This is a genomic window from Nodularia spumigena CCY9414 (assembly GCF_000340565.2).
Classification (GTDB): domain Bacteria; phylum Cyanobacteriota; class Cyanobacteriia; order Cyanobacteriales; family Nostocaceae; genus Nodularia; species Nodularia spumigena.
Genome location: NZ_CP007203.1, coordinates 4,251,527 through 4,309,197, shown reverse-complemented (window position 1 = coordinate 4,309,197; position 57,671 = coordinate 4,251,527). Strand labels below are relative to the sequence as shown.

Annotated in this window: 24 protein-coding genes, 1 tRNA gene and 2 pseudogenes (1 of these 27 cut by a window edge); 15 read left to right on the top strand and 12 right to left on the bottom strand. The window is 40.8% G+C overall.

Annotated elements, in window-relative coordinates:
* Positions 1-52: 52 nt before the first annotated feature.
* Positions 53-125: transfer RNA gene (locus NSP_RS18685), tRNA-Val, on the bottom strand.
* A gap of 124 nt (positions 126-249) precedes the next feature.
* Between NSP_RS18685 and NSP_RS18680 the strand changes: the two genes are divergently transcribed.
* From NSP_RS18680 to NSP_RS18665, 4 genes and pseudogenes are all read left to right on the top strand, one after another.
* Positions 250-828 (top strand): metal-binding protein, encoded by a 579-nt coding sequence (locus NSP_RS18680; protein ID WP_017804333.1) that lies wholly within the window; start codon positions 250-252, stop codon positions 826-828.
* Positions 829-855: 27 nt separating this feature from the next.
* A complete protein-coding gene (gene mazG / locus NSP_RS18675) occupies positions 856-1,656 on the top strand; it encodes a nucleoside triphosphate pyrophosphohydrolase (RefSeq protein WP_006195926.1) in 801 nt (266 codons plus the stop codon).
* A pseudogene (locus NSP_RS18670) lies at positions 1,653-2,546 on the top strand (BMP family protein); the annotation flags it as partial. The gene mazG and the pseudogene NSP_RS18670, both read left to right, overlap by 4 nt.
* 6 nt (positions 2,547-2,552) lie before the next feature.
* Positions 2,553-4,028 (top strand): ABC transporter ATP-binding protein, encoded by a 1,476-nt coding sequence (locus tag NSP_RS18665; RefSeq protein ID WP_006195928.1) that lies wholly within the window; start codon positions 2,553-2,555, stop codon positions 4,026-4,028.
* A gap of 44 nt (positions 4,029-4,072) precedes the next feature.
* Here the strand turns inward: NSP_RS18665 and NSP_RS18660 are convergent, their stop codons facing one another.
* Positions 4,073-4,642 carry a Uma2 family endonuclease gene (locus NSP_RS18660; protein ID WP_006195929.1) on the bottom strand — a complete coding sequence of 190 codons (570 nt, stop codon included), beginning with the start codon at positions 4,640-4,642 and terminating at the stop codon, positions 4,073-4,075.
* A 6-nt stretch (positions 4,643-4,648) separates the two neighbouring features.
* Here NSP_RS18660 and NSP_RS18655 point away from each other — a divergent pair, with 6 nt between their 5' ends.
* A complete protein-coding gene (locus tag NSP_RS18655) occupies positions 4,649-5,701 on the top strand; it encodes an ABC transporter permease (RefSeq protein ID WP_006195930.1) in 1,053 nt (350 codons plus the stop codon).
* 76 nt (positions 5,702-5,777) lie between these two features.
* Complete coding sequence (locus NSP_RS18650; protein ID WP_006195931.1) at positions 5,778-6,668, top strand: ABC transporter permease; 891 nt, start codon at positions 5,778-5,780, stop codon at positions 6,666-6,668.
* Here the strand turns inward: NSP_RS18650 and NSP_RS18645 are convergent.
* A complete protein-coding gene (locus NSP_RS18645; RefSeq protein ID WP_006195932.1) occupies positions 6,665-7,045 on the bottom strand; it encodes a hypothetical protein in 381 nt (126 codons plus the stop codon). The two genes, NSP_RS18650 and NSP_RS18645, sit on opposite strands and share 4 nt — an antisense overlap.
* Entirely contained in the window at positions 7,039-7,170 is a 132-nt protein-coding gene (locus tag NSP_RS27260; RefSeq protein ID WP_006195933.1) for a hypothetical protein, read from the bottom strand. Before NSP_RS27260 ends, NSP_RS18645 begins: the two co-directional genes overlap by 7 nt.
* A 242-nt stretch (positions 7,171-7,412) precedes the next feature.
* On the opposite strand from NSP_RS27260, the gene NSP_RS18640 reads away from it, so the two are divergent.
* The 7 genes and pseudogenes from NSP_RS18640 (at position 7,413) to NSP_RS18615 (ending at position 13,469) form a co-directional block, all read left to right on the top strand.
* The gene (locus tag NSP_RS18640; RefSeq protein ID WP_006195934.1) at positions 7,413-8,720 is read left to right on the top strand and encodes a glutamate-5-semialdehyde dehydrogenase; all 1,308 of its coding nucleotides are present in this window, start codon (positions 7,413-7,415) and stop codon (positions 8,718-8,720) included.
* Between the two features lie 261 nt (positions 8,721-8,981).
* Positions 8,982-10,070 (top strand): chorismate synthase, encoded by a 1,089-nt coding sequence (aroC, locus tag NSP_RS18635; protein ID WP_006195936.1) that lies wholly within the window; start codon positions 8,982-8,984, stop codon positions 10,068-10,070.
* Positions 10,071-10,126: 56 nt separating this feature from the next.
* Positions 10,127-10,561 (top strand): DUF29 domain-containing protein, encoded by a 435-nt coding sequence (locus NSP_RS18630; protein ID WP_006195937.1) that lies wholly within the window; start codon positions 10,127-10,129, stop codon positions 10,559-10,561.
* 334 nt (positions 10,562-10,895) lie between these two features.
* Positions 10,896-11,150 (top strand): SemiSWEET transporter, encoded by a 255-nt coding sequence (locus NSP_RS18625; protein ID WP_006195938.1) that lies wholly within the window; start codon positions 10,896-10,898, stop codon positions 11,148-11,150.
* 21 nt (positions 11,151-11,171) lie between these two features.
* The gene (locus NSP_RS18620; RefSeq protein WP_006195939.1) at positions 11,172-12,827 is read left to right on the top strand and encodes a B12-binding domain-containing radical SAM protein; all 1,656 of its coding nucleotides are present in this window, start codon (positions 11,172-11,174) and stop codon (positions 12,825-12,827) included.
* Positions 12,811-12,999: pseudogene (locus tag NSP_RS24480) on the top strand (CPXCG motif-containing cysteine-rich protein). Before NSP_RS18620 ends, NSP_RS24480 begins: the two are co-directional and overlap by 17 nt.
* A 20-nt stretch (positions 13,000-13,019) precedes the next feature.
* The gene (locus NSP_RS18615) at positions 13,020-13,469 is read left to right on the top strand and encodes an SRPBCC family protein (RefSeq protein WP_006195940.1); all 450 of its coding nucleotides are present in this window, start codon (positions 13,020-13,022) and stop codon (positions 13,467-13,469) included.
* Between the two features lie 223 nt (positions 13,470-13,692).
* On the opposite strand, the gene NSP_RS18610 is transcribed toward NSP_RS18615, so the two are convergent.
* From NSP_RS18610 to NSP_RS18580, 8 genes are all read right to left on the bottom strand, one after another.
* Positions 13,693-15,498 (bottom strand): ABC transporter ATP-binding protein/permease, encoded by a 1,806-nt coding sequence (locus NSP_RS18610; protein WP_006195942.1) that lies wholly within the window; start codon positions 15,496-15,498, stop codon positions 13,693-13,695.
* A gap of 21 nt (positions 15,499-15,519) precedes the next feature.
* Positions 15,520-16,260 (bottom strand): NAD(P)-dependent oxidoreductase, encoded by a 741-nt coding sequence (locus tag NSP_RS18605; protein ID WP_017804330.1) that lies wholly within the window; start codon positions 16,258-16,260, stop codon positions 15,520-15,522.
* 37 nt (positions 16,261-16,297) lie between these two features.
* Positions 16,298-16,546, bottom strand: a complete 249-nt coding sequence (locus NSP_RS27060; RefSeq protein WP_017804329.1) for a hypothetical protein — start codon at positions 16,544-16,546, stop codon at positions 16,298-16,300.
* 242 nt (positions 16,547-16,788) lie between these two features.
* Positions 16,789-17,496: an aspartate/glutamate racemase family protein gene (locus tag NSP_RS18600; protein WP_006195946.1), complete on the bottom strand. Its 708-nt coding sequence runs from the start codon at positions 17,494-17,496 to the stop codon at positions 16,789-16,791.
* 30 nt (positions 17,497-17,526) lie between these two features.
* On the bottom strand, positions 17,527-27,954 hold the full coding sequence (locus tag NSP_RS18595; RefSeq protein ID WP_006195947.1) for a hybrid non-ribosomal peptide synthetase/type I polyketide synthase: 10,428 nt from the start codon (positions 27,952-27,954) through the stop codon (positions 17,527-17,529).
* A gap of 36 nt (positions 27,955-27,990) precedes the next feature.
* Positions 27,991-28,920: a class I SAM-dependent methyltransferase gene (locus NSP_RS18590; RefSeq protein ID WP_006195948.1), complete on the bottom strand. Its 930-nt coding sequence runs from the start codon at positions 28,918-28,920 to the stop codon at positions 27,991-27,993.
* A 79-nt stretch (positions 28,921-28,999) separates the two neighbouring features.
* Positions 29,000-40,621 (bottom strand): type I polyketide synthase, encoded by an 11,622-nt coding sequence (locus NSP_RS18585; RefSeq protein ID WP_006195949.1) that lies wholly within the window; start codon positions 40,619-40,621, stop codon positions 29,000-29,002.
* A 40-nt stretch (positions 40,622-40,661) separates the two neighbouring features.
* On the bottom strand, positions 40,662-48,584 hold the full coding sequence (locus tag NSP_RS18580; RefSeq protein WP_006195950.1) for a type I polyketide synthase: 7,923 nt from the start codon (positions 48,582-48,584) through the stop codon (positions 40,662-40,664).
* 1,141 nt (positions 48,585-49,725) lie between these two features.
* Here NSP_RS18580 and NSP_RS27050 point away from each other — a divergent pair.
* Both NSP_RS27050 and NSP_RS18565 read left to right on the top strand, forming a co-directional pair.
* A complete protein-coding gene (locus NSP_RS27050) occupies positions 49,726-57,558 on the top strand; it encodes a non-ribosomal peptide synthetase (protein WP_082209974.1) in 7,833 nt (2,610 codons plus the stop codon).
* A protein-coding gene (locus tag NSP_RS18565; protein WP_017804327.1) for a non-ribosomal peptide synthetase crosses the window boundary here: on the top strand, positions 57,555-57,671 show its beginning. 3,783 nt of this gene lie beyond the right edge of the window; the window shows 117 of its 3,900 coding nt (coding positions 1-117); the start codon lies at positions 57,555-57,557; its stop codon lies beyond the right edge, outside the window. The genes NSP_RS27050 and NSP_RS18565 overlap by 4 nt, the downstream gene beginning before the upstream one ends.

The window sequence follows — 57,671 nt, the reverse complement described above, 5'->3', positions numbered from 1 at the left end:
TACTTATGCAAAAAAATCCCCAATTCGTGAACTGAGGATTTTTTATTTTAGATGGGTAGTACCAGACTCGAACTGATGACATCCTGCTTGTAAGGCAGGCGCTCTACCAACTGAGCTAACCACCCGTTCTCTCTTACAGTAATCCAATATAGCAAAGTATTTCTAATCGCGCAAGCCCTTTGGGAAAAGTTTTTTTTCACGTACAATAATAACTCAGTAATCCTTTGCCCACAGGCGATTCACTCAATTATGCCCTCTGGTGGAACCCACGATCGCATCACTTTATATACTCTGCCTGTAATCGCCGGTGTGACTTTATGGCAAACTCGCAGCAGCAATTTAACTCTGTTGGTTGCTGGTGGGTTTATGTTTAGCGGTTTGATGTTCGGACCGGATTTGGATATTTACTCGCGTCAGTTCCAACGCTGGGGCTTTTTGCGCTGTATTTGGCGACCTTATCAAAAAAAGCTGCGCCATCGTTCTGTTTTTTCCCATGGTCCGATTATTGGGACAATTATCCGGGTGATTTATCTGGGGTGTTTTCTGGCGCTGGTGGCGATCGCTTTTTTGCTGGTGGGGGAAGTTTTCGGAATTGTGACTTTGACTTGGCGGGATTTAAGTGTGGCTTTGGGGCGATCGCTTGTGGTTTACACTACTGAATATTTGGCTTTGTTTTTGGGGTTGGAACTCGGTGCTATGAGTCATTCTCTCAGCGATTGGGGGGGTTCGGCTTATAAGCGGGTGCAGAAGCAGGGGGTGCGGAGTTTGTTTGCTGGGAGGAAGGGGAGGAGGAAGGGAAGAGTTAAACGCAGAGGTACGCTAAGGTAAGCGCAAAGGTACGCGGAGGTTTTTTTTATGGATCAGAGTTTGGTGGCTTTACGGGAGTTAATTGAGGTGGTGGCTAAGTTGCGATCGCCTGATGGGGGTTGTCCTTGGGATTTGGCACAAACTCCTCAAAGTCTGATTCCTTATGTGGTGGAGGAGGCTTATGAGGTGGTTGATGCGATTCGGGAGGGGGATCGAGAGGGGATTAAGGAGGAGTTGGGAGATTTACTTTTACAGGTGGTTTTGCAAGCCCAAATTGCTGGGGAATCGGGGGATTTTAACTTGGAGGAGGTGGTAAGGGGGATTTCTCAAAAGTTGATTCGTCGTCATCCTCATGTTTTTGGTAATGTTTCTCTGGATGGTGTGGATGAGGTACGGCAAAATTGGGAGGCGATTAAGGCACAGGAGAAGGGGGAAGTTGCAGAAAAGCATGAATTTAGTACAAAATTGGCTCGTTATTATCGGACTCTTCCCCCTCTGATGGCGGCGATGAAAATTTCTGAAAAGGCTGCGGCTGTGGGCTTTGAGTGGGAAAATATTGATGGGGTTTGGGCGAAGTTTCATGAGGAGTTGGGCGAGTTTCAACAGGCTTTGGCTGAGGAAACACCAGAACGTCAACAAGCGGAATTAGGAGATTTATTGTTTGCGGTGATGCAACTGGCGCGTTGGCATGATCTTGACCCTAGTGCGGCGTTACAGGGGACAAATCAGCGCTTTGTGCAGAGATTGCAAAAAATGGAGGCGGTTGTTGATCGCCCGCTTTCTGATTACAGTTTGGATGAGTTAGAGTCTCTTTGGCAGCAGGCTAAAGCCCAACTTGCAAAAGAGTAATAACTGATCAAGCTTGGAATCAGTCTGGTTACGAAGGCGTAAACCTAGCTAAACAAAAGCTAAATGCAGAAATTGCCTATGTGGAACAAATCGCCCAAGCAGATCAAACAGAAGTATTAACAGACTTTGCCCGCAAGGGTTATAATCTGGTATTCGCCCACGGCGGACAATTTGACGCAGCTATAGAACAAGTCGCCGCCCAATTTCCCAATACATTTTTTGTGGGTGTAAATGGTAATACCAAGGCAGAAAATATTGCTTCTTTGCGAATTGACCACTTGCAAGGTAGTTATCTATGTGGCATTATTGGCGCTGCTGTGACTAAATCTAATAAACTAGCTTATATTGCTGGACAAAAATTTAACGCCACAGAAGAAGAACTACGAGGATTTGAATTAGGGGCAAAATCAGTTAAACCTAATATTCAAATTGTTTCCACATTTACAGGTGATTGGAATGATGTTGCTAAAGCCAAAGAAGCGACATTGGCGTTAATTTCTTCAGGTGCTGATGTCATTTATCAATGGTTAGATAGTGCTGGAACCGCAGTTTTACAAGCAGCCAGTGACCAAGGTGTTTATGCTTTTGGCAATACTAAAGACCAGCTAGATACTGCCCCAAAAGCAGTGTTAACCAGTGCAGTGAAACGTTTAGATATAGCAATAGCATATTTAGCAGAAATGGCAAAACAAAAACAACTCCAAGGACAGATATATAGTATCGGTTTGGAACGACCAGATATATTATCTTTAGGTGAATTTGGGGTAAATGTCCCAGAAGATGTACAACAAAATGCTTTACAAGTCAAACAAGAAATTGCCGAGCAAAAAATTACTTTTGCAAGTTGTCAAGAAGGGGGAAAAGATACACGCTGTGTCAAAAAAGCCTGAACATCAATGGATTTGCGCTTAGAAAATATTACTAAAAGCTTTAACTCATTTGTTGCTAATAACCATATTAGTCTGAGTGTAGATGCTGGGAAAATTCATGGAATTTTAGGCGAAAATGGCGCAGGTAAGACCACTTTAATGAATATTCTCAGTGGTGTCTATCAACCTGATGCAGGGCAAATTTATCTCCAAGACCAACCCGTAAAAATTACTTCGCAAAATCAGGCGATAAAACTCGGTATAGGCATGATTTATCAACATTTCATGCTTGTACCTCAGTTAACTGTTACCGAAAATATCATTTTAGGTAGAGAACATAGTTGGTGTTTAAATTTGCGGCAAAAACAACAAGAAATTGCCGCTTTATCTCAGGCTTATGGGCTAGAAATTGACCCGACAGCCAAAGTCGAAGATTTACCTGTGGGAACACAACAAAGAGTAGAAATTCTCAAGGTTTTATATCGTCAAGCTAAACTATTAATTCTCGATGAACCAACAGCAGTTCTGACACCAACTGAAGTAATATCACTAATTCATATTTTACGACAATTAGCAGCATCTGGTAACACGATTATTTTTATTAGTCACAAGTTAGAAGAAGTGATTAATCTCTGCGATACCGTCACAGTATTGCGGCGAGGTCAGGTAATCGCAACAACAACAACTCAACAAGCGACTCCACAGCAATTAGCAGAATTGATGGTCGGGCGAGAAGTCGCTTTACAAGTTAAGAAATCTGCATTTGTGCCGGGAAATGTGATATTATCAGTCCAAAATTTAGCAGTTGCTGATCATCGGAATCTTCCTGCTATTCGGAATGTTTCATTACAATTGCAAGCTGGCGAAATTTTGGGAATTGCTGGTGTAGATGGTAATGGACAGCGAGAATTAGCTGATGCGATCGCCGGGTTAAGAGGTATAAATAAAGGTAAGATTGAATTTAATCATTCTTGTACCTGGGAGAAAATTGGGTACATTCCAGAAGATAGGCAAAAAATGGGTTTAGTCTTGCAGTTTAGCATTGCCCAAAACTTGATTTTAAAAGCTTGGAAAAAATCACCATTTTGCAGAAATTTTCTATTACAACCACTAGCAATCAAAAATTATGCCCAAGTTGCAATGCAAGAGTTTGATATTCGGGCGACTGGGGAAGATATCCAGGTAAGTCAACTATCGGGGGGAAATCAACAAAAGGTAGTTTTAGCCAGGGAACTAGCGGGAGAACCAGATTTAATTATAGCTATGCAGCCCACACGGGGTTTAGATGTAGGGGCGACAAGTGCAGTTCATTCTCGGTTGTTAGCAGAACGCGATCGCGGTGCTGGAATATTGTATATTTCTACTGAGTTAGAAGAAGTGATGGCGATGAGCGATCGCATTGCTGTAATCTACAGAGGTGAGTTTGTCGCTATTTTGGACGCACAGACAGCAACGCTTGAAGAAATTGGTTTATTGATGGCTGAAGGAACACCCAGAGGATAATTCTTAATTCGTAATTCGTAGTTCGTAATTCTTGCAATTTATCTTTATATCTCCCAACTCACGCCTTCATAAATCAAATCAATTGCACAACTAAAATCAACACTTTCTATAGTAATATTATCACCAATTGTATAAGGGGAATACAGCCACATTCGGCCTTCTCCTCGACGATAAAACTCAACTCCGATTTTCTCAGATTCAATTATGATATATTCTTGCAAACTGGGCATGGTGCGATAAAAAGCAAACTTACCTCCTCTATCTTTAGCTTCTGTTCCAGGAGAAAGCACTTCGACAATTATTTTGGGATACTGAATAAATTTGCGTGCATTTAAATCTCTGGGATCACAACTAATCACCACGTCAGGATAAAAGTACGGACTTTGTGTATTAACTTGCACTTTGACATCAGCAACGTTGATGCGACAACCTCTAGTGCGTAGATGGGGATACAATGCTCTGTAGAGATTTAAGGCAATATCATTATGGGGAATTGTCCCGCCAGTCATAGCGAAAATTTCGCCATTCACGTATTCATAGCGACAATCTTGTAATGGTTCCCATGCAAGATATTGGTCGATACTCATTTTTTGAGGTTGAGGGGTGGCAATCATTTCATCATGATTAGAAATAAACGCTTTCAAATCCTGCTACCAATTCTAGCACCGCTAATTGCGATCGCCTCTGCCCTGATCGTCGGTGCTATTCTCATATTAATGGCTGGTGCAAATCCCATCACCGCCTACACAGCTTTATTTCAAGAATCTCTCACTACTTACTTTGGCTTTGGTAACACCCTAACCAAAATGACACCGTTATTATTTACCAGTTTAGGTGTCTTAGTAGCATTGCGGGCTGGTCAATTTAATATCGGTGGTGAAGGACAAATTTACCTCGGTGCATTGGGTAGCACTTTAATCGGTTTATATGTGCCAGGATTACCAGCTATCATACACATTCCCCTAGCACTTGTGGCGGGGTTTGGTTTTGGTGCAATTTGGGGTTTGATACCTGGTTATCTCAAAGCTGTGCGGGGAGTCAACGAAGTCATCACTACCCTATTACTGAATTACATCGCCGTCAACTTCATTAGCTACTTAGTGCAGAACCCTTTAAAAGCACCAGCCGCACCTAGTCCTTATTCTCCATTGATTGCCAAATCTGCACAGTTGCCGATTATTTTACCCGAAAGTTTAGCCCATGCTGGCATTTTATTAGCACTACTCGCCGCCGGACTGTTATGGGTGTTATTAGTGCGATCGCCTCTAGGATACCAAATTTCTGCCGTTGGTTATAACCCCACAGCCGCCCATTATGCCCGCATTTCCGTTAAAAATACGATTATCCTAGTCATGTCATTAGCAGGTGGTTTAGCCGGGTTAGCGGGTGCATCTGAAGTCATGGGGTTGAAGCTCCGCTTATTTGAACAGGTGTCCCCAGGCTATGGATTTGATGCAATTGCGATCGCCTTTTTAAGTCGCGGTAGTATTAGTGGTGTAGTGTTAACTTCTTTATTCTTCGCCGCCTTACGTAGTGGTGCTAATGTGATGCAACGTAGTGCTGGCGTACCTGTAACCGTAATTTATGCTATTCAAGGATTAACAGTATTATTTATTGCTATCAGCCTCGCCATTGAAAGACAAGTAAAAACGCAGAGTGACGCTAAGGTTTAACGCAGAGGTACGCGGAGATTTCTTAGCGATACTTTGCGCTTTCCTCAGCGTTCCTTTGCGTTTCAATATAAAAACTATGGATAATCTTAATTTCTTTTCTGACTATTTAATTGCTAGTCTGCGTTTAGCTGTACCTCTAGCATTTGCAGCAGAAGGAATGTTGCTCACTGGTGCTTTTACCAGTGCAATGGCTACGTTTTACACGGGTAATCCTTGGCTGGGGATTCTCTGTGCTTTAATTGCTGGGGGATTAGTCGGTTTACTCCACGCTTTTTTATGCGTAAGTTTATACGTCAATCAATTAGTCTCAGGTTTAGCGATTAATCTGGTGGCTGCTGGGGTAACATCGTTTTTAGCACGGTTAGTATTTCATGGCGCTCAAAGATTACCAGGAATTGAGCCTTTAGTCATTCCTGGTTTGGCGAATATACCTCTACTGGGATCTATATTCTTTCAGCAAGATATTTTCGTATATTTACTGATAATTCTAGTTGCTGTAAGTAACTATATTTTATTTCACACGAGCTTTGGATTGACGTTACGGGCTGTAGGTGAATATCCCCAAGCTGCCGCAACGACTGGGGTTGCAGTCTCAAAGGTGCGATATTGGGCTGTAATCCTCAGTGGCTGTCTTGCCAGTTTAGGAGGTGCTTATCTGACTTTGGTACAAATACAATTTTTTACCGAAAATATGAGTGCGGGGAAAGGATTTATTGCGATCGCAGCTTTAATTTTTGGCAGATGGCATCCTGTAGGCAGTACTCTGGCTTGTTTGTTATTCGGCGCGACAGAAGCTTTACAGTTACGAATTCAAGCCCTGGGTGTGAACATTCCCTATCAGTTTCTCGCCATGTTACCCTATGCGATCGCTTTATTAGCATTACTGGGATTAGCTGGTAAATCTAGACCCCCCCAAGGCTTAGGTGTTCCTTACTCGCCAGGAAATCGCCCAGATTCTCAAATCTAAAATTGCTTCACCCCAAAGCAAAAGAGGCAGGCGTAACGCAGATAAAGTAAACCGTTACGGTCTTGGATTTTTAGATCGGAACCAAATTTATAACCAGCGTCACCACGACCAATTAATAAACCTGCCAGTTTTGCGGGTTGTCCCCGTAATGGACTAGCATAGGGATCTGACATCAATGTGAGAACATCAGTGGCTGGTGCTTGGTCGTAGTTGGGAAACATCACAAAGGCTTTGATCAGTATTCCTAGCCCTAAGCAGATGAGTGGCGCACCCAGTATTAAACCTAGATTGGCGGAAGTTGAGAATAAAATGAAACCAATTGCCAAACCTGCGAAGAAACCAATAGTTTCCGCACCATATAGCACAATGTCTAACACATCTGTGCTGAAAGATAATCAGACGAATCGTGATCGATGCAATTACGGCTGAATTCTTCGAGTAATTCTACCGCTTCCTGATAACGTTTTTGTTGAAAGGCTTCTAATCCAGATTGCAATGACATAATTATCTCGTTGGCAAAGGAGTAGTATTTGATTCATGAATATTCAACAGATCCAGCCTGCCTCATCAGAATTACGGAAAATCAACCAGTATAATATGGAGAACCTCACCCCCAGCCCCTCTCCTTAGTAAGGAGAACCTCACCCCCAGCCCCTCTCCTTACTAAGGAGAGGGGAGATTAAGATGTTATTTAATTCAGATTCCTAAGATTGATAGGATGGAAGAAAAGCTCAGTTTTGTGATATGACTATAATTAAGGATGCTTCTGGATTAATTGCGATCGCTCAACAAACACGCGCCTCTGCTAGTAAATTGGCACTTCTGGACACTGAAGCGAAAAATCAAGCTTTAGAAGCGATCGCTCAAGCTTTGGAATTAGCAAAGCTCGATATTATACAGGCAAATATCGCTGATTGTCAAGCCGCAGATGCCCAGGGAATTGCCAAACCACTGTATAAGCGTTTGCAGTTAGATGAACATAAATTAAGAGATGCGATCGCTGGAGTGCGAGATGTGGCTAAACTAGCAGATGCAGTGGGTCAAGTGCAGATTCACCGCGAACTTGATACAGGTTTAGTTCTCAAGCGCATAACTTGTCCTTTGGGTGTGTTAGGAATTATTTTTGAAGCCCGTCCAGAAGCAGCAATTCAAATTGTTTCCCTGGCGATTAAATCAGGTAACGGTGTAATTCTCAAAGGTGGAAAAGAAGCAATTCGTTCTTGTGAAGCCATAGTTAAAGCCATTAAACAAGGATTATCTCAAACTGCTGTTAATTCAGATGCAGTGCAGTTATTAACAACCAGAGAAGAAACTTTAGAACTTTTAAATTTAGATAAATATGTAGACTTAATTATTCCCAGAGGTTCCAATTCCTTTGTGCAGTTTGTCCAAGATAATACGCGCATTCCCGTATTAGGACACGCCGAAGGAATTTGTCATCTATATATAGATAAAGCTGCTGATATTGCCAAAGCTATTAAAGTGACCGTTGATGCTAAAATTCAATATGCTGCTGCTTGTAATGCCATAGAAACTTTATTAATTCACCAATCAATAGCCGTAGACATTTTACCAAAAATTGCCGAAGCTTTGCAAAAAGTTGATGTAGAATTAAAAGGTGATCAACGCACCTTAGAGATATTACCAAATATTGCCAAAGCCACAGATACAGACTGGGAAACAGAATACAGTGATCTTATTTTAGCGCTGAAAGTTGTAGACTCAATAGAAGAGGCGATCGCACATATTAACGAATATGGTTCCCGTCATACTGAAGCCATAATTACAGAAGACTTAGCAGCCGTAGAAACCTTCTTTGGACTCGTGAATGCAGCCGGAGTATTTCACAATTGTTCTACCCGATTCGCCGATGGTTTCCGCTACGGATTTGGTGCAGAAGTAGGAATAAGCACCCAACAAATGCCGCCCCGTGGACCAGTCGGTTTAGAAGGATTAATCACCTACAAATATCAAATGACTGGTAACGGTCATATTGTCGCCACATACACCGGAGAAAACGCTAAATCTTTTACTCATCAAGAATTAGGATAAAAAACCTCAAAAAACGTATAATTACAGAAAAATAGCCAAAATAAATCTGTAGTTAATCACCTCTTCCCAATACTTAATGAATACAAACTTAAAATTCAAAAAACCATCTCTCTCCCCTTGGCGTACTTGGCGACTTGGCGGTTCGTCCTCCAACCTCCATTATTCCTGACAACCACCAGACCAAAACCGAAAAACTTATCATTTTCTTAAGTAATAACATTCGGTACAATACAAAAGCTTCACTTTTTTTTCCTCAACATCATGGGCAATACTTTCGGACATTTATTTCGCATCACCACATTCGGCGAGTCCCACGGCGGCGGTGTGGGAGTTATAATTGATGGCTGTCCTCCCCAACTAGAAATTACAGCCGAAGAAATTCAACTAGAATTAGACAGAAGACGACCGGGACAAAGTAAAATAACCACACCCCGCAAAGAAGCCGACACTTGCGAAATTTTGTCTGGAGTATTTGGAGGGAAGACCTTGGGAACACCCATAGCCATTATGGTGCGGAATAAAGACACCCGTCCCCAAGACTACGACGAAATGGCGCAAACCTATCGCCCATCTCATGCTGATGCAACTTATGATGCAAAATATGGGATTCGTAATTGGCAAGGTGGTGGAAGATCGTCAGCCCGTGAGACAATAGGTAGAGTTGCAGCTGGTGCGATCGCTAAAAAAATTCTCCGTCAAGTTGCTAATATTGAAATCATCGGTTACGTCAAGCGCATCAAAGACTTAGAAGGCGTAATTGATCCTAATACCGTCACCTTAGAACAAGTAGAAAGCAATATTGTACGCTGTCCCGATGCCGAATGCTGCGATCGGATGATTGAATTAATAGAACAAATAGGTAGAGAAGGTAATTCCATCGGCGGTGTAGTAGAATGCGTAGCCCGGAATGTACCCAAAGGTTTAGGCGAACCAGTATTTGATAAATTAGAAGCAGATATTGCCAAAGGTGTGATGTCTCTACCCGCTAGTAAAGGCTTTGAAATTGGTTCAGGTTTTGCTGGGACACTATTAACAGGAATTGAACATAACGACGAATTTTATATTGATGAAAACGGAGAAATTCGCACCGTCACCAACCGTTCTGGAGGTATCCAAGGGGGAATTTCCAACGGTGAAAATATTGTTTTGCGAGTTGCATTTAAGCCCACAGCCACAATTAGAAAAGAGCAAAAAACAGTTACTAAAGAAGGTGAAGAAACAGTATTAGCAGCCAAAGGAAGACATGATCCTTGCGTCTTACCCCGTGCAGTGCCAATGGTTGAAGCAATGGTAGCATTAGTATTGTGTGACCATTTATTACGCAATCATGGGCAGTGTAAGGTATTGTAATTCGTAGTTCGTAATTCGTAATTCGTAATTCGTAATTCGTAGTTCGTAATTTGAGGATGAGTAAAGAAACTGGTTATGAGCAAGACTTTCTACTGTGGACGCAACAACAAGCCGAGTTGTTGAAAAAAGGACATTGGGCTGAGTTAGATGTTGAAAACTTGGTAGAGGAAATCGAGGCTTTGGGGCGCAGTGAACAGAAAGAACTCGGCTGCTATTTACAGGTGCTGTTAATGCACCTACTCAAATGCAAGTATCAGCCGGAACGCCGAACCAAAAGCTGGGATAACACCCTTTCTAACTGCCGAAATCAAATTCAAGACTGCTTAGAAGATACTCCCAGTTTGCAGCGTTATCTTCAAGACCCAGTGTGGAGAGAAAAATACTACCGTCGTGCTTGTAGAGACGCAGCTAAAGAAACTCAAAAATCAGGAGAAACTTTTCCGGCTGAATGTCCGTTTACAATTGAGCAAATTCTTGACCCCAGTTTCTGAGCTTAAATGATATGTCAAAACTGACATGGGGGTTAAGAATATTTCAATATCTTCTAACATTTCAAAGTTTCCTGTTGAGTAATTAGTCATCCTGTTTTCTTTTCTTTTATATTTTCTTGGTCAAATGGGATTTTTTTACAAAAGGCACTTTAATAAGTGTCATATTTTAGTATTGGATGAATTTTAACTATGTAATCTTAGTATATCCAGCCTAAATCATTTGACAATTATCTATTATTTCTCTTTCCCTTGGCGCTCTTGGCGACTTGGCGGTTCGTTTAAAAAGTAATTTCAAAACTCAGATATAATTCCTATATATTACAACCTAACATATATGGAATTTATCACAATCTTAGGATTACTTGCTGCCACATTAACAACTAGCGCCTTCTTACCCCAAATGTTGAAAACATGGCAAAGCAAATCAGCAAAAGACGTATCTTACCTGATGCTGATTACATTTATAAGTGGTCTTTCCTTATGGTTAATATATGGAATTTATCTGAAATCCTTACCGATTATTCTAGCTAACAGCTTCACCTTATTTTTCAACCTCATAATTCTATGGCTTAAAATTAGATATAGATAAACTTGCTCCTAATAAAAACCTGTGACATCATCTCTATTTGCCTCTGAACGCCTTCTATTTACCCCCACAACCCCCAATACCGATGCTATCCCGCTAATTTTCGCCTTTCCCAACGAGTACACCGTGGGTATTACTAGCCTCGGCTATCAGGTGGTGTGGGCAACTTTAGCCATGCGTGAAGATGTGCAGGTGAGTCGCTTATTTACCGATATTCAGGAACAACTACCCAGAAAACAGGAAATTGTGGGGTTTTCCATTTCCTGGGAACTCGATTATGTGAATATTTTAAATTTACTGGAATCTTTAGATATTCCCATCAGGGCTACTTCCCGCAATGATTCCCACCCCATAATTTTTGGCGGTGGTCCTGTTCTCACTGCTAACCCCGAACCTTTTGCAGACTTTTTTGATGTGATTTTACTCGGTGATGGGGAAAATCTGCTGCCTAATTTTATTGAGACGTATAAAGAAGTTAGAAACGCTTCTAGAGAAATTCAACTCAAAGCACTAGCGCAAGTACCAGGAATTTATGTTCCTAGTTTGTATGAGGTGGAATATCACGCCAAAGATGGTGAGTTAAAGTCAATTAAACCAATTTTACCAGAAATTCCCGCAGTGGTGCAGAAGCAGACTTACCGAGGAAATACTTTATCTACATCCACTGTGGTGACGGAAAAAGCCGCCTGGGAAAATATTTATATGGTGGAAGTGGTGCGGAGTTGTCCCGAAATGTGCCGCTTTTGTATGGCGAGTTATCTGACTTTACCTTTTAGAACAGCTAGCCTGGAAGAGTCGTTAATTCCCGCTATTGAAAAAGGGTTAGCTGTGACAAATCGCTTGGGGTTATTGGGGGCTTCTGTGACTCAACATCCAGAGTTTGAAGCTTTGTTAGATTATATTAGTCAGCCCAAATATGATGATGTGCGTTTGAGTATTGCCTCGGTGCGAACCAATACGGTAACTGTGCAGCTGGCCGAAACTTTAGCCAAACGAGACACGCGATCGCTTACAATTGCAGTAGAGAGTGGTTCCGAAAAACTCCGCCAAATCGTCAACAAAAAGCTGCATAATGATGAAATCATCCAAGCTGCCATTAATGCCAAGGCTGGAGGTTTAAAAGCCTTGAAACTTTACGGTATGGCAGGTATCCCCGGTGAAGAACCAGAAGATTTAGAGCAAACTGTGGCAATGATGCGGAATATTAAAAAAGCAGCCCCAGGATTGCGGTTAACCTTTGGATGTAGTACATTTGTTCCCAAAGCACACACGCCATTTCAATGGTTTGGGGTAAATCGTCAAGCAGAAAAGCGGTTACAGATGCTGCAAAAACAGCTAAAACCCCAGGGTATAGAATTTCGTCCTGAAAGCTATAATTGGTCAATTATACAGGCTTTGATATCGAGAGGCGATCGCCGACTGTCCCAACTTCTAGAATTAACCCGTGAATTTGGCGACTCTTTAGGTAGCTACAAACGGGCTTTCAAACAACTCAAAGGACAAATCCCCGACTTAGAGTTTTACGTTCACAGCAACTGGTCAACAGAGCAAATCTTACCTTGGAATCACTTGCAAGGGCCGCTACCACAGTCTACACTACTAAAGCACTTAGCGGAAGCTACCAGTCATTTCAAATCATCACCCCCAGAACTACAGCCATTAAATGCAAAATACTGCTGAGTACTACTGCGCTTATTGCGGCGAACCAAACTTAACTTTTATCGATTTGAGTGCAGGGTAACAACAATCATATGTAGAAGACTGTCAAGTGTGCTGTAACCCGAATATTTTGTATGTATCGGTTGATGAAGATACCCTAGATATAGAGATTTCCACTGACTGCGAAAGCTAAATTTTACGTTTTTTCTTTCCATGCTGAACTTTCAACATTCCTCAGTCATTAATGCGCCACCCGAAGTAGTGTGGAAATTCCACGAAAGACGAGATATTTTGCAACTACTCAACCCACCTTGGCAACCAGTGCAAGTAATTCGTCGTGAAGGCGGGCTAGAAGTGGGCGCTACCACTGAATTTCGTTTGTTTTTAGGGCCATTACCTTTAACTTGGTTAGCACGACACACCGAATGCGAAAAAAATCGCCTGTTTATCGACGAACAGATATCTGGCCCCTTTGAAACTTGGGTACATCGCCATGAATTCGCCCCAGAAAATGGTAAAACCAAATTAACTGATGCTGTTTCCTTCTCCATGCCTGGTGGTGGTACAGTTGAATTTGTCAGTGGTTGGCTAATACAAGCGCAATTAGAAGCCATGTTTCGCTATCGCCACCATGTCACAAAACGCGAGTGTGAGTCACGATAAGAAACTGACAAATAACAAACCATCCCAAAAATTAAAGCAAAAAACCTCTCTCTTCCTCATTTCTCTGTGTTCTCTGTGTCTGGAGTGGTTCGTTCATTTAGCCGTGTGCCTTGCACTCAGAGCGACCTAGGAATCGCTGATAGCATAGACCGGAATGATTTTTTCCTGTATCCTTGAGCATAAATATTAGAAATTGAGCCGACTAGTCAAAGATTACGCATAATCATCTATTTTTATTTGGGGAGGGAATAGTGACCATTGCTTTTTGATCCCGATAATCCTGCACAGTCACAAGCTGCCAAGTGGAATCTTGTGAAAGTTCCAAAACCCATTCATGATAATCAAACAGGCTTTCCCGATGCCCAATACTGATATATGTTGTTTTTGTTGCTTGTAACTGTTGATATAAACTTGCTTCATTCTTCAAATCCAAAGCACTTGTTGCTTCATCTAATATAGTAAAGCTAGGACGAGTAACTAACAATCGTGCGAAAGCAAGGCGTTGTTGTTCTCCTAGTGATAATATATTTTCCCAAGGAACTTGTGTATCAAAGCTATCAACTTTTGTCACCACGTTTTGGAGATTAACTTGTTGCAAAACTGCTTCGAGTTCTGTATCAGTCATTTGACGATTTGTTCGAGGATACAGTAACTGTTCGCGTAATGTTCCCAAAATTATATAAGGACGTTGAGGCAAAAATAAGACTTCTTCTAGGGGGGGGCGCACGAGACGGCCTGATCCGGCATTCCACAAACCAGCGATCGCTCTTAACAAAGAACTTTTACCTCTACCACTAGGCCCAACAATTAATAAACCTTCTCCTGGTTGAACAGACAGCGATAGGTTTTCGACGATTACGTGGGTATAATCCGGTGTTTGTAAGGTGAAATCCTCGAAAGCGAGACGGTTTTCTTCGGTTGTTTTGATGGTACTCACGTTCTCTGGTTCTTTCGTCACAGCTTCTAAAGCATCCGAAAACTCGGCTAAACGCTCAACGTAACTGGAAAATCGTCCAGAATTTCCAAATTCATCTATTAATGTGGCAATACCATTAGCAAACATACTGCAAGCGATAACGGCTTGGTTAACTTGTCCGAAATCAATTTCACCGCGAATATATGCAGGTGCGAATATTAAAAACGGAAATATCTGGATAACAGACCGATATCCTCGGTTAAAAATGTCTTTATTTCTTTCCCAGTCAATCTTGCGTGCAGAACTTTTTAGCAGATTATTAAATCGACGCTGAATTATATTTAATTCTTGGTTTTCTCCCTGAAAAAAAGCTATCGATTCGGCATGATTCCGAACATGAGTTAGACTATAAGTGTAGTCGGCTTTAAATTTAAGTTCATCTTGAGTAATTTTATCTAATTCTTTACTCAAGTAAATAGCAATCAAATTGCCTATGATTGTATAAGTAAGCAAAATACCTGCGGCTATTCGGGAAATTGACAAAAGAATTATTAAAAAAGTCGTCATTTCCAGGACTTTTTCTAACAAAGTGGCTGCAAAATTGAGAGCAGTTTTGGTAATTGGTTCGATTTCTTGGGATAGACGTTGATCTGGGTTGTCAACATCAGATAGAAAATTAATTTTATAGTAGGCGCGGTTGCTAAAATATTTTTCTAAAATCTGCTTATTGATAAATTGATACCAATCAAGGTCAATTTTTTTTCTGACAAATTTAGTAAATCCTGTCAAGAGCGTGATCGAGAGCAGTCCCAAGCCGTAAAGCAATAATATCTTGAAAAACTTAGAAACATCTTTATCCTGAATAATCACATCAATTAAATAGCGATCAACAAAGCTATTAATAGCAGTTACGCCCACAAGCCCGATGATTAATAAGATCAGGAGAATCAGCATTCCCCATGAGGATATCACCTCGGAAAATGGCCTGCCTTCGGGATCGGTTGGATACCAGTAAGGTCTGGCGATCGCTTGGACATTATCCCAAAATCGAGTAAAATCTGAAAAAGTAGGCTTATTTATTAAGGGGCGATCGCGAACAACTTCAGTTTGCATATTCAATAAATATAGTGGTTCTCATTGCAGATGTGGAAAATTGTCCAGAACTTCTGGATTCACAATGTAAGGCGGCTTTTGACCCTGAAGCACTTGCAGGATTTGATTAGCTGCGGAAAGTGTCGCCGCTATAGCAGCTTCAGGTGTAACTCCAGCCAGATGCGGTGACAGAATTACATTATCAAAGTCATATAAAGGATTATCCTGACATGGGGGTTCTGGCTCAAACACATCTATTGCTGCTCCTGATATCCATTTTTCACCTATGGCTACAACCAAATCTTGTTCACAAACTATCTTCCCACGAGATGTATTAATCAAGAAAGCTGTGGGTTTCATTTTCTTAAAAGCTTCTAGAGCAAACATTTCATAAGTTTCATCCGTTAGTTCAGGATGCAAAGATACAAAGTCAGATTCCGCCAAAAGGTAGTCTAAATTTTCCACCAAGGTTCCACCCACCGCTTCGGCTTGGCTGGGTAGAACGTAAGGATCGTATGCTAAAACTCGCATCTGGAATGCTGCACTGCACTTACTGGCAACAGCACTACCAATCCTTCCCAATCCAACAATACCCAATGTTTTTCCTTCCAGTTGCATTGGTTGTACCTGATTACGAATTAGGTAGTTTCCTGTTTTTACACACTGATTGAGAAAAGTCAGCTTTTTTGCCAGAGCTAAAATCATGCAAATCGTGTGTTCTGCCACAGCAGTTGTTGACAAACCAGGATTGTTGACTACAACAACCCCATGTTTTGTAGCCACAGAAATATCAATGGCATCAGTGCCAAATCCAGATGTACTAATGACTTTTAATTTTTTTTGCTAATCCGATAGCTTGGGCATCTAATTTAGTCGGATAACGCACAAATACGCCGGATGCTTCTTGAATAGCTTGATTAATTTCATTTTTTGTTGGGTCTTTTAAAATCTGGATATTAGTATATTCTTCCAGGAGTTTTTCACCTGTTTCATCGTACATTCTCCCGATTAAAAGAACCTTCTGATTTTTAAGATTCACTGTAGAAAATTGGGGGAAAATAGCTGTCATGCAATTGCTCCTAGATTAAATTATTTTACACAAATCGCTACTACACAAGCAAAATCCGCCTGATCCCAATTCTAGGTTAAATTGCGCCAAATTCACCTAGAGACCTTATATATGTAGAAACTTTATATATAACGTCCTTTTTTATCAAAGCGAATTATAATCAAATCAGGACTTACGCAAAATCATGAAAAAACGAACCACAAAGAACGCGAAGGACACGAAGGAAAGAGGGTTGCAGAGAGTTATTGCGTAAGTCCTACAAATATTTGAAAAAAGTTTTGGGCAATAGTACTTAAAGGATCAATCGCTTTTATAGAATCAATTCCATTGAGCTTGAGAGATTTGGTGAACAGATGGAATTCTGTACAACCAGAAATATAAGACCGAGTGTTATACTTATCTAATAATGCTTGGATATCGGGAAGAATTGTAAGTGGATCTTGTCCTCGTTTGAGGATTTTAAATATCATATCATCGATCAAATCTTGCTCTGTTTCAGACAGAGAAATAATGCGTTCAGCAGCAGCACAACCTTCCTGAAACAATTTTTTGGTGTAAGTTCCTGTGCTTGCCAATAACAGGGCAGATTCATCATGTTGTTGAAGTTCTTGGTCGGCGATTTTAATTAAAGAAATTACTTTCTCAGTCAGATGTTCGGGAATTTCAGGCAAAGAATAATGAGCTAGACAACAGCCAATCACTATGTGGTCAACAATTTTATTGAGATTTTCCAGATGAAACTGGATAAAATCAATAAATTCTCTTTCATTCCCAGTATTAATAGAATTGTTGCGATCTGGGATAGATGGTAGTGAAAAAACAATGACGTTGGGTGTTTCCTGTTCCTTATGAATAAACTGGTTATATTCGTAAATAGATTTGAGAAATTCGGCGGTAACTACAGGCCCCATGCCGCCTAAAACTCCAAGGATTGGTGGTTTCTTATTCATACAATTCTCCTAGTTTCGTTGTGGATTTTTCTAAAAATTAAAATTTGTGGCAAAAAGTTTGCTATCTCCTTCATCAGAATTTTCTGTGTTAAAAGACAGCTTTAGAAATGGTATTTCCGGTAATTTTACTATTTCTTCTAGCAGACCTTCTAACAACTTTAGCATCAATGAGATACGTTCGTGGACAAATATATCTGTATTGTAAATTAGCTTCAGATATAGTTGAGACTCTTCCACAAATGTAAATTCTAAATCGAATTTAGCACTCACAATCTCTTGGTCAAGGGGATGAACAGTAATTCCATCTAGTAATAACTCGACATTTTGATTATTTTGCAAAACAATGGCAGTATCAAATAGAGGATTACGGCTAGGATCGCGAGGAAAATTTAAATCTGAGACTAGTTTATCAAAAGGATATTCTTGATTGTCATAAGCTTCTAGTGTGGTTGTTTTGACTTTGGCAAGTAAAGTTGCAAAACTGTCATCTACTGCTATTTGATCGCGTAAGACTAACATATTCACATAAAAACCAATTTGTTCTTCTAAATCGGGATGATTTCGGCCAGCGATGGGAGAGCCTACTGTAATCTCATTTTGTTCGGTATAGCAAAACAGAAAACTCTTGACCAAAGTCAGTAACCCCATAAACAAACTAGATTCTTGATTTTGCAATAATACCCGGAAACCCTTGATTAATTCTGGGTCTGGCTGCCAGATAACCGCAGATCCTTGAAAACTTTGAACTCCTGGTCGAGCATAATCTAAAGGTAAGTTAAGACGTGTAGGAGCAGGAGTCAATTTATTTAGCCAGTAATCACGTTGTGCTTGTAGCTCTGATGTATTTAACCGCTTTTCTTGCCAGGAACTATAATCTTTATAATGAATCCTTAAAGGTGGTGGTAATTCTAGATTCTGTTGTCCATAAGCATGATACAGCACAAGGAAATCTTTAATTAAAACGCCTGCTGACCAACCATCGGAAATGATATGATGCATATTAAACAGAACTATATAGCTCTGTTGAGTGACTTTTAGTAAGTTAACTTTGAGTAAAGACCCTGTTTCTAAATTAAAAGTATTTTTGGCATTGTTGTGAATAGCTTCGGCAATGATTTCTGCTTGTTCTTCATCCTCGGTCAAGTCTATTTGTTTGACTTGAAAATTCATGCTCTCATGTACAACTTGACGGGGTTCGTTATCTATTAATGTAAAGGTAGTACGCAAGATTTCGTGGCGTTGGAGCAAATGTTGAAAAGCATTTTCAAAGGCAGCAATATTTAAATTACCTTTGAATAGATAAGCACTGGGCATTCCGTAGGCAGTATGATTGCGATCTAAGAATTCTAAAGCCCAAAGGCGGCGTTGCCCATGAGACATAGGATAAGACGTTTGCTGAGTTATTGCTGGTATGGGTTCTTGATAGTCATATTGGGTTTTAGATACTAAAGCTGCTAATCCGGCGATTGTGGGAACTTTAAAGAATTCAGCCAATTTTACCAACACATTTAATTCTTTATGAACGTGAGTTACCACTCTGGAAAGCAGCAGTGAGTGTCCACCAATTTCAAAGAAGTTATCAAAAATGCCAATGGGTTGTTTGGTGAGAATTTTTTCCCAAATATGTACGAGCTTGGACTCTAAATTATTGCGCGGTGCAGTATACGCTAACTGTGTTAAGTTACCTATTCCCTTGAATTCAGCCAGGGATCGCAAATCAATTTTCCCATGTCTGGTTAAGGGAAATTGCTTTAAGAAGATAAAGAAAGTAGGAATCATGTAAACGGGCAAAAAGTTCGATAGAAATTCTCGAATTTCGGAAATTTCTATGTCTGACTCAGTTTTACAATAGGCTGATAACTGGGTTTGATTATCTACATTAGTAGGCAATACGATTGCTCTCTCAATTTGAGAATGGCGGCTGAGTTGGTATTCAATTTCTCCTGGATCTATACGATAGCCATTCACCTTAACTTGATTATCTTTACGACCAAGAAATTCAATCACGCCTGGGGCAATTTGTTTACCTAAATCTCCGGTTCTAAAGATAGTTTTTCCCTCAGTCATAAAGCTAGGTTGAAATTTTTCTGCGGTGATTTGGGGGAGGTTGTGATAACCTGCTGCTAATGCTACACCTTCTACACAAATTTCACCTACTACATGAAGAGGTACGGTGTTATTAAATTCATCAAGGACAAATAAGCGATTGTTATGGAAAACCTCCCCAAGAGGTACGTCTGTATTTAAATTTTCGTCTATTCTATATTGAGCTACTCCTACACAAGTTTCTGTGGAGCCATAGACATTACTGACGATATCGGCTGGGAACCGTTTTCGTAAAGCGATCGCAGTTTCTCGGTCTAATTTCTCGCCCCCAGCAGAGATATATTTTAAGCTGGGGATAGTTTCTCCAGTGTCAAGTACAGCCAAGATTTCCCGATAAATAGATGGCGTTGTGTGCAGTGCATTAATTTGGTTTTCCTGTAAAAAGGAAACTAAATGCCCTATATGCTTGACTTCGTACATATATAAAGCAGCGCCGATTGTTAACGGGAGAAAAATATTCCGCAAAGAGGGATCATGGGTGATAGGTGCGGTAAAGATATAGTGCCAGTCAGGATGTTGATCTAAGTCAAAGGTAAGTCGTAAACTCCGAATTACATTCAAAATAGAGATGTGACAACCCATGACTCCTTTGGGGGTTCCTGTTGAGCCAGAAGTATATAAAATATAGGCAATTTGGCTAGAGTCTCGTTTAATATGAGGTTCACTGGTGTCAAATTTTGCCAGAGTATGATCAATTTTATCCAAGCAAATTGCTTCTATATCTTGAGGTAATTGAGAAACAAAATTACTCTCGGTGAGACAGACATCACAACCACTATCTTTTAAGATAAAATCGATGCGGCTCTGAGGATATTCTGGATCTATGGGAACATAAGTAGCTCCAGTTTTGAAAGTAGCAAGAATGGCGATAATTAAGTTTTGATTACGTCCAATTATGAGTGCGATCGCTTTTCCGTAACTAAGCTGATATTTTTGATGCAAGTAATTTGTTAATTGATTAACCTTCTGATTCAATTCTCCATAGCTGAGAGTATTGTCCCCCACAATTAATGCTGGTGCATTTGGTGTAGAATTAACTTTTGCAATAAAGTCATCAATGATTGTGGCGGTTTGGGGAAAATCTATGGTTTGTCCTTGCAACTCTGCTAGTAATTTTGCCTCTTGCGACTGTGTTAATAAAGGCAACTGAGAAAGTAACCTATTGCCATTATTAATTACGCCCTCCATCAAAAATTCAAAACTTTCGAGAAACTGTTTGATAGTTTCTGGTTTAAACAATTCTGTATTGTAGTTACAGTAGATAATCAGCGCGTCATTGATTTCGATGAAATTAAAGCCTAAATCGAAAGGAGTGTATCCAATTGGCTCTGGCGGCAACAATACTTCTAATCCCTCAAACTCAGGTAGAGTTAAACTAGGGTCCATATTGAAAGATACGGATATCAAGGGAGAACGAGAAAAATCCCGTTGTAATTGTAAAGCTGCTAATAACTCTTCTAAGGCATGACTTTGGTGCTTAAAGGCAGCTATGAGTGTTTCTTTAGTATGGCGAAGATGGTCAACAAAAGAAGCAGTGATATTTGTCTGGATGCGAACTGGTAAAAATTGCGAACAAAAACCAACTAAGCCCTCACTTCCCTCAAATTGTCGTCCAGAAATGGGAATACCAATGACTAAATCATCATCACCAGAAATTCGCCGCAGAAAAGCTGTGTAAGCGGCGAACATGGTCATAAATAATGTTGCTTGGTTTTTGCGTCCTACAGTTTGCAAGTTTCGCCACAGTTGAGGAGCAATAATTTTACTTTCTCTACCTCCTGTGTAAGTTTTGACAGCAGGACGAGGAAAGTCAGTAGGAAGCTCAAATACGGGAATTTCTCCCTCATAGGTTTTCAACCAAAAATCACGATGCTCTTGCATCTGTGAACTTTGCGCTTCTTGTTGTCGCAAAGCTAAATATTGGCGAAACTGCATTGGTGGCGCTAAATTGTCTGTAGAAACGCCAATTTTAGCTGAATAAAGTTTGCCGATTTCATTCAAAATTAGCCCTAGTGACCAACCATCGGCAACGATATGATGGGTTTTTAAAGATAGTAGATAGTGTTCAGGTGCTAAACGCATCAAAACAGCTGCAAATAGTGGAGCGCTACCTAAATCAAAAGGCTTTTGAGATAGCTGAGTTCTTAATGTTAAAGCAGCAGCTTCGGGATTTTCTGCATCTATTAAATTGATGAGCGGTAAGTCAATTTTGACAGTATTGAGAACTTCCTGTAACTCGCCTTGTTCTAAAATTTGGGTTCGCAAAGCTTCATGACGATTGACTACTTCATTAATAGCTTGCTGTAAATATAAAATCTCTATGTTACCACGAAGTTCTAAGGAAGTAGTGACGTTATATGATGCGGAAGCGGTTGTGTCTAATTCTGCCAATAGCCAAAGTTGACGTTGCGCTTCACTAGTAGGAAATCTCTGGTTTATACTACTCCTACCATCTTCATCGTCAGAGCGATCGCTTTCTTCTCTTTTCTTTGCTTGGGGTGGTTTGGCATTTTCAAAAAAACCCGCTTGTCGCAGTTCTCTAATCGCTTCTTTGACAGCAATTACTACTTTATCGATGTCTTGATTGGTATGATCTGTAGAGAGAAAACAAACGCGTTTTTCCCATGTATAAATACCTTTGAGATTTAGTAAGTAATAAAAAAGCGGTAATTCAATTGGTTGTAGAAAAAGACTATAAGCTCCAAAGGGTTCAAAGCGAAACAGAGAACCAAAATTAACTATGCGGATGGGAATTCCAGTTTCTTGAAAGAATTCATTAACTTCTGTTGCTAATCGATTAGTTAATTGATTGACTCGTTTCTGAAGTGTTCCACCTTGTGCGCGTAAATTTAGCAGCACTGCACGACAAGCAGCCAGAGCCAAAGGATGACGGCAGAAAGTCCCACCATAACCAGTTAATTCTGTGTGCGGATGGGAATTATCTCCATAACTCCAAAAACCGCCATCAATTGTATCTAAGAAATCTGCTTTACCACAGATCATACTAATAGGCAAACCGCCACCAATGGCTTTACCGTAAACTACTATATCTGCCTCAACGTCAAACCATTCCTGCGCTCCTCCTAGAGCCATGCGAAATCCAGTAATAATTTCATCAAAAATTAAGGCGATCTCTTTTTCATGAGTCAATTTGCGTAATTTTTGCAGAAATTCTTGAGGCTGTAAATCGGGTTTACGGCTTTGCACTGGTTCTACTAAAACTGCTGCTAAATTATCAGCTTGAGCCGCAATTATTTCTAGACTTTCTTCGGCTCCATAAGTAAGAACTATTACGTCTTCAACCATTCCTGATGGTGTACCGAGACTCAATGGTTGAGCAGTTCCTGGCTCTTCTCCGACTCGCGCTAAAATGCCATCAAAAGTACCGTGATAAGAACCAGAAAACAGGACAATTTTTGAGCGTTTTGTCCGAGAACGAGCAATGCGAACTGCTGCCATAATTGCTTCTGTGCCAGTATTGCTAAAAGCCACCCGCTCCACACCAGTTATTTCACTAATTAAAGCAGCCGTTTCTGCCGCAATATTAGATTGCATTCCTAATCCTATTCCGTGTTGCATTTGCTGCTGAACTGCTGCGATGACGAAATCAGGACTATGACCAAAAAAGTTAACCCCAAATCCCATTGCTAAGTCGATATAATCATTACCGTCGATATCCCGAAAATATGCACCTTGGGCTGATTCTGAGACAATGGGATATTGAAATTCTTTTAAAGCCATACGGAAATCAATGGTAGGTTTGACATCAACCATTGTTTTACGGCTATTTTGTGAATATGCCTTTGATTTCGCGGTTTTTTGATTATAAATAATCTGTAAATTGCTGATAAAAGCTTGCTGTTTTTCCGTTAAAGATTTATTTTCAGCCAGCTTTAAGGCAAGCGGGTTTAAACTGGGAGAGCTAGGTTTTTTAGGTGAATCAGTTTTAATTTTCTGGGGGAGAGGTGCAATTTCTATTGTGGCTTTTTGAGGAGGCGCAGGTTCTGTCTGTCTAATTAAAACTTCTGATGTCGGGCTTGGTGCAACAGATGCAGATTGGAGTATTTCTAATTGCTTGATTATGGTTTTTTCATGTATATCTTTGAGGTCTTTCAAAGATTGTAATTGAGCCATCATCAAAGCTTCTTTGCCAGAGGTGGGGATTGATACAGCTACTGTTTTTGGTTGGCTAACAATAGCACTTTCAGCAGGGGCGGAAGCAATAATTAACTCTTGCCCATTGTAGATGCTGACATTGTTTTGTTGAGAAAAAATATCTGTGGTGGTAAAACCACAACGTTTTAAAACAGAACACCAAGTTTCGCCACTCAACAAGGGAGTATCTAAACGTAATTCTTTATCTTGAAAACGCCACCATCCTGGTGTGAGTCCAAAAGTTAAATCTAGCCAGGAATTATTTTCTACTGTTTCTAGTAGGACTAAAAAACCACCGGGTAGTAGTAATTCCCGAATATGATTGAGGGTTTCTGTTATATTTCGGGTACTGTGAAGCACATTAGCCGCAACAACTATGTGATAAGAATGTGCTGGTATCCCTTGAGAAATTGGTGATTTTTCAATATTTAGTTGATGGAAGTTGAGATGATCTCTGTGTTGAAATTTTTGACGGGCTTTATTGAGGAGAACAGGAGAGAGTTCGGTAAAAGAATAAGTTACGTTAGTGAGATTTAAGTTATTAAGAATTGCTTCGGAAGTTGCACCTGTACCACCTCCAACTTCGATAATTTGGTAAGGGCGATCGCTACTAGAAAAATTCTCTAAAATTCGGTTAATTTCTTGGGCTACTCGTTGATTCATCAAACGAGATACAGGAGAATTGCCATATATGCTTTCTGCATGAATCAGTGAACCTGCTGGGAAAATTAACTCTAAAGGATCTATATTTCCTTTTATGACTTCTGCTAGATTTTCTCCACAGCGTTGCAACATTTCCAACTCAGGTTTCGCTGCGGGACAATGTGTTTGCAGATTTTCTATGGTTTCTGGTAAAGAAAAAGGCGTAGGTAAGTTTTTTACCGTCCAGACATTACCTTGATTTTGAATAATTCCCGCTTGCTCTAAAGTTTTTAAATAACGAGTGATTAAAAGATAATATTTGGGAGCAATGGGCAAAGTTTGCAATAAGTTTTCTGTTGTCCAAGTTTCTGCCTGATTTAGGCTCTGACCTAATGCTCCTAAAGCTTTGAGAATATAGGCAACTACAATCGGTTGTAATTGGGAAATTACCCACAGGTAATTATTTAATTCGGAGTTTTGACTTAATATTATATTACCTACGGATATTGGCTCAGATGTCTCTAATGCTTCCTGTGCAATATAATTAGAGAGATAATTAGCTATATCAACAATTCTTTGCAAATCGGTAAACAATTGATCTATTCTGACCTTAACGCTGAATTTCTCTTCGATTTTGCGAGTAAAGTCCGTCAAGATGATGGAATCTGCTCCTAGATTTAATAAGGTTTCATCATCTCTAATCTCATTTTCATCTTCTTTGAGAAGCACAGCCAAGATAGATTTTAACTGCTTGCCGATTTCTTGCTGATGTTTTTGGGTATGGGAAACTTTTGCTACTGTCATTTTAGTTTGCTCTCTTTCTATATGCTCTTCGTTAATTTGGCTTGGCGGCTGAAATTGGAAACGTTTTCTTTGAAAGGGATAGGTTGGTAATTGTACATTTCGGTAGCCGTAATCTTGATTGAATTTTTCGGCATTAAAACTAACTCCATGAATGTAAAGTTGGGCTAATGTTGCCAGCATTGTCTGCCAGCTATCTAAACCTCTATTGAGAGAACTAAGCCAGATAGCTTCATCGTGATAACGACGACCTTGTTCTGCTAAAATTGGTCTGTATCCTATTTCTAAAAACAGGTTATATCCTTTATTTAAGGCAGTAATTATACTTTGCAAGAATTGCACAGTTTGACGGCATTGTTTTCTCCAATAACTGGCATTTGGCGCAGTTTCTAAAGGTTGTCCGTCAATTCCTGAAAGTAGCAAGGTTTTTGGTTCATCATAATCAATACTCTGAGCCGCAGTTTCAAATTCATCTAAAATTGGCTCCATTAATGGAGAATGATAAGCCCCACTAAGTGAGAGGAATTGCACAGGAATATTTTGAGTTTTGCAATTGGCAATTATCTGGTCAATGCTGTGGCTTTCCCCAGAAATTACAATTTGTTGGGGATGGTTAATAGCTGCAATTGAAACTGTATCAGTGTAATTTTCGAGCAGAGAAAGTACAGTGGCTTGATCTGCAAAAACTACAGCCATTTTTCCTGTGGGCGCAGTTTGCATTAATTGCCCACGTTTTACAACTAATTGTAGACCTGCTTCTAAGCTAAATACTCCAGCAACACAAGCTGCTACATATTCACCAACGCTATGACCAATAAGTAAGTTGGGTTCGATTCCCCAAGATTTCCACAGCATTGTCAGAGAATATTCTAGAGCAAATATAGCTGGTTGAGCGTATGCAGTTTGATTGAGTAAATCTGTTTGATTACCAAATAATATATTTTGTAATGAATACTCTAAATGATTGGCTAAAATGTCGGCACATTGATCAATATATTTGCGAAATGTAGGTTGGGTTTGATAGAGTTGCTCACCCATCCCTGCATAGCAAGCTCCTTGACCAGTGAAGAGAAAAGCAATTTTGGGCTGTTTTTCGCCTGAGAAGCGTTGAGAAAAAGTCAGATGATCAATGGTTTTTTCGTTAGCAAAAGCTGATAATTTTTGTTGCAATTCTGGTAATGTGTCTGCAACAATGGCCAATCGTTCAGGTAAAGGTGATCTACCTATAGCTGCACTATGACAGATATCTCCGATTTCTGGATCAGATTCTAGGCGAGTGTGAAAACGTTGCGCTAGCTCTTTGAGGGCGGTTTCGTTATGAGCCGAAATCGTCAACAGATGGCTAGGACGTTGCAGTTTAATTTCTGTTGTTTTTGCAGCAGGTGCTTGTTCAACAATTACATGAGCATTGGTTCCAGAAAAACCGAAGGAACTAACTCCAGCTATGCGGATTTCGCCATGATTAGACCAGGGTATGATTTGACTGGGAATTTTGATGGGATATCCTTGCCAATTAATCAGGGGATTTGGCTTTTGGAAGTGGAGATGAGGCGGGATTTCGCCATGCTGGAGGGATAGAATTGTCTTGATCATTCCCGCTATACCTGCGGCGGCTTCAAGATGTCCGATATTAGTTTTAACTGAACCGACGTAAAGAGGTTGCGATCGCTTTCCATAAACAGCTGCGATCGCATTCATTTCTATGGGATCTCCTAAAGATGTTCCGGTTCCATGTGCTTCTATATACCCCACTTCTTGGGGAGATACTCTGGCATCAGTTAAGGCTTGACGGAGTAGATCTTGTTGTGCTGGGCCACTGGGAACTGTTAAACCGGCGGCTGCACCGTTATGATTGACCGCCGAGCCGCGTAAGACAGCGAGGATGCGATCGCCCTTTTTCTGAGCCGCAGACAAGCGTTGCAGCACTAAAACCCCACAGCCTTCGCCCCGCACATAACCATTTGCAGCCGCATCAAAGGTCTTGCAGCGACCATCTGGAGACATCATCCCCGACTGGGAAAGGTTAATTGTAATTGCGGGATTTAAGATGAGATTTACCCCAGCGACCAAAGCTAGTTCGCACTCATGATTCCTTAAACTGCGAATAGCTTGGTGAATAGCAACCAGTGAAGAAGCACAAGCCGCATCAATAGACATAGCAGGGCCGCGGAGGTTGAGAAAATAAGATAACCTACCGGCGGCGGCACTCAGGGAATTTCCTGTCCCAAAAAACGAATCTATTTGCTCATAATTGCTTTTGTAGACCGTCATGGCGTGGTCAACACTAGTAATACCAACAAACACACCCACGCGATCGCCTGCTAAATTAGTAGGTGGTATATTGGCATTTTCTAAAGCTTCCCATGTAACCTCCAGCAATAACCTTTGTTGGGGGTCCATTGAGGTGGCTTCGCGGGCAGATATAGAAAAGAAACGGGCATCAAATTCTGTAATATCCTCTTGCAGAAATCCCCCATAACGAGAATTCATTTTGCCAGGGGTTGGCTCTGGAGCATAATATTTTGAAATATCCCAACGGTTGGCAGGAACTTCTACAATTGCATCACCACCAGCTTGACAGTAATTCCAATAGATTTCCGGAGAACTTATTCCTCCAGGAAAACGACATCCCATCCCAATAACAGCAATTGGCGCACTTTGTCTAGTTTCTAATTCGGTAATGCGAGCCTGCATTGCCTCCATTTTGCTTAAAGTTGCGGCTATTAGTTTTTTATTATCTATATTTTGAGCCATTGTTCTCTCCGCAATTTTATTATTTTCAGGAAATATCTAATCTGGTTTTTCTCCTGAAAATAAAATATAATCATCAAACGCCATAAACCAACCCCGATCTCGTGACCAAGCCTCAAGTCCGGGATTATCTTTTTGGAGATTAATTACTAGATCGTGCTTACTAATTCCTTGACCTACCTGAGCAAAGTAATGCACAACAGCAGGCCAAACATATTCGCCAATTGGTATAGCTTGAATATTTACAAATCCCTGCTTTTTGAGTTTTTCCACATATGTATTTCGGTCATATTGGTTGACGAAAGGAATACACATTTTCTTGCTATTGACGCGCAACCAAAAGTTAATATCTCGTCCGACTCTAGGCAAACAATCTGCTAATGCTAGTTTCCCACCAGGACGCAAAACTCGAAATGCTTCCGCAAAAAAATCTTCACGGGTATTGAAATGAAAAGCACATTCTAAAGCTGTAACTTTATCAAAAGAATTCTCTGCAAAAGGTATTTTTGTTGCCGAACCTACCTGAAGATTTATTCGTTCCTCTAGTCCCGCCCTAGCTACTCGTTCTTGAGCAATTTTTACTTGTAGCTCTGTAGTATTTATACCAGTAATTGCGCCCAAATTGTTTTCACGCATCCAGAGGATATCTTGTTCAGCAAAACCGAAGCCAACATCCAAAACTTGTTCTCCAGGGCTAAGTTCAGCAACTTCTCCTAACTTACGGGCTAAAGCTGCACAAGCTCCATTGTAAGTAGTTTCTTCTTGCCAATAGCCAAAGTTGAGCCATTGGGGAATATTGGGGTTGTTAAGATCCTTATCTCGTTTAGCTATACCTGTGTAAAGTTCAGATACCTGGAATGTGTCTCGTAAAAACGAGATTTCTTGAACTGGATTCTGGATAAATTCTTTGATGATTATCCAGCGATTTCGCCATTCATACTTGAAGGGAATTTTGCCAACATTTTCCAAAGCTATACTCTCCTATTTGTCAACTAAAACTTTTTGATTTGCTGAAATTTTACTACCTTATGAACTATTGCCTCAATATTCACTCACCATATTGATCAAACTCCGTTAGTTTTTGATTAAGTAGTATTGCTAGTTCATCTTCATTGAGACTGTCATAGGGATTTCCAGGATCTACTAGTGAATTGGTTTTCACCTCAAAATCGATATTAGGTGCTAATATTTCTACCTGCAAGTAAGTGATTAGTTCTGTAAGATTAGGATAGTCAAAAATTACAGACGATGGTAAATTGCAACCTAACTCTCTTTCCAGACTATTTTTAAATTCTAGCACCATTAGAGAGTTTAAACCTAAGTCTAAAAAGGAAGTTTTTTGCGGGATAATACTATTGGGCGCTAATCCAGTAAGTTCCCGTAAAACATGCTCAATCTCTTTGGTTAAAACTGCGGTGCGCTCATCTATATATACAGAGTTTAATTTTTCTAAAATTTTAGCAGAAATCTTTTCCTGTTGTTCTTTTGGTTGGATTACTTCGGCAAAAAACATCTGATTCAGATTAAAAGCGGCTTGAAAATTAGCCCAATCAATATCAATAATTACCGATTGGGAAACATTAGCCAAAATCAATTGACTCAGATATTTAAAACCAGTCTGGGCTGACATACTTTCAATACCCCAACCAGCCAAACGTTTTTTGTCAATTTCATTTTCTGTATCCCATGCACCCCAATTGATACTGATACCAGGTAATCCTAAACTTTGTCGTTGCTGCATCAAAGCATCCATAAAAGTATTAGCAGCAGCGTAATTACTTTGACCAGGTGAACCAAGAACCACAGCAGCCGAAGAAAAGGTAACGAAAAAGTCTAAAGATAAATCACGAGTATAGCGGTCTAATAATAAAGTACCTTCTACTTTAGGACGCATCACGTTTTGATATCTTTGCCAATTTTGATTGCTTAACAACCCATCATCTAAAACACCAGCCGCGTGAATTACTCCCCGCAAGGGAGGTAAATCTTGACCAAAACGAGCGAAAATTTCTTCTATATCTGTTGGTGAAGCAATATCAGCACAGATAACTGTAATTTGTGTCCCATTTTTTGCCAATGAGGTGATGGCTTCTGGTGGAGATTTCAGATTTCGGCTACATAAAACTAAATGACTAGCTCCCATTTCTGATAACCATTGCGCCAGCAACAAGCCCAGTTTACCCAAACCGCCAGTAATTAAATAAGCTCCTTCTTGGCTTACTAATTGTTGCTTTTGGGCTGGGGGAATTGTTGCAGAGACTAACCTGGCTCCATAGCGGTTTCCTTGGCGTAAAGCTAGGCGTAACTCGTTGCTGGGGGTATGAAGTTCTTTAAACAAAAATTCCCCTTCATCAGGTTCTGCCGTTGGTGATAAATCCAAACACACACACCGCATTTGGGGATATTCGTTATTAATGACTGCACCTAATCCCCATAACAAAGATTGTTGAGGTTGTAAGGAATTCTCCGCCAGAATTTTATTTGCACCGCGAGTTACTAACCATAAATCAGGTAATTTTTGCCAGTGGGTGGTGACGGTTTGGATTAAGTGCAGCGCACTATGAAAACTCTTGTAGACTGGATCTGCATATTCTGTTTCCCCAGTGAAAATTACCCCTGTGGGAAATTCTCCTGCTGGGTATGCTTCTTGATATAAGCGATGAAAATCAGACTTTTGCTCAAAATTGATCACAAAATCATCTTGAGAACGGCATTTATAACCATCACCAAGTTCGACAGTAATGACTCGTTCTCCTGCTTGTTGTAATAAGTTGATCACCTGATGCAACCCTGCGCCAGGATGCACAAATACTAACCAAGATTTTTCCGATTTGACTGTAATTTTGGCAATTGAATTTAGCTGTTTCCATTGCGATTGGTAAAAGCAATTTTTAGCCTTTTCTGTCCATAAACTCTGTAAAATTGCGGGATTAGTCCGCCGTGCTGTTAAGTCTGTAAACCGAGCGCAAAGCTGATGTTGTTGATCATAAATTTCTAAGTCTACGCCTATGGCATCATGAGTATTAGATTTAATCTGAATGTGCGTTTTAGCTTGAGAACCAGGATTACTAAATAATTCTAAGGAGGAGAAACCGTAAGGTAAATGTAATTCCTGACCGTGAATTTGGGGGAACGCCGCGCCAATACTTTGCAAGCAAGCATCTAAAAGCACGGGATGCAGACAATATCGCTGGTCTGTCAAACTGCTATCAATACTAATTTCCGCCTGAGAACCATTTTCTAAATGGCGTAGTTTTTGAATAGCTTGAAAACGCTGACCATAGCTAATTCCCATCTGGTCATAAAGTTGATAAAATTTAGAGATAGCAACAGATTCTCCGGCTATATCAGACCAATTATGCACAGATGCAGGTGCTGGCTGATGGTTGGGTTTAATCTCACCGTTTACATGGAGAATCCAATTATTTGCGGCTGAAGTCTGACTAAATATCTCAAAACTGTAGTGAGATTTTTGGGGTTTAAAAATGATTTGTACAGTAGTTGGAGATTGAGATAATACTAATCCTTGATGAATGGAGACATTTTGAATAATTGCCCCATTCCCAGTCAATATTTTCTGACTGGCGGCTAGAATTGCTTCTATGAAACCCGTAGCCGGAAATAAAGTTTTGCCAAATACTTTGTGTTCTTGAAGATAATCGGGACTATCAGCACTTATTTCTCCCTCAAAAATAATTTCTCCTGTAGCTAATTTTTTGAAATCACTAATAAAAGGATGCAATTTAGTTTTGATTTCGGCTACAGGAAATTGGGAATTTGATAACCAGTAGCGTTCTCGTTGAAATGGATAAGTAGGTAAAGAAATTCTCTGTCCTGGCTGAAATACCTCCGTCCATTCTATAGAATGACCATTGACGAAGAGTGTGGACAAGGTGCGGTACATCTGGGCTTGTTCATCTTTTCCTGGTATAATGCTGGGCAACCATAAGATTTCTGGATTTTGAGTGGTTAGTCGCGCCATACCCAGTAACACTGGCTTGGGGCCTAATTCCACAAAGCAACGATAACCACTGTCAATTAAATATTGCAATCCTGTGCCAAAATGTACAGTATGGCGAATGTGACTTAGCCAATAATTGGGAGTGGCGATTTCTTGATTAATTGGTTTACCTGTGACATTGCTAATAATAGTTAAGTTTGGTTCATGGAAACAAACTGTCTGTAAAACTTTGGCAAAATCATCAAGCATTGGCTCCATTAAAGGAGAATGAAAAGCATGAGATACTGTCAAACGTCTAGTTTTATAATCTTTTTCTATAAAGGTTTTCTCTAGTTGCTCGACAATTTCATCAGAGCCAGAAATGACAGTAATTGCACCATTGGCTGCGGCAATATTTACTTGAGTGTCATTGGGCTGAATATAAGCGGCGACAGTGGCATAATCAGCATAAATTGCTGTCATCGCGCCATTGTGCGGGAGTTCTGCCATTAAGCGACCGCGTTGAATAACTAGTTGTAAAGCATCTTCTAAAGAAAAGACACCAGCTAAACAAGCGGCGACATATTCACCAATGCTATGTCCTAAAAGTGCTGAGGGTTGTATTCCCCAAGATTGCCATAATTTAGCTAGGGCGTATTCCAGTGAAAATAGGGCTGGCTGTGTGATTTGCGTTTGTGCCAGTAATTCGCTATTTGGCAATTGCCAGATTAAATCTAATAGTGATGTTCCTAAAATTGGTTGGAGGATTTGGTCACAAATATCTAGAGTATTTCTAAAGACTGGTTCTTGGTTGTAAAGCGTTTCTCCCATGCCGGTATATTGAGAACCTTGTCCAGTGAAGAGAAAGGCGATCTTGGGCTGAGTTTCTGAGCTAATTTGTGTAATTAAATTGTCTGAATCTTCACCTGTTTGGAAGTCAGCCAGGGCTTTTTGGGCTGTGGAAATGGAGTCGGCGAGAATACATAATCGATGGGGGAAAATAGCCCTACCTGTGCTGATAGTAAAACAAGCATCTGCTAAATTAACAGAGTCATTCAAGGCGGACTGATAATTTTTAGCTAACTGTTGCAGAGATGTTACGGAACGAGCGGAAAGGGGTAGTAAGTAAAATTTTGGCTCTGATGGTTGGGGAGAATTTCGGGCAACTTCTCCGACAATAATATGGGCATTAGTACCACTAAATCCAAAAGAACTCACGCCGGCAATGCGTTCTCGCTGGCTAGGATACCAATTTTTTCCATGTACTGGGACTTCAAAAATATCGGTACTCCAATCAAAACGGGGGTTTGGTTGCTGAAAGTGGAGATGGGGAGGAATTTGATGCTTTTGCAAGGCTAAAACAGTTTTGATTAACCCAGCTATTCCGGCTGCTCCTTCTAAATGTCCTAAATTGGTTTTGACGGAACCAATTATTAAAGGTCGATTTTGGGGACGGTTTCCAAACACTGCGGCCATGCTTTCTAATTCAATGGGATCTCCCAGGGCTGTACCTGTACCATGAGCTTCGATAAAATCTATTTGCTCTGGTTTGAGTTTGGCTGCGTTGAGTGCTTGATGTAATAATTTTTCTTGAGCATCGCCATTGGGTACAGTCAGCCCACTACTTGGCCCATCGTGATTGACGGCTGTACTATGAACTTTCGCTAAAATGCGATCGCCATTTTTAATTGCTTGACTCAACCGCTTGAGAACTATCATCCCACAACCTTCGCCCCGCACCATGCCATTGGCACTGGCATCAAAAGTTTTGCAACGTCCATCAGGTGCAAGCATATGGGCGCGACTTTCAATTAAGGAAATTACCGGGGTTAAAATGATGTTGACACCACCTGCTAAAGCAATATCACACTCATGATTACGCAAAGCATTGCTAGCTAGATGTACTGCGACTAAAGAAGAAGAACAAGCTGTATCCACTGTCATGGAAGGCCCTTGTAAGCCTAGTACATAAGAAATTCGACCGGCGGCGACACTGACAGAAGTTCCAGAACCGGTATAGGCATTGATTGCTTCTGGAGCATAACTCAACTGTGCATAGTCTTGAGTCATCGCCCCCACAAAAACACCTGTTTGAGTGTTGCGTAACTGCTGGGGGTTTTGACCGGCAGATTCTAAGGCTTGCCAAGTAGTTTCTAGTAGCAAGCGCTGCTGAGGATCGATGGCCACAGCTTCACGGGGGAGAATGCCAAAAAATTCGGCATCAAACTCATCTATTTGCTCTAAAAATGCTCCGTAAGGAGAATATATTTTTCCTGGTGTATCGGGATCTGGATGATACCACGCTTGCATATCCCAGCGATCGCCTGGAATTTCTCTCACGGCATCTTTTCCCTGTGCTAAAAGTTGCCAGAATGATTCCAGATCATTTGCACCCCCTGGAAATCTGCAAGCCATCCCCACAATCACAATGGGATCTTCTTCTAGCTGTGGTGTTTCTAAAGAATATTTTTCCAGTTGTATTTGAGGGACTTCTTGTATGATCTTTTGGACAGGAATTTGCACCTCAGAGATATTTAAAACTTCCCGCAGGAGATAATCTGCTAAAGTTTCCACATTGGGAAACCGAAAAGTAATTGTTGTGGGTAGAGAGCAGTTAAAATCTGTTTGCAAAAGATTGCGAAGTTCTGTGGATGTGAGTGAGTCCATCCCCATGTCAAAAAAGCCTTGTTGGGGAGAAACTACTTCATTAATTGATAGTCCTAATACAGTGGAAACGCTTAAACTAATGTGGCTGATCAGCAAATCTCGACGCTGTTTTACAGGTACTGTTTGCCATTGTTCTAAAATATTTGCTGCGGTTGGAGATTTAGTTTTTACTTGAGGTAAGAAGTTTTGATAAAAGCTTTGGTTAATGTAGGGGAAACGCTGCCAATCAATGGCAATTACACCAGCCCGGACAATCTTGTTCACCAAGATTTTTTCTAAAGTATGGAGTGCTAAATTAGGTGCGATCGCATCATAACCTTTTGCGGCTAATCTTTCTAAAACATTGCGATCAACTGCTGCACCAACTTCGCTCCACGGTCCCCAATTTATCACTGTTGCAGGCAAATTCTGTCCATGACGATAATAGACAAAAGCATCCTCAAAGGCATTCGCAGCCGCAGCATTGGCTTGTCCAGCCGAGCCAATAAGCGACACAGCCGAGGTATAACAAACAAAGAAATCTAAAGGATCTTTGAGCGTTAATTGATGAAGTAGCCAAGTTCCTTTTACCTTGGGTGCTAGAACATGGTTAAAACGTTCTGGTGTCAGTCGCAGTAATGTTGTATCGTCTAAAGTGCCGGCGATGTGGAAAATTCCCCGCACCGGATACTGCAATCGGCACTCTTCGAGTATGGTGTGCAGTTGCTCTGCATCTGTGACATCAACATCTTTGATTTGGATGTCTGCGTTCAGTGATTGCAGACTTGCCAGAATTTCGGGAGTGAGCGCTGTTACACCACTACGACTGCATAAGACTAAATGACGAGCGCCACGTTCTATCATCCATCGGGTGGTGGCTAAACCTAATCCGCCTGTACCACCAGAAATTAGATAAAAACCATCTTCACGGAAATTAATGTTTCCATCTTCTAGTTTTTGCTCGACTAAACGCGGAGAAAAGCGTTGCTCTCCTCGCAATGCTACACGGTTTTCTTGTGTATCGCTGTAGATTTCTCGGAATAATTCTTCTCCTAAATCTTGTTGATCAGGATCTAAATCTATGGCTCTAAAATTTAATTCTGGGTGTTCTATTACTAGGCTTAAAGCGATTCCTAATAATGAAGATTGGGCTGGAGAAGTCAGCGTTGTTACTTCTTTGGCTGGTACAGATCCTTGGGTGACGAGAATCAGGGCAGGGGGATTTTCTAACTGTAATAATGCCTGAAGTAGAAAGAGGAAACGTCTACAATGAGTCTCTACTGCTTGATAAATTTCACTTTCTATTGATTCTAATGCCCAAAAGTAGACAATTTCACGAGTTTCTGGGGTGATGAGTTTTTGTAATATTAATCGGTAGTCTTCGGCGTTATCAGGATCAATTTCTTGAGGTAAGATGAGAGAACAAGCAACACCTCGTTGTTGGAATGGGGTGATTAAATTTTGGGCTATTCCTTTGGTATCGGCAAAGATTATTTCACGCACAGGCGCAGAGGCGCACAGAGGTGAAAGGTGGCTTTTGGCAATAATTACACTTTGTTTTAATAGGTTGCGTGTGTCTGGGTGGGTTGGTTCAATAATATTAGTTTGGGCAAATCCATGAGCAGTAAGTAAGTTTTGCCAATGTTTTGTATTTAGTAAAGGATAGCCATTGCGGTGGGGATCGTTAGTGCATAGCCACCAGCCTTCTGTTAAGCCAAAGGTTAAATCTATCCAACGACGTGCGCCTGTGCTTTCTAATAGTATGAGTAAGCCGTTAGGTGCAATTAGGGAATGTACGTGCTGGAGGGTTTTGTCAATCTCTGCTGTGGCATGAAGGACGTTGGCGGCGATAATAATATCAAAACTTCCTGAGAGAAAACCTTGAGTTAAGGGATTTTGTTCTATATCTAAGGTTTGATATTTGATGAACGGATAATCGCAGAATTTTTCTTTGGCTCTGGTTAAAAATATAGAGGAAATATCGGTAAATACATATTCAATGTGACTATTATTTAAATGGGGTAAAATCGCTGTGGTGGCTGATGCGGTTCCGCCGCCAATTTCTAAAATTCTTAGCCGGCGATTTGTTGGTAAATTTGCTAATGCACATTTAAGCGTTTCGGCAATTAGTTCATTCATCAATTTAGCACCAGCCGCATCAGAATATACAGATGCGATCGCATTTAAATCGCCTTGGGGAAATAGTAGTTCTAATGGCTCAATTTGGCGACGCATCACCGCAGCTAAAGCTGAACCACAACGTTCTATGAGGTTAATTTCTGCTAGGTAATCGGGAAATTCGTGACAAAGGTGGGGAATTTGTAATTGAGATGCAGATGTACTAGGTTGTTTTGCTAATAACCAGCCATCTTTTTGCTGAGTTAAAATTCCTTCTTCGGCTAGGATGGCTAAACACCGCGATAATAAGGGACGATAAAAATCAACTACTCCACCTTGAGCAGCAATTTCTGCTTCTGGATAAGTTTGACCTAATTTCGGTTGCCAGTTCAGCTTTTCTAAAACTTCCCAAATATAATTTATGCTTAAAGTTTCCATCTCCCCCAGCAAGCGTTCATATTGGCGCAATTTATCCGCCAATTGCTGTTCTAATTCCTGGGGTTGGACTTGAGTTTTAATTACATCAGGGGTAAGTAAAGAATCTCTACCATCGGGTAATAAGGGTGCTAGGGGAATCCACTCTTCTAAGTAGGATGGAGCTTGGTTTTGAGCGCGGATAATTTCTTGGCGTTGAACTGATTTTAGCTCAAATCCGGTAATTGCTACTAGTAGCTCACCTTGTTCTGAATAAATATCAATGTCAGAGACAATTAAATTATGAGCATTTTTAGTTAGTCTGACGGCACTGATGACAATTGCATCGGGAGAGCGGAAAAATTGGAAGTTAGCAATGCTGATTGGGACATAAGTTACAGATGACTCTTGCTGAAATAAAATAGCTGCGATCGCCTGAAAACAAGCATCCAGCATTGTAGGATGAAATTGGTATTTTCTGGCTTCTAAACTCAGAGGTTCAGTTAACTTAATTTGAGCAAATGCACAATTATTACCACGCTGAATTTTCTGGATTAGCTGGAAACTCTTACCGTAATTGACTCCAGATTTTTGGTATGTGTGATAAAATGAATTAATATCTAGATTTTCTGGACATTCCGCTTGTATTTCCGTTAAATTTTGTTTAATTGCATCAATTGCTTTTAACTTTTCCAGTTTTCCTGTAACGAGGATATCCCAACTTTTATCAACTTGATTATAGATAGAAAAACTGTCTTGATTACCGAGGTTTTGCTCAATAATCAATTGCAGAACATTTTCCGTATTTCCCAGCAATAAAGCTTTGGTAAATTCAATATTTGCTAAACTAACCGCCTTACCTTCTGCCGCAGCTAAAGCCATTTCAATAAATGCCGCGCCGGGAAATATCGCTTGCTCAAAAACTTGATGTTCAGCCAAAAATGCTGGATTATTCTGACTAATACTAGCTCGATATTGAATAGAAGATAGCGGTGAGGGTAGACGCTCGCCTAATAAAGGATGTCCATAGTGATGAGATTTACTGACTGAATTCTGTTGCTCATTAACAGCAGTAACCCAATAGTGTTTGCGGATAAAAGGAGAATTTGGTAAACTAATTTTCTGCCCTGGTCGATAACGATGAAATTCTTTCCAATTAATATTTGCGCCCCGGACATATAGTTGTGCTAAGACAGTTTGCAGTTGCTGATAATTGCTAACATCCTTCGCTAAACTAGACAACCAGAGAATTTCGCTGGCTGGCAAATTTTCACGACTATGATTAACAATTTCTAGAAATATTTCATAGCCCATCTGATGCAGAGTAGCAATTCCCTTGTCAACATGATTTGATGGACGCAGTTCTTGCACCCAATAAGCAGCAGTTTTAATATAACTACTAACAACTTCACCATTAACATGAGAAATTAAAGTCAGTTGGGGAGTATGATAATCAACTGATGCAGCTACTTTTTCAAAAGCCAAAAATCCGTCTTCCCCAAATTTTTGGTTAAACAAAAGCGCCCGACTAGCAACCAACTTAACAGCATCTTCAACAGAAAAAACGCCAGCTTGTTGAGCAGCAACATACTCACCCAAACCAGAACCTAAAATTGCCGAAGGGCGAATTCCCCAACACTTCCAGAGTTCAAAAATAGCATATTGCAGAGCAAATAAAACAGGTTGCACATACAAAGGATCATCTATATCTTGATTGCGCTCAAGTAACTCTTTTATGGAAAAATTTAAATAACTTTGAAATAAGCGATCGCATCGCCCAAACGCCTCACGAAATACAGACTCATGAGCAAAAAGCTCTTCCCCCACACCAGACAAAATCACTCCCTGATCATTGCAAACAAAAGCAACCTTAATATTCCCTTGCGCCTCACCATAAATAACCCCACTTCCTACCTTTGCGCCTTTGCGCCTTTGCGTGAAACCTGCATAATCCCGAAGCTGCGCTCGAAAATCGCTAATACTAGAAACCAACAAAGCTAATCGCTGCTGATAATGAAAACGACCTGTATTCAGACTTAACGCAACATCACTTAAATTTAAATCAACATCATCAACAAAACGACCCGCCAACAGACGCAAACGTTCCTCATCTTTAGCAGAGAGAGTAATCAGTATAGGCCAAGTTGTTGGCATCGGCGATTGTACTTGAGGAGGTTCGCTCAAAATCACATGAGCATTAGTTCCCGATGCGCCAAAAGAACTGACTCCAGCTGCTCTCATCTTCTGATTGCTAACAGTCCAGGGACGAGTTTGTGTCACCACAGCCAGGGGTAAACTGTCCCAATTAATATGAGGATTTGGCTTGTGGAAATTCAGATGAGCCGGAATTTGCTGATGATATATAGATAATACAGTTTTAATTAAACCCGAAATTCCCGCCGCCGCCGCCAAATGACCGAGATTTGTTTTTATCGAACCGACTAACAAAGGTTGGGATTTAGAGCGGTTGACACATAAAGCATCAGCGATGGCTTTAATTTCAATGGGATCTCCCAAAGCCGTACCAGTACCGTGAGCCTCGATATAATCAATGACATCGGCACTCAAACGCGCGTCATTGAGAGCTTCACGAATTAAATCTGTCTGCACAGGGCCATTGGGAACTGTAAAACCGCCACTTGCACCGTCATTATTTACAGATGTTCCCCGAATTAACGCCCAAATGCGATCTCCATCTTCTAAAGCTTCACTCAACCTTTTTAAAACAACAACTCCACAACCCTCGCCAATTCCAAACCCATCAGCGCTTGCGTCAAAAGTTTTGCATCTACCATCAGCAGCTAACATCTGATTTCTGCACAACGCGATTGGTACTTCCGGTGTCAGAATCAGGTTTACACCTCCCACCAAAGCCTGTCTGCATTCCTGCGAGCGCAAAGAACGACAAGCCAAATGAACCGCCACCAGTGAAGAAGAACAAGCCGTATCCACAGCCAAACTAGGGCCATTCAGATTCAAAAGATAAGAGATGCGACCAGCAGCAGCATTGATATGATTTCCAGAGATATGATAAGCCCCAACGGTGCTGTAGTCTTTCCCAGGAGCTATCAGACGAGCATAATCATTATTTGTAATCCCAATAAAAACCCCAGTTTTGCCAAGTCTAGAAGTAGGTGCTGCCATAGCAGCATCTTCCAAAGCCTCATAGGCAACCTCTAACAGTAAACGCTGCTGAGGATCAATATGTAAAGCTTCTCGCGGTGCAATTCCGAAAAATTGCGCGTCAAACATTGAGACATGATCGAGAAAACCGCCTTGAGACACATAGATTCTACCAGCTTTACTGCGATCTGGATCATAAAAATCCCCAACATTCCAGCGATCGCGCGGTATATCCCGCAAGGTATTAGCACCAGCTTTCAAAAAAGACCAAAATGCCTGGGGCGTAGAAATATCATTACCAAAACGACAACCCAAACCCACAACTGCAATCGGTTCACTTTCTTTAGCTTCAACAGCCTTTAATCTCTCCCTCGCCTCATTCAGCGCCTTAAACACCCTAGCTTGAACAGACTGATCATTATTCTCCATCTTCTCTCCTTCTCTGCCCCTGATACCTGAGCTAAAAATATCAATAATTACCCAGAAAAGCCTCCAAATCCGCCAGTTCCTGCAAAATCAAATCCTCATTAACCTCCTGCTGAATTGGAGCAGCCTCTACAACTGCATTAACCCCCCAACCAAAAACCTGTTCTACTAGATAATCAACCAATCTGGTAATATTAGGAAAATCAAAGATCAAAGAAGCAGGTAAAGAAACTTCCAAACCTTTTTCTAACCGATTTTTCAACTCAATAGAAAGTAAAGAATCAATCCCCATTGCTAAAAATCCTTGATCCGGGTCAGGCATCTGCTTAATTCCTAAAATAGTAGCAACTTGTTTGCCAATATATGCAAACAAATGTTCCCGCCGTTCTCCTGGCGGCTGCTCTTCTATAAAACGCCGTGATGAGCTTGATGCTTTCTCAGATTTAACTGGGATTGGCAGTTCTCCCAATTGCTCTAAAAGAGGTTTATTTCCGTGAAATTGATAGATATTTTTGAACCTTACCCAATCTACATCAGCCAATAAAACTTGGGTTTTGCCAGATGCCATAATAGCATTCATGGCTCGAAAAGCTGGTTCTAAAGCAATTTCTTTCATGCCAATTTGTTTGAGCCAATCTTCATATTCTGGAGATACTATGCCATTTCCAGCCAATAAAGCCCAATTTAAACTAGTAGCTGGTAATCCTTGCCGACTACGTAAATGAGCCAAAGCATCCATGAAATGACTAGCAGCATCATATAAACCTTGTTCCTTAGCTCCCCAAATTGCCCCGGCGGAAGAGAAAAATACCAAGTAGTCCAATTCCGTCTTTAAAGATAACTGGTGTAAATTCCAGGAACCCCGAACTTTGGCTTGAAAAACATCTTCAATATCATCGAATGTACATTCGCTCAATCGTGCTTTCCTTCCTGACACTCCCGCCAGATGGAAAATACCCCGTAGGGGAGAGGATGTTTTTTGGATATTTTCAAAGATGTCAGACATCTGCTGAAAATCTCCTACATCTGCTTGACAAATTTCCACATATGCGCCATGAGCTTCTAAAGTGATCAGAGTTTGAATAATTGCTGAAAATTCTACTTGTGATCCCCACTCAGTTCGGGGCGGAAATTGACGACGTGTAGTCAAAATCAGGTTTTTTGCTCCTAAATCAACCAGATGGCGAGCAAGTTCCAACCCTAGATGACCAATACCTCCTGTAATCAAATAGGTGGCCTGGGCTTGGATAGTTACTGGTTTTGGAGGTAAAGATTCCTGTGGAACCAGACGCGCAACATAGGCTTGCTCGTTGCGGAAGAGAAGATGATCCTCTCTGGCAGAGTTTGTTAAGGCTGGAAGTAAAGCCGCAAGATTTTGAGCCATATCGGCGTTGGGGTCAAGGTCAATCATTCCCCCCCATAATTCTGGTTCTTCCAGCGCTATCACGCGTCCCAATGCCCAAAGGGGAGACTGAGTGAGAAAAGATGGCTTTTCTAGTCCAAATGGCTGTCCGCCTGCGGTGACGAGGAATAATTTGGGAGGATTTGGGATTTTTTGAATGGCTTGGAGAAGATTGAGCAAATAACTACAGCGATCGCATAAAATTGACTCAGGTTGATGGTGGCGGTCGCTAACTAGATAAATTATCCCACGAGGAGATGGAGAATTAGCCAGCCATGTTTCTAGTTCAGAGCTATTTTCTGGAGAAGCGATCGCACAAGAGCTATGATCTTTAATCAGGTGCGCTTGTATTGCTAAGGGCAGATTTTGCTGATTATCTGTAACAATTAACCAGTCTCCCGAAAGATCATTCTCTGTATTTTGAGCAACAATGATACTTTGCTGAAATAAAGGACTACCAATTTCTGCGTCAGGAGAAACAAATTCAGCTTGAGCAAAGCCAGATTCTAAAAGGATAGATTTCCAAGTAGATGCTGTAATTATCGGATGGTCTGGTCGTAAGTTGGCTTCGCTAAACCGCCACCACCCTTGAGCCACACCAAATATCAAATCAATCCACCGCGACTGATGAGTTAGTTCTAGGAGTAATAAATGTCCTCCAGGACGCAGTAAACCTCGAATGTGGGGTAAAGTTTCTCCTTGTAAATCCCGCGTAGAATGTAATACATTTGCCGCAATAATCAAATCATAAGAACTGGGTAAAAAACTTTGCAGTTCCGGGTCTTTTTCTATATCCAGAACCTTGTAATCTATGCAATAAAACTGAGCAAAAGTATCTTTAGCAGTTTCCAAGAAGAATGGGGAAATATCGCTAAACGTGTAGGAAATTTGGTGAGAGGCACAAGCTTTCAGGACTTGATGGGTAGTTCCTCCAGTTCCCGCACCAATTTCTAAAATGCGGATTGGTTCTAATGGAGCATAATTTGATAATAAAAGCTCAACTGTTTGAGAAATCCCCAGATTCAGAACTTTTGCCCAAGATGTTTCTTTATAAAACTGCGCGGCTCCAATTTGCCCATCTTGGGGAAATAAAATTGATAAAGGAGCAATTTTGCCTGTGAGTATGTCGGCTAAATTAGCAGCGACGCGCCTAAATAGTGTCAGTTCTACAAGCGCATTTGGGTACTGAGAAATCAAATCATCTACTGTTAAATCAGGGTGAGCTTGTGGCGATTCACTGATAATTTTCCAGTCATTCCCATGCTTTTCTATAATCCCTGTTTCTCCCAATATCTTCAAGCAATGATTCCATAGCAATTTATGCTCCTCTTTAATTCCAGCCTGAATAAAACTGTTTTCAGGAGAGAGAATAGTATTTATTTGCCATAATCCCAAATCTTTTAAGGCTTTAACAATAAAGTCTACACTGAGTTTTTCCATCTCACTAAAAGCGAGAGCAACTCCGGTAATTTGTGCAGATTTTATTTGTTTTCCTAAATAAGAATCTAAATCAGTTTGCAGTTTTTCTAGATTCTGTAACTTTCTAGTTGATAAAGCATAAGGCAACCATTCAACCTGGTAAAGTAAGTTATTAAAAGTAAAATTATCTGTGTCTTGATGATGTAACTTAATTAATTGTTGAACAATTGTTGATAAAGTTTGTTTTTCCCCTTCCGAATAATTGCCAGTTTCTAGTAGAGCCTGCATCAAACTTTTGGGATCATTTTGAGACAGCATCTTCACAACAGCAGATTCCTCTGAAGCAGTTGGCAATTGAGTCTTTAAAGACATCCAATGTCGGCGTTGCTGAAAAGGATAGGTTGGTAAAGGACATCTTCTCGATTGATAATCTTGCTCAACACCAAACCAATCTATCTCTGCGCCACGAACATAAAGCTTGCCAAGACTTTGTAATAAAACCTCCCAATCAGAAATTCCTGAGCGGAGACTTGGTAAAATTAGCGGCTCAGATATCGATGTAGCGACAATTCCGAGTAGAACAGGTTGGGGGCCAATTTCGATAAAAGTATCACACCCTAAAGATTGCAGAGATAAAACTCCTTGGTGAAACTGCACAGTGTGCAACAAATGCTGAATCCAATACTCAGGAGTAACAATGCTGTCATCAGCAACTTCTCCCGTCAAGTTAGAGATGATGGGAATTTGGGGTTTAGCGAAGTCAATTTCCTGGAGAGTATTTTTAAATTCTTCGCATACAGGTGCTATTAATGGGGAGTGAAAAGCATGAGAAACCTTTAATTGTCGAACTTTAACTCCTGCGTTGGTAAAGTGTTGACAAATGTCTTGAATGATGGGTTTTTCGCCGGAAATTACTGTATGTTCTGCTGCATTTATCGCTGCGATGGCTACGCCCGCCGCAGGCATCGCTACTTTTATTCCTAGACTCTGGCATACTTGAAGAATAGAATTTTCACTCACAAAAATAGCAGCCATCCCTCCCTGTTCTGCTGGTAATTCACCAATCAGGTGGGCGCGTTTTGTAACGAGTTTTAAACCAGTCTCAATATCAAAAATTCCCGCAAAACAAGCCGCAGCATATTCACCCAAGCTATGTCCCAAAACCGCAGTAGGTTGAATTCCCCAAGAACGCCACAATTGAGCTAGTGCTACTTCGACAACAAATAAAGCTGGTTGTGTATGAGATGTATGGTTTAAAGCCGCATCAGAATTAGCAAATATGACTTGCAGTAAAGATTTCCCAGTTAGTTCTTGATATATGGTTTCACATTTGTCTAAAGTTTGCCGGAAAGTTGGCTGGCTTTGATAAAGTTGTGCCGCCATTCCCAGATATTGAGAACCTTGTCCTGTGAATAAAAAGGCAATTTTGGGAGGCTTCTTGGCATCAACTTGACCCTGAATTACTGACTCTACATCTTGTTGGACAAACTGACGCAATTTTGTCACAAAATCACTAATTTGATCACCAGTTACCGCCAAACGATGTGAAAATTGCACTCGGCTAGTATTGGCTGTAAATACTACATTTGAGATATCGCTTTCGGGATGATTTTCGAGAAATTCTCCATAGCTTTTGGCTAAATCTATTAAAGCCTGTTCTGTTCTGGCAGAAAGTTTGAGTAAATGGTGGGGGCGCTGAATTGCATTGGGCTGGGGAATAATAGCAGGAGCTTCTTCTAACACGACATGAACATTCACACCACCAATTCCTAAAGAGTTCACCCCGGCGCGTCGAGGCAATTCTTTGCCTTCTCGTTGTTTTGCAGTCCAAGGTATGGCTTCGGTATTGACATAAAAAGGAGTCTGGGAAAAATCAATTTGGGGGTTAGGAGTATTGAAATGTAAAGTTGGGGGAATAACTTGATGTTTGAGAGCCAGAGCCGTTTTAATCAAACCAACAATACCAGAAGCAATTTGTATATGGCCGATATTTGTCTTCACAGACCCCAAAGCACAGTCTCCCGGTTGAGCAGCGCTATATGCTTTAGCCAGCGCATCAACTTCTATGGGGTCTCCGAGTTTAGTACCTGTACCATGAGCTTCTACAAAGCCGATAGTATCAGCCTCAACTCCTGCAAAGGCTAAGGCTTCCATTGCTACTGAAGTCTGACCTTCTCCTCCAGGTGCTGCGAATCCCAATTTTGTGCCACCATCATTATTGAGGGCAGATCCTTTAATCACAGCATAGATATGATCGTTATCGACTAAAGCATCTTTTAGTCTCTTGAGCAGAACCACCCCGATGCCACTACCAAAAATAGTCCCACTTGCTTGGGCATCAAAAGCGCGACAATGCCCATCTGGAGAAATAATCGCACCTTCTTGATATAAATAACCAATTTTTTGAGGAGAGTGAACAGAAGCAGCACCAGCTAAAGCCATGTCACTTTCTCCACTCAACAGACTCTGACAGGCCAGATGCACAACTGCTAAACCGGTGGAACAGGCTGTTTGGACATTGACACTGGGGCCACGCAGATTTAGTTTATAGGAAATCCGCATCGTCAAATAGTCTTTGTCGTTAGCCACCATCGTTTGGAACCCTCCCATCGAATCTAATGTGAAGGGTTGCAGTTCGTCAGTGCTATCTAATTGACCGCGATGGGGATAACAGTTATTGATAAAATAAGTGTTCATGCTTGCCCCAGCAAACATCGCGATCGCACCCTGGTATGAGTTAGAATTGTAGCCAGCGTTTTCTAAACATTCCCAACTAGATTGCAGCAATAAACGTTGCTGAGGGTCGAGCAATTCGGCTTCCCGGTCTGTGTAGCCAAAAAATTCACTATCAAAATACTCAGCTTGATCGATAATCGGTCTAGCTTTGACGTAGTTAGGCTGATTGAACAGTTCAGGAGAAACACCCGATGCTAATAATTCTGCCTCAGAAAACAAGGATATTGTTTCGACTCCATTTTTGAGATTTTCCCAAAAAGTTTGCAGATTATTAGCTCCAGGAAATCGCCCAGCCATGCCAATAATGGCAATATCATGAGTTTCATGACTGCGACGCGAACGGTTTTCGGCACGCTGGCGACTTTTTTGTTCTGTAGCTTTTGTTGAATTTGATGGTTCAGTTAAGAAATTGGCTAATGTCGCCACCGTAGAATTTTTAAACATCTCAGCTAGAGGTAGCTGGCGCTCAAAAAGTTTTTCCAGCAGGTTTTGGACACGAATTAAATAGAGAGAATGCCCTCCCAATTCAAAGAAATTATCATGTAGACCTACTGAAGAAAGCTGCAATACTTCACACCAAACTGCTGCGATTTGGCGTTCATTTTCCGACTGTGGTAAGCTTTGGGTTTTATTCCTCTCTTTCACCAAATACTCATTAATTTCTTGGATACGAGTTGTAAATAATCCCTGCTCAAAGTCTTTTTTTAATTTAGCTTTTTGAACTTTACCAATCGATGTTTTCGGAACTAATGCCGCCTCTAAAGGAATCACGTAACTTGGCGCAATTCCTAGTTTTTGAGTTAAATGGCTGCGAATCTCTCTAACGAGTTTTACCCACTCCTCAACATTATTTGATTCTGGGCTAAAAGTTATAACTAATAAATCTACTTCTCTAGTTTGGTCGAAAACTGCAAAGGCAGCCGTATAAGAAATAGCTACACCATCTAATTCTTCTATAGTTGTTTCAATTTCATGGGCAAAGTAATTAATCCCGTTAATAATAATTTCTTGTTTTTCTCGACCAGTAATAAATAACTCACCATTGTGGAGATAGCCCAAATCTCCCGTAGTAAACCAACCGCCATCCTGAAAAACTTCTTGGTTGAGTTCAGGGTTATGATAATATCCTTCAGTAACAGAACACCCTTTGATCTGAAGTCTACCAATTTCGTTTTCTGGTAAAACATGATTTTCTTGGTCAATAATCCGAATAGTAGCCCCAGGAATAGGTTTACCCAGAGAGATAAAACTATTCTCTTGCTGGAGTTCATCTTTGCTTAAACCTGCTGACCAAGTAATCCCAGAACAAGATTCAGTCATGCCAAATGCTGGTTTAATTACTCCATCTTGCAGTTGATGTTTTGCTAAAAGCTCTAAGAATAAGCGAATAGTTTTAGCCGAAACTTGCTCTCCTGCATTCACTAAAAACTTCATTGAGGAGAGGTTGTAACAACACCGCTTCAGTTCTTCGGACTGTTGATTAATTAAGGAAAATGCAAAATTGGGAGACCAAGAGATAGTAACTTGATGCTTTTGAATTAAATCTAACCATTTGAGGGGTTGCCGCAAAATCAATTCAATTGGTACATGGATTTGATTGCAAGCCAAATCCACAGCCATAATTCCTAAAAATACTATTGCCCCCACATGGTCTAAGGGCATCCAATTCAGCGTTACTTCTGCTTGTGTAAAATTATTCATCCGCACTGTACCGGCGGACATAGACAGAAGATTGCGGTGATGCAGCATGACTCCCTTGGGAAGACCTGTGCTACCAGATGTAAATAGTAACAACGCTGGCTCTTGTGGTGTCAACTGCGGAATTACAGCCGACTCTGGGTGTGATTGATTACTTCTTAGCTCATCTATTGATAAGACTCGCAAGCCTTCTAGATGAGGTTGATTCGCTAATTTTTCGATTTCGCCAATTAATTCACAATCTGATAAAATTATCGGCTGTTCTAAAATCTGCCAGACATTATAAAGTTTTTTAACTGCGGCGTTTTCTGGATCATAATTAGGAGCAACGCTCAGAGGTGCAGGGATAATTCCACCTAAAAAGCAAGCCCAAAGTGCGGGGATAAAATCTTGATTTCGGCCAATTTGGAAGATAACTTTATCTCCAAACTTTATTCCGTGGTGAGCCAGCCCATGTAAAATGGTTAAAGCTTCGTGATATAAATCTTTATAGGTTTGAAAATATTCAATTTCATCGTTTTTTATATATGTAATCCCTTTGCTTTCATGGCAAGCAGCATCAACCAAAACTTCTGGTAGAGTTCTGAAACTATCTTCTATTTCTCCACCAAAAATAAGGGATTTTTTCAAGGCTTCTGCTTGATTATGATCCCCTAAAAACGGTTCATCTAACGGAGTTTCGATGAGTTTGTTGGTCTGAGGACTAGGCATAGATTTTATTTTGACAATTGTAATTGATAGATGATTAATTGACTAAATAATTATAAATATGAATCTATTTATCTCATTAAGTTTACCCTGTAGTATTGTCAATTTTGTTTTTCGTGTAGAATTATTTGGTATCTTAGCATAATTTGAATATGGAATCAACTTAATTTTGTCATATCGGGTGCGATCCTCACAAAATCGCTAGATTCTCTACAAAAATAGGTATTGTGGATGCGGCTTTGACGGTGAGTCATTCATGCCGGGGGTGGTTGGCTTGTACAAGTGTTTCTACGGACGGAGTAAACCAATATACCAAGATTGACGAATAACTAATTGTGTGTCGCCATGGATACGAAAATTTTGCTCCCATTTCACAATTATTGCTTTGACACCACCAGCAAAATGCCATTTTAGGGGGAGGTGAGGCAATTTTACGATCACGGAGGAATGGCTACTGGTAAATATTTTTCAGTTTACCTGCAAACAATACCAATGAGACAGCCAGTGACCCCGATGCAAAAAAAAATTTACAACTAAATTAAATGTATAAAATTCTATTTATATCAGCATTCCGGCTGTTACCGTCATGGAGAGCGTAAAAAATAAACGCAAGTTTTTTTGATGAGTTATTGTTTCCCAAACTCTTATGGTGTAAAGTTATTTTGTATAATTCTGGTAATTGCAACTGTTTAAAGGCAACAAATCATCCCACAACTTAACCAAGGCAAGCTCATCTCAAATGCTATTGACATAACCAGTGCTTTATGTATTGTAGTTACTTACCTTCTTTCGGCCTATTGTCAGAAAAAATAATTGTGATGCTAATCATAATTACCCTGTGGCATCTTCACAATCCCAGAAGTAAAATTGGGTTGATATAGCGGTAAACGGTTACGGTACAAATAATCGACAAAATCATCTTTTTGTCAATGATTGTTAAGATGTGCTAATCCGGACAAATTAACGAAAAAATTAGGATAATCTTCTATTTGTGCAAACAGATAGTTAAAAGAATTTTGTTTTAGCGATCGCTATGGGTTCTATAGTATTTTGGTGAAGCGATAAATACCTGAGAGTCAAACAGTAGTATAATCGAAAAATGAACAAAATTAATCACCCCAACACTAATATATATTAATAGCTTATGGAAGTTATGGAAGCAAATTTGGTTGCCATTGATTACCAAATTCGGCAACTTCGAGAAATCCAGCCAGTTACACCGTTATTTAATCATGTAAGTCAAAATCAAATAGAACATAAAGAGCAAATAATTGCTGTTATCTCTGAAAAGTTACGTGGTCAAATATACAGCTTAACTGCCAAGCAGCCGGCTAATAAGCTAGCTTTATATCTTTCAGTTATTCAAGTTTTAATATTTAAATATACGGTTCAAGAAGAATTTGTTGTAGCGACCGGAGCTTTAAACCAAGACAAATCTGATAGCCTGATCTTCTGTCGATTTAACGCGCAAAAATTCACCACATTTAAAGATTTACTCAAAATAACCCGCAGTCATCTCCAAGAGGGATACCGCTATCAAAGTTATGATGTTGACGCTTTGATAGAAACCTTTCTGGCCAGAGACGGAAATCCCGCAGCAATTTTTGATATTGCTGTGTTACAAGAGGGATTTTGCACCCACAGTTCTTTGTTAAACAACTTTCAATTAGTTTGGGAAATTGATGCTCAAGATACTTCTGTTGCTGTAACTTTCCCTAAAAATGTTTTTCATCCAGATTTTGTCAAAAGAATGCTGGGACATTTTCAGCAAATCCTGGAAGTAGTAACAGCAAATCCTGACAGTGAATTGTCAGGAATTGACATCCTCACAAGAAAAGAACATGATCAGTTACTAAAAGAATGGAATAAAACAGAAATTCAATATCCCCAAAACAAATGCCTCCATGAGTTATTTGAAGAGCAAGTAGAGCGCAGTCCCGATGCGATAGCACTGGTATTTGAAAATCAGCAATTGACATATCGACATCTCAATGAGCAAGCCAATCAGTTGGCGCACTACTTGCAAACAAAAGGTGTCAAACCAGAAGTACTGGTAGGTATTTGCGTAGACCGTTCCCTGGAAATGGTAGTGGGAATATTGGGAATTCTCAAAGCAGGGGGAGCTTATGTGCCATTAGACCCCAGCTATCCAGCCGAACGTTTAACTTACACACTTCAAGATGCAGCAGTACCAATATTGTTGACTCAGAAATCTCTATTGCCATCTTTACCAGAGAATCAGGCAATAGTAATGTGTTTGGATAGAGACTGGGGGGTAATTGCTGCTTGCAGCCAAGAAAATATAGTTAGTCATGCCCAACCTCAGAACTTAGCTTATGTGATTTATACTTCTGGGTCTACAGGTAAACCCAAGGGAGTGTTAATCAACCACCAAAACGTGATCCGTTTATTTGCTGCCACTCAAGCTTGGTATCACTTTGGTGCAAGTGATGTGTTTACACTATTTCACTCAATTGCCTTCGATTTTTCCGTTTGGGAACTGTGGGGTGCCTTGCTATATGGTGGAAGTTTGGTAATTGTACCCTACTGGGTAAGCCGCGATCCCTCAGCGTTCCACACTTTGCTGCGCCAAGAGCAAGTTACGGTTCTCAACCAAACGCCATCCGCTTTTCGCCAACTAATCCGCGTAGAAGAACTAGCAAAAACAGGGGAATCGCAACTCAGCTTACGCCTAGTGATATTTGGTGGCGAAGCTTTGGAGCCGCAAAGCTTGCAGCCGTGGTTTGAGGGATACAAAGACCAGTCTCCCCAATTGGTAAATATGTACGGCATTACAGAAACAACCGTCCATGTTACCTATCGACCACTGAGCATAGCAGATGTTAACAATAGCAAGAGCTTGATTGGTGTCCCCATTCCCGATTTGCAATTGTATATCCTGGATGAACAGCTAAAACCTCTACCTATCGGCATCAAGGGGGAGATGTATATTGGTGGTGCAGGGTTGGCTCGTGGCTATCTCAATCGCCCGGAATTGACAGCAGAGCGTTTTATTCCCAATCCATTTAGTGATGCACCAGAAGCAAGGCTGTATAAAACTGGCGACTTAGCCCGCTATTTGGAAAATGGAGATATTGAATACCTCGATCGCATCGATAATCAAGTTAAGATTCGCGGTTTTCGCATCGAACTTGGAGAAATTGAAGCTGCTCTACTAAAATACCCAGAGGTGCAGGAAGCTGTGGTAATGGCTCGCACTGACCAACCAGGAGACAAGCGCTTAGTAGCTTATATAGTTGCCAAATCTTCCAATCCAGCATCCGAGAACCAATCCCTGAGCGAGCAGATATCCCAATGGCAACAAGTATTTAATGATACCTATAGCCAAAATGCTGCTACTTCAGACTCGACCTTCAATATTATCGGCTGGAACGACAGCTACACCGGTTTACCCATTGCTCAAGAACAGATGGGTCAATGGTTAAATTCCACAGTTGAGCGGATTCTGGCTTTGCAGCCTGAGCGAGTGCTGGAAATTGGTAGCGGTACGGGGATGCTGTTGTTTAGGATTGCTCCCCAATGCTTACGTTACTGTGGCACTGATATTTCCGACACTGCGATTCGTTATGTTGAGACTCAAATGCAAAAAGTTGGTAGTGCTTGGTCACAGGTGCAACTTTACAACCAACCAGCCCACAACCTCCAGGGTTTTGAGCCAAAAACATTCGATGCAGTGATCATCAACTCAGTTGTCCAGTATTTCCCCAGCATTGATTATTTGGTAAGTGTCTTAGAAGGTGCGGTGGAGATGGTGGCACCAGGGGGCTGGATTTTTGTGGGGGATGTGCGTAGTTTACCGCTACTGCCAGCTTTTCATGCAGATATCGTGCTGCATCAGTCATCCCACGACCTACCCACAGCAGATTGGTGGCAACGCGTGCAGAAAAATCTGCAAGAAGACCAGGAATTGGTAATTGACCCGGCCTTTTTTACTGCCCTGATGCAGCATCTACCGCAAATTCGCCGGGTGCAAATTCAGCTGAAACGAGGACGCGATCGCAACGAGCTAACACGCTTCCGCTACGATGTAATTCTCCATATCGAAACAGAGGTAGTTCCCCCAATTGAGTCTCAGGATTTGGATTGGCAGCAGGATCAGTTGACATTAGCCTCAATTCGCCAACTTTTAATTGAGACAAAGCCAGAGATTCTTACCATTAAAAACGTCCCCAATGCACGTATTTGGAAACAAGTCAAGCTATTAGAACTAGTAGCAAGGGATGAGAAACCAGCGACAGTAGGCGGTCTACTCCAAGGTTTGGAGGAAATTGGCATCGAACCGGAAGATTTTTGGAGTTTGGGCGATGAGTTACCTTATACCATTGACATCAGCTGGTCAGATGCTGGAGCCAATGGTTGCTACGATGTAATGTTTGGGCGCTCAGGTTTGATATCTCATCAGATACCACCCGTACTTCAAGAAGCATCCCAGCTAAAACCCTGGAGTCAATATGCAAATAACCCTTTGCAGGGGAAATTAACTCGCCAGCTAGTGCCGCAACTACGTGGTTTCCTCAAACAGTCTCTTCCCGACTACATGATTCCCTCTGCCTTTGTGACGCTGGAGGCATTACCGCTCACATCCAACGGCAAAGTTGATCGCCGCGCTTTACCTGCACCACAGACAGCTAGAGCCGACTTAGAAAAAGCTTTTGTCGCACCTCGGACTCTAGAAGAGCAGGTACTAGCTGACATTTGGGCTGAAATTTTGAGTCTAGAGCGAGTTGGTATTCACGACAACTTCTTTGCTTTAGGCGGCGATTCCATCCGCAGCATTCAAGTTCTCGCTCTAGCTAAAGAACGAGGTTTGCACTTCTCAGTTCAACAGATATTCGTACATCAGACGATTTACGAACTGACACAAAACCTGGCAACGGCAGAGACTGGTAATCGCATCACCCAGAAAGTCAAACCCTTGGCTCTCATCAGTGAACAAGACCGTCTCAAGTTACCCGAAAATGTAGAAGATGCCTATCCTCTGGCCAGACTCCAGATGGGGATGTTGTTTCACAGCGAGTACAGTCCTGGTTCTGCTGTTTATCACAACGTCAACAGTTTCCATCTCAGAGTTGCTTTCAATGAATCAAAATGGCGAATAGCCATACAGGAACTTGTCGCTACTCATGCCGTACTGCGGACTTTCTTTGATGTCAGCAACTTTAGTGAACCATTGCAGTTAGTTGGGCGCACAGTTCCGGTTCCCTTGGAAGTAGTGGATTTGCGCCATTTATCTGCAACTGACCAAGAAAGCGTTTTAGATGCTTGGTTTACAGAACAAAGACAACAACACTTTCGTTTAGATAGTCCTCCTCTGTTGCGCTTTCATCTTCATCGCCGCACCGATGAGACATTTCAGCTAACTTTGATTGAACACCACGCTATTCTTGATGGCTGGAGTGTTGGCTTACTGTTTACTGAGTTATTGCAAAGATATTTATCGCTGTTGGGTGAAGAAATTGTACTTCTTAATCCACCGCCTAATATTGCCTTCCGGGATTTTGTCGCTTTGGAGCAAACAGCCCTCAATTCCCCAGAGTACCAACAACACTGGTTAGAAAAACTCAAAGATATTACTATTACAAAACTGCCTCGTTGGTCTCAATCTGACCGCTCATCTGAACCAGAAAACTTAAAGACATTGGGTACTCATGAAGTAACTTTATCTTTAACAGTTTCTCATGGGTTGAAACAGGTCGCAAATCAGGCAGGAGTTACACTCAAAAGTTTGCTTTTAGCGGCACATCTCAAAGTATTAAGTGTGCTGTTTAATCAATCTGATGTCCTGACAGGTTTGGTATCTAATGGTAGGTCAGAAGAAGCAGATGGAGAGCGGGTATTAGGACTTTTTCTCAATACCTTGCCATTGCGGTTGCAACTCTTGGGAGGCACTTGGATAGACTTGATGCAGGAAACATTCAAGGCTGAACGAGAATCCCTACCTTTCCGACGATATCCTCTAGCTGATTTGCAGTGGAATTTGGGTGGTCAGCCTTTATTTGAAACATCGTTTAACTTTACCCATTTTCACGTTTACCACAGTATTTTAGGGTTGCCAGGGTTACAAGTATTAGAGAGTAAATTTCTCGGAAAAACGAACTTTACTCTGGGAGTTCACTTTAGTTTGGACCTCTTCTCATCCCAAATAAACTTAACCCTGAAATATAATGCCAGCGAGTTGTGTCAACAACAAGCGATCGCCATTGGCAATTATTACACTAACACCCTAACGGCAATAGCTAGTGACCCGTTGCAACGTTATGATTCATTCAATTTACATCTTCTAGAACCAGACCAAACTGCAATATCAAATGCTCAAACTAGCCAGTTTCACTTACAACAAATTGCTCTAAATACTGATGCAGTTTGGCAAAGTAATATTTTTCCAAGTGAAGATAGTAACAAACATCTAGATTATTGGCGAAAGCAACTTGAAGATGGACAAATACCTCGCGTTCACTTACCTACAGACTTTCATCGTCCTCCGGTAAAAACATTCAATGGTTCTCGTTTGAATTGGACATTTACACCAGAAATTATCTCTGGGTTGCAAATGATTTGCCAACAAACAGAGACTACTTTATTTATGGGACTTGTGGCAGCAGTCAAAGTATTACTTTATCGCTATAGTGGTCAGCAAGATATTACTATTGGTACAGAGATTGCATCCTCAAATACACTTGTAATCCGTGACAAATTAGAGCCAGAACAAGGATACAAAAATCTGCTCATTCAAGTTAGTCAAACTATAACTGAGGCATTTGAACATTCAAATTACCCGTTTGAGCTTTTGGTCAAAGAACTGGCAACTTCCAGTGAAATTAACCGCACACCATTCTTCGATGTTTTGGTGCTTTTGCAAAACTTGAGTCCAAGTGTAGATTACCAATTTGACCTATCTTTTGTTTTTGTCGAACAAAACAACGAATTGAAGTTAGATTTAATTTACAACACAGATATCTTCCAAGCAGATAGGATAAAAAAAGCTTTGATTCATTTGGATAAATTGCTCACTGAAATGTTAGCAAATCCTAGTCAGGCAGTCTGTGCAATTTCTCTGATATCAGCAACAGAAACGCCTTTTATTCAAAGCTTTATCAAACCCATCCCTCGATTAGAAACACGCACAGTCATCCATGACTTTATCGAACAAGTAAAAGCCACACCAGAAAAAACATCAATTATTTATCCTGGGGGAGAATTCAGCTATCGAGAATTGGATAGACTAACTAATTCTTGGGCTAATATTTTACAAGATTTAGGCACTCAAAAAGACACTATTTGTGGCGTTATTTTAGAAAGCGATCGCCGTCAGGTGGCAGCAATGCTAGCTGTATTCAAAGCTGGGGGAATTTATTTACCTCTGCGTTTGGATGAACCCGAAGAACGCTATTCACGCATGATGTTAAAAACATCTCCCTCGATTGTGGTGACAGCCGCAGAGTATTTAGATGTAGTGAAATCCCGACTAGCAGCATTATCAAAACCTCCTCATATATTGGTGATTACTGCTAATGAAATTACGCAGCGCTATGAGTGGAATGGAACGAATTATCAAAGCTTTTCTGTAGTCGAAAGTGAGAATCCAAAAACTCTATTATTACCTGATGCTGATGATTCTAATTATATTATGTTCACTTCTGGGTCAACAGGTGAACCTAAAGCCATACTTGGTAGTCATGGCAGTTTACGGCACTTCATAAATTGGGAAAAAATTGAATTTGGGATTAACCAAAACTGGCGCTGTCTGCAAATTGCTCAAATTAACTTTGATGCTTATCTCAGGGAAACTCTCGTCACTTTATGTTCTGGAGGAACTCTGTATATTCCTGACAGCACAGACCGCGAAGATTTGGAGGGTTTGTTACTGCGCTTGGGAGAATGGCAGATTAACTTACTGCACACAGTCCCTTCGGTAATGCGCCTATTTTTAAAGATTGGTGAGAATTTAGCTCATGCTGATCAGTTACTAAAAAACTTACAAGTTTTGGTTTTGGGAGGGGAACCTTTATTCGTCAAAGAACTTTGTGAATGGCATAAAGTTTTTGGTGAACAAACAGAATTTGTGAATATTTATGGAGCCAGTGAGACAACTTTTGTCAAACATTTTTACCGGATTCCTGACCCAAGTAAAATTACGTATGCCAGAGTTCCTGCCGGAAAAACATTGTCTGATGCTGCGTTTGCGGTCATCAATGGCACTCGTCCCTGTGCTGTGGGAGAAGTTGGTGAAATCTTTGTCAAATCGCCTTATTTGACTAAAGGTTATTACCAAGATCAAAAATTAACTAATTTGGTTTTTGTGCCAAATCCTTTGAATAACGGTAGTGATTTAGTTTATCGCACAGGAGATTTGGGACGACTACTACCGGATATGAGTTTGGAAGTGGTAGGGCGCAGTGATAACCAAATAAAATTGAATGGGGTACGGATTGAATTGGGAGAAATTGAAAATGCAATTTATGCTATAGATGGTGTAGAAAAAACGCTGGTGGTTGCAGAGAAAAAGGAAGAATTGGTTACAGTAATTGCATATTATCAAGGAAATGACACGGCAAATCAGGAAGACATCAGAAGACAAATTAAACAAGTGTTGCCGATTTATATGCAACCAAATTTTTTGATGCGGTTAGAATATTTTCCTTTATTACCCAATGGAAAAATCAATCGTTTGGCACTACCAAAACCAGAAGCAAATACTGCACAAACCTCTAGTCAATTTACTAGTTTCAGCGAACAAGAAGCTTTATTAGCTTCTGTTTGGGGTGAACTATTGGTGGTGGAGGTGAGTGACATTCGCCAGTCATTCTTTGAACTAGGAGGAAATAGTTTAAAAGCGATGCGCTTAGTGTCGCAGATCCGCAACCGCTTTGGCATATCGCTACGATTGCGGGAAATTTTTACTCATAATACTTTAGAAGAACAAGCTGTTTTGATTCAATCGCGGCAGGCAAAATGATCACATTACAACGATGGGACGCTATTAGTCCAGTACCACCACAAAAATATTATGAAGTATCCCATGCTCAAAAGCGGATGTGGATTCTGCACCATATAGATGAATATTCCAGC

What these genes read in the sequence shown, in the direction of transcription:
- NSP_RS27050 (WP_082209974.1), top strand. Translation starts at nt 49,726, where the DNA reads ATGGAAGTTATGGAAGCAAATTTGGTTGCCATTGATTACCAAATTCGG.
- NSP_RS18655 (WP_006195930.1), top strand. Translation starts at nt 4,649, where the DNA reads ATGATTAGAAATAAACGCTTTCAAATCCTGCTACCAATTCTAGCACCG.
- NSP_RS27260 (WP_006195933.1), bottom strand. Translation starts at nt 7,170, where the DNA reads ATGTCATTGCAATCTGGATTAGAAGCCTTTCAACAAAAACGTTATCAG.
- NSP_RS18665 (WP_006195928.1), top strand. Translation starts at nt 2,553, where the DNA reads ATGGATTTGCGCTTAGAAAATATTACTAAAAGCTTTAACTCATTTGTT.
- NSP_RS18585 (WP_006195949.1), bottom strand. Translation starts at nt 40,621, where the DNA reads ATGGAGAATAATGATCAGTCTGTTCAAGCTAGGGTGTTTAAGGCGCTG.
- NSP_RS18625 (WP_006195938.1), top strand. Translation starts at nt 10,896, where the DNA reads ATGGAATTTATCACAATCTTAGGATTACTTGCTGCCACATTAACAACT.
- NSP_RS18660 (WP_006195929.1), bottom strand. Translation starts at nt 4,642, where the DNA reads ATGATTGCCACCCCTCAACCTCAAAAAATGAGTATCGACCAATATCTT.
- NSP_RS18650 (WP_006195931.1), top strand. Translation starts at nt 5,778, where the DNA reads ATGGATAATCTTAATTTCTTTTCTGACTATTTAATTGCTAGTCTGCGT.
- mazG (WP_006195926.1), top strand. Translation starts at nt 856, where the DNA reads ATGGATCAGAGTTTGGTGGCTTTACGGGAGTTAATTGAGGTGGTGGCT.
- NSP_RS18600 (WP_006195946.1), bottom strand. Translation starts at nt 17,496, where the DNA reads ATGAATAAGAAACCACCAATCCTTGGAGTTTTAGGCGGCATGGGGCCT.
- NSP_RS18580 (WP_006195950.1), bottom strand. Translation starts at nt 48,584, where the DNA reads ATGCCTAGTCCTCAGACCAACAAACTCATCGAAACTCCGTTAGATGAA.
- aroC (WP_006195936.1), top strand. Translation starts at nt 8,982, where the DNA reads ATGGGCAATACTTTCGGACATTTATTTCGCATCACCACATTCGGCGAG.
- NSP_RS18680 (WP_017804333.1), top strand. Translation starts at nt 250, where the DNA reads ATGCCCTCTGGTGGAACCCACGATCGCATCACTTTATATACTCTGCCT.
- NSP_RS27060 (WP_017804329.1), bottom strand. Translation starts at nt 16,546, where the DNA reads ATGACAGCTATTTTCCCCCAATTTTCTACAGTGAATCTTAAAAATCAG.
- NSP_RS18630 (WP_006195937.1), top strand. Translation starts at nt 10,127, where the DNA reads ATGAGTAAAGAAACTGGTTATGAGCAAGACTTTCTACTGTGGACGCAA.
- NSP_RS18640 (WP_006195934.1), top strand. Translation starts at nt 7,413, where the DNA reads ATGACTATAATTAAGGATGCTTCTGGATTAATTGCGATCGCTCAACAA.
- NSP_RS18615 (WP_006195940.1), top strand. Translation starts at nt 13,020, where the DNA reads ATGCTGAACTTTCAACATTCCTCAGTCATTAATGCGCCACCCGAAGTA.
- NSP_RS18595 (WP_006195947.1), bottom strand. Translation starts at nt 27,954, where the DNA reads ATGGCTCAAAATATAGATAATAAAAAACTAATAGCCGCAACTTTAAGC.
- NSP_RS18610 (WP_006195942.1), bottom strand. Translation starts at nt 15,498, where the DNA reads ATGCAAACTGAAGTTGTTCGCGATCGCCCCTTAATAAATAAGCCTACT.